The organism is Pseudoxanthomonas composti, assembly GCF_004122095.1.
GTDB classification, from domain to species: Bacteria; Pseudomonadota; Gammaproteobacteria; order Xanthomonadales; family Xanthomonadaceae; genus Pseudoxanthomonas_A; species Pseudoxanthomonas_A composti.
In genome coordinates this window covers 227,735-283,656 of the sequence record NZ_SAWZ01000003.1, presented here as the reverse complement: position 1 = coordinate 283,656, position 55,922 = coordinate 227,735, and the positions used below count along the sequence as shown (strand labels likewise).

Below are 55,922 nucleotides of genomic sequence, written 5' to 3'. Positions count from 1 at the left end.
TTCAGCAGCGTGCTCTTGCCGGCGCCGGAGTGCCCGGTGACGAACAGCATCTCGCCCTCGCCCACCTCGAAGCTGATGTCGATCAGGGCGTCGTGGCCACCGCTGTAGCGCTTGCTGACGCTTTCGAAACGAAGGACGGTCATGGGGGGGATTATGCCCGCATGCGCGTTGACGCAGGACGAGTTGAAGCAGGAACGAGTGGAGAGGAACGAGGAACGAGTGAGTGCGAAGCGGTTGCCGGGTCGGCCCGCGGGATTAGAGGAACGAGTGAGTGCGGTGCTGCCTTGCCGTTACTCGTTCCTCGTTCCTATTCACTCGTTCCTGACTTCTCAACCACCCACCAGCGACTTGATCTTCCGACCCAGCCGGGTCAGGAACGAGTCGTTGGCCGGCGCGGACGGCGCTGCCGGCTTGGCAGCGGCGGGCTTGGGCGCCGCGGCCGGGCGGGAGGCGGGCGTGGGCGCGGCGGCGCCGTTGGCCTGCTGCGCCGGTGCCGCGTTCTCGCCCTGCTCCAGCGGACGGCCGTGGCGACGGCGGCGACGCTTGCGCGGCTTGCGCTCGCCCTCGGCGCCTGCAATTTCGTTCGGCACCGCGGCCGGGGCCGCCGACGCGCCGGGGGCCACGGCCGGTGCGACGGCCTGTGCCACAGCCTCGCCTGCCTCGCCTTCGGCCACGCGCGGCTTGCGCGGGGGACGCGGCTTGCGTTCGCCACCGGCGGCACCGCCCTCGCGGCGCTCGCCGCGACCGCGACCCGCGCCGCCTCCGGGCTTGCCGCGGCCACCACCGCGACGCTCTTCCTCGGCCGCGCGGGCTTCGCGTGCCTCGCGGAAGATCTGGCCTACGCTCTCGCCGGCCTCCTCGCCTTCCACCGGCTCCCGCTGCGGACGCGGCAGCGCGGTCAGCAGCTCGGCGGTGACCGGCTCGGAGGGGATCTTCTGCTCGATGTAGGCCTCGATGTCCGGCAGGCTCATCGCGTAGCGCTCGCAGGCGAAGCTGATCGCATCGCCCTCGGCGCCCAGGCGCGCGGTGCGGCCGATGCGATGGACGTAGTCCTCCGCATCGAAGGGCAGGTCGTAGTTGTAGACGTGGCTGACGCCATCGATGTGCAGGCCGCGCGCGGCCACGTCGGTGACCACCAGCAGTTCCAGCTGGCCGGCCTGGAAGCGCTTGAGCAGGGTCTCGCGCTTTTTCTGCGGTACATCGCCGGAGAGCACGCCGACGCGGTAGCCGGCCTTCTCCAGCGCGCGGGCCACGCGCTCGACGTAGACCTTGGTGTTGACGAACACCATGGTGCGCGCGCCTTCGCTGCGCGAGAGCAGGCCCAGCAGCAGCGGGATCTTCTCCTCGTCGGCCGGGTAGTACAGGCGTTGGCGCACGCGCGCGGCGGTGATGCTTTCGGCCTCGACAACGAGCTTTTCCGGCTCGTTCATGTGCTCGTAGGCCAGCTCCAGCACGCGATGGCTCAGCGTGGCCGAGAACAGCAGCGTCTGTCGGGTGCCGCGCTCGGGCATGCGCCGCAGCAGGAAGCGGATGTCCTTGATGAAGCCCAGGTCGAACATGCGGTCGGCCTCGTCCAGCACGCACATCTCGCAGGCGTGCAGCGAGACCACCTTGTGCTGCTTGACGTAGTCGATCAGGCGGCCCGGGGTGGCGATGATCACGTCCACGCCCTGCTGCAGCAGCTCGCGCTGCTTGTCGTAGTCCACCCCGCCATACACCAGCGCGAAGCGCAGGCCCAGGTCGGCGCCGAACTTCACCGCATCCTTGTGGATCTGGATGGCCAGCTCGCGGGTCGGCGCCAGGATCAGCGCGCGCGGGTCTTCGGGCTTGCGATCGGCCAGCGCCGGGCGGTTGAGCAGCCTGTTCATCACCGCGACCAGGAAGGCCAGGGTCTTGCCCGTGCCGGTCTGGGCCTGGCCAGCCACGTCGCGCCCGGCCAGCGCCACCGGCAGGGTCAGCGCCTGAATGGGCGTGCAGCGGGTGAAACCTGCCGTTTCCAGGCCGGCCTGGAGCGCCGGATGCAGGTCGAACGAGGAAAAAACGATATCGGTTAAGGGCTTGTCGCTCATGAATTCTCTGTTGGCGTCACCGCGTGTGGCGGTGCTGGAAGGGCGGCCGGTGTCGCTTGCATCGCTGCCGGCCCCGTCGCACACTGCGTCCCCGGTGACGGACAGCACGGCGACGCCCGAAGGCTTGGTTCTGCCGCGAAACGCCCCATGTTACCGCAATCCTTCTGGCCGACCCGGCCCGCGACCCGCGATTCCGCAGGAGACCCCTAGTGAGCGACAAGGTGACCCACGTCGGCGACGCCGACTTCGACGCATCCGTACTGCAGTCCAGCGAGCCTGTCCTGGTGGACTTCTGGGCCGAGTGGTGCGGCCCCTGCAAGATGATCGCCCCGGTGCTGGACGAGCTGGCCGACAGCTACGAGGGCCGCCTGAAGGTGGTCAAGCTGAACGTGGACGAGAACCGCGCCACGGCCATCAAGTACCACGTGCGCAACATCCCGCTGCTGCTGCTGTTCAAGGACGGCCAGGTGCAGGCGACCCAGGTGGGCGCGGTCGGCAAGGGTCAGCTGACCCAGATGATCGACAAGGCCATCGGCGCGGCGGTCTGATCCCGACGCGGTCGCACCCTGGGGTGAAGGCCGCGTCACGGCTTGCGTGTTCCGGTTCGCCCGCGCTGCCCGCTGCGGGCTGAACCAAAGACTTGACGGGAAGGGCAAGGCTTGCCGCCATCCCGTCTGCGGTGATAACGTCATCCGCATCCGGCATGGACTCCATGCCGCACCCATCTGAGACACCACTCCCTTTCTCTTCCCGCCCGCATCCCGCAGGCGCTCGCCAGCATAGCGAGGATTCCGCATTGTCCGACCTGTTCGAAGAAACCGGCGCTCCCGCCGAGAAGCGCGTGCGTAAACCGCGCGTCAGCAAGGCTGCCGCCGCAGACAAACCCGAGACCAAATCAGAAGCCAAGCCCGCCCGGTCCGAAGCGCCCGCGCCCACCGGCGGCGAGCCTTCGCCCGCGCCGAGCGCGCCGCCGCCGGCCCCGGCCGCGCCTGCCGCCTCCGGCGAGGGCAGCGCCCCGGCACCGGCCGGCGATGCCGGCGGCGAGAGCGGACAGCGCGAAGGCCATTCCCCGCAGGGCGGCCAGCGCTTCCAGAACCAGAACCACCAGAACAACCAGGGCGGCGGCAACAACCAGAACGGCAACAACCGCCGCGACCGGTTCCGCAACCGCCGCGAGCGCAACCGCGATCGCTATGCCGATGGCCTGCCGCAGGACGGCGCCAACGAGCCGTTCGTGCCGCGGCCGCACCCGCAGGTGCCCGAGGGCTTCCCGCAGTACTCGCTGAGCGATCTCAAGCGCATGCCGGCGCAGAAGCTGCTGGACATCGCCGAGCAGCTGCAGATCCACGAGGGCGTGGCCCGTGCCCGCAAGCAGGACGTGATCTTCGCGCTGCTGAAGGTGCTGACCCGCCACGGCGAAGGCGTGGCCGCCGACGGTGTGCTGGAGATCCTGCCCGACGGTTTCGGCTTCCTGCGCGCGGCCGAGGCCAGCTACCTGGCCGGCCCGGACGACACCTACATCTCGCCCAGCCAGATCCGCCGCTTCAACCTGCGCACCGGCGACCACCTGGCCGGCCGCATCCGCTTCCCGAAGGATGGCGAGCGTTATTTCGCGCTGTCGATCGTGGACACCATCAACGGTGAGCCGATCGAGGCCAGCAAGGGCAAGGTGCTGTTCGAGAACCTGACCGCGCTGTTCCCGCGCAAGCGCTTCACCCTGGAGCGCGGCAACGGCTCCTCCGAAGACATCTCCGGCCGCATCCTCGATCTGATGGCGCCGCAGGGCAAGGGCCAGCGCGCGCTGATCGTCTCCCCGCCCAAGGCCGGCAAGACGATGATGATGCAGCAGGTGGCCACGGCTATCACCACCAATCATCCCGACGTGCACCTGATCGTGCTGCTGATCGACGAGCGTCCGGAAGAAGTGACCGAAATGCAGCGCACCGTGCGCGGCGAGGTCATCTCCTCCACCTTCGACGAGCCGGCCGCGCGCCACGTGCAGGTGGCCGAGATGGTGATCGAGCGGGCCAAGCGCCTGGTCGAACACAAGAAGGACGTGGTGATCATGCTCGACTCGATCACCCGCCTGGCGCGCGCCTACAACAACGTGGTGCCCAGCTCGGGCAAGGTGCTCAGCGGCGGCGTGGACGCCAACGCCCTGCACCGTCCCAAGCGTTTCTTCGGCGCGGCGCGCAACGTGGAGGAAGGCGGCAGCCTGACCATCATCGCCACCGCGCTGGTGGAGACCGGCTCGAAGATGGACGAGGTGATCTACGAAGAGTTCAAGGGCACCGGCAACAGCGAGGTGCACCTGAACCGTCGCATCACCGAAAAGCGCGTCTACCCGGCCATCGACATCAACCGCTCGGGCACCCGCCGCGAGGACCTGCTGATCGAGCCGGAGCTGCTGCAGAAGATCTGGATCCTGCGCAAGCTGCTGCACCCGATGGACGAGATCGCCGCGATGGAGTTCATGCTCGACAAGATGAAGAACACCAAGTCCAACGACGAGTTCTTCAGCTCGATGAAGCGATAGCGCCTCCTTAGCCGGTGGCGCGCTGAGGAAGAAGTTGCTTGCCATGCGCCTGGCAACCCTCGGCGCATCCTTGCAAACACCGGAACAAGGACTCCATAATCGGTCCAAGTGGGTTGGGGGTTCCCGGCCGGCGTCATGGCCTCGGTGCGTTCACCGGGGCCTTTCGCTTTCCAGGGCAGGATGAATCTTCAACCCCCAGCCCTCGAATCCGGCACCGGCATGAGCGCGTCCTCCGCTGCAGAAGAACTTATGCCGCAGGACGTCGAAGGCGCGATTGGCCTGGTCGGGCCGGACAATGGACAAGCCAATCGGCCTCGCGACAAGATCGGCCAGCTGCAGGCCTGACGAGTTGGTTTTTTTGTCCGCGAAGACCACCTCGAACGGCAATGGGCGCTCGAACTTGTTCTCGCCTGCACAGACTCGCAAGAACTCCAGTTCCAAGTCCGCATCCTCCCTTTTCCCACGGCACTCGACGACGACATGCGTCGTCAGCTCGTCCTGTCCTTTCTCCTGCATGAGCTCGTACAGCGTTTCCAGGCAGAACCCCAACGCCAGGTGATACGGGTTCTGACTGCGATCCCGCAATCGAACTTTGTCGATCACGCAGCCGATCAGGATGAAGTGCTTCTCCGCGATGATGTCGGTCAACTCATCCAGAAAAGCCTGCTTGTGCGCGCGACTGGCAAAGCGGAACTGCCCTCGCTCCTTCCGAATATCCGTCTCGTGCAAGACCACGACGTCATGTCCGAAATGCCGGAACTTGAACGATTCCAGTGCGGGGACGATGGCCTGACCGTAATAAGCTTTCTGAAAGACGCAGAAAGCCAGCACGAACACCGGGTATTGGGCGTCGATGCTTTCCAGACTATGGTCACCACTTTCGTCCACATAGACCACGAAGTTACTGAAATTCGGCGTGGGCACACCCCTCCCCGCCTCACCATTTCGCATCGTCGCGCCGTCGGCAAACAATGGGTATTGCCCTGCGGCCTCCGCAGCCTTCGTTGAGTCGTCACCGGATGCGGGCTTAGCCATGGCCAGAGATTACCCGCACCGGACACTTGATCGCCAGGCCGCTTGAGCCAGTCGCATGACATGAATCGCAGCGATTGCTTACGCACCGGAGCATCCACGAAGCACCGCAAGGCTTGCATGGCGCCGCATAATGCGGCACGGAGGTTGCGCATGCACGGCGATAGTCTGGTCCTGTCCCTGGTGTTCCTGCTGGCGGCGGTCATCGCCGTGCCGGTGTTCAAGCGCCTGGGCCTGGGCGCGGTGCTGGCGTACCTGGTGGCCGGCGTGGTGCTCGGCCCCGATGGCCTGGGCCTGGTGCGCGATGCCGACCGCATCCTCAACGCCGCCGAGATCGGCGTGATCATGATGCTGTTCGTGATCGGGCTGGAGCTCTCGCCCTCGCGCCTGCGGGTGATGCGCAAGCCGGTATTCGGTGCCGGCGGCCTGCAGGTGCTGCTCAGCGGCGCGGCGCTGGGCGGGATGCTGTTCGCCTATGGCCAGAGCTGGAAAGCGGCATTGGTGGTCGGCCTGGGCCTGGCCCTGTCCTCCACGGCGGTGAGCCTGCAGCTGCTGGCCGAGCGCAAGGAACTGGCTACCGACCACGGGCGCCTGGGCTTTGCCGTGCTGCTGTTCCAGGACCTGGCGGCGATCCCGCTGCTGGCGGCCATCCCGCTACTGGCCGGGGCCAAGAACCAGACCCTGACCTGGCCCGACGCCATGCGCGCCATCGGCGCGATCGTCATGGTGATCGCCGGCGGCCGCCTGCTGCTGCGGCACGTGTTCCGCATCGTGGCGCGCACGCGCATGCCGGAGGTGTTCACCGCCACCTCGCTGCTGGTGGTGCTGGGCAGCGCGTGGTTCCTGCAGCTGGCCGGCCTGAGCGCCGGGCTGGGGGCGTTCCTGGCCGGCGTGCTGCTGTCCGACTCGGAATTCCGGCACGAGCTGGAATCGCAGATCGAGCCGTTCAAGAGCCTCCTGCTGGGCCTGTTCTTCATCGCCATCGGCATGACCATCGACCTGGACCGCGTGATCGCCGAGCCGGGGCGCATCGCCGCCGGGGTCGGCATCCTGCTGGCGGTGAAGTTCTGCATCCTGCTGCTGGTCGGGCGGATGCCTGGGCGACTGGGCTGGCGCAGCGCGCTCAGGCTCGGCGGCGTGCTGTGGCTGGGCGGGGAGTTCGCCTTCGTGGTGTTCAACCAGGCCGAACAGGTGGGCCTGCTCAGCGCCGCCGACAACGACCGCCTGGTGGCCATCGTGGGTCTGTCGATGGCGCTGACGCCGCTGCTGCTGATCGCCCTGACGCGCTGGCTGGCGGCCACGGAACGCGGGGCGCCCAGGCGCGCGTTCGACACGATGGAAGACACCCAGCCGCGGGTGCTGGTCGCCGGCATGGGCCGCTTCGGGCAGATCGTGGCGCGCCTGCTGACCGCCCAGCACATTCCGTTCGTGGCGCTGGAACACAGCGCCGAGACCATCGACGACCTGCGCCGCTTCGGCAATGCGCGCATCTACTACGGCGATCCGACGCGGCCGGACCTGCTGCGTTCGGCCGGCGCCGAGCACGTGCGGGTGTTCGTGGTGGCCATGGACGATCCGGAGACCAACATCCGCGCTGCACGCCTGATGCGACGCATGTACCCGCATGCCACGGTGCTGGCGCGCGCACGCAACCGCCAGCATGCCTGGCGGCTGATGGACCTCAACGCCGAACCGTTCCGCGAGACCTTCGGCTCCAGCCTGGAGCTGGGCGAGCGCACGCTGCAAGCGCTGGGAATCGACGCGGGCAAGGCCGCCGAGGACGTGCGCCGCTTCCGCGCGCACGATGAGAAGGTGTTGCGCGAGCAGTACCTGGTCTACGACGACGAGGCCGCGGTGATCCAGACCGCCCGCGCGGCGCGTCGCGACCTGGAAAAACTGTTCGCCGCCGACGAGCAGGACGGGGAGAGCGAGGCGGCGCCGGCGCCGCTTGAGAAGTGAGTGGTGAAGCCAGGAGTGAGGAGTGAGCAAGAGCAGTGGCTTTTCGCCCTTGCTCACTCCTCACTTCTCGCCCCACCCCTCACTCCTGGCCTCAAGCCAGGCGCGCCCCGTTCGCCACAGGTCGCTCGACCGTGGTGACCACCACGCCGTCTTCGGTGTGGAAGCCGGTGAGCAGGAACTGCGAGCGCATTGGGCCGATCTGCTTCTCGGGGAAGTTGATCACCCCCACGATCTGCCGGCCCACCAGGTCCTGCGGCTGGTAGAGGCCGGTGATCTGCGCGCTGGTCTTGCGCTCGCCGTAGGGGCCGAAGTCCACCCACACCTGATAGGCCGGCTTGCGCGCCTGCGGGAAGGGCTCCACCCGCAGCACGGTACCGGCCACCATCACCACGCGCTCAAAATCGGCCCACTCAATGGGGGCGTGTCCGGGCGCTGAGGGCTGCTCCATCGTCAGCCCCGCTCGCGCAGGAAACGGCTCAGCGGGGCGCCCGTGCCGGGGACCGGGGGGGCCAGCTCGCTGGCGACATCGACGAAGCCGCGCATCACCGCGATCTCGCGCGGGGTGCGGCCCAGGGCATCGCGCATGTCCGGGTCGGCGCCGGCACGCTGCAGGCGCTGCACCACGTGCAGCATGCCGTGCAGGGCCGACAGGTGCAGCGGGCCGAAGCCACGCGGGTCCTTGACCTCCAGCGACACGCCCTCGTCCAGCAGGTGGGCCAGCGCGGTCAGGATCACCTCTTCATTGGCGCTGGTGCCCGGCTCGGCGCGCGCGCCCAGCAGCAGCAGCAGCGGCGTGACCGAGCCGGCCGCGGCGGCCTCGGGGTCGGCGCCGGCCAGCAGCAGGGTATCCAGCAGCGCCACCAGGCGCTCGCGATCGCTGCAGGAGAAGCCGAACAGGGCGGCGCAGTGCAGCGCGGTCAGGCCCTGGTCGTCGCTGGCCTGGATGTCCGCGCCCGCGGTGAGCAGCCGCGCGCAGATGTCCGGCAGGCCCAGCGCGGCGGCCAGCATCAGCACGGTGACGCCGCCGGGCAGGCGCTGTTCCAGGTCCACGCCGCTGGCGATCAGGGCGGCGACCACGTCGGTCTGGCGCATGCTCACCGCCGCCGACAGCGGGGTGGCGCCCGAACGCGCGGCCTGGCCGGCGTCGGCGCCGCGCGCCAGCAGCAGCTCGACCGTGGCCAGGTGCCCGCCACCGGCCGCGCGCAGCAGCGCGCTGCAGCCCTGCCCGTCCACCGCATCGATGGGAAAGCCCAGCGCCAGCAGGCGGCGCACGGCATCGGCATCGCCAGCCATTGCCGCCGAGGGCAGGTCGGCCGCGCGTAAAGGACGCGTCGGCAATTTCCAGCCGCGCCAATCCAGCCAGTCGGCCAGGTCGCGGCGGCCGCTGGACAGCGCCACGCCCAACGGCGTCTGGCCATCGGCGGCGCGCACATCCGGGCGCGCGCCGTGCGCGATCAGGCGGCGCACGTCTTCCTCGCGCCCCAGCGCGGCGGCCAGGTGCAGGGGCGACATGCCACGCGCGTCGCGCGCCTGGCGGTCCGCGCCGCGCAGCAACAGGTCATCGGCCAGCGCGGCCCAGTCCAGGCGCAGGGCCAGCGACAACGGCGGGTCGCCGGCCGGAGACACAGCCAACAGATCCGCGCCGCGTTCGATCAGCCCGCGGGCGAAAGTCTCGGCCGCCGCATCGCCCTGGCCCTCGGCCAGGCAGGCGGCCATGAAGCGGGCCAGGCCGCCGCGTCCGCTCGGCGAAAGGCCGGTGTTGAGCAGCACACGCGCGATCGGCATGCCCGCCGCGCCCTGCGCCAGGGCCGCCATCAAGGGGGTGTCGCGCTGGCTGTTGAGCACCTCCGGCGCCGCGCCGTGGCGCAGCAGCCAGCGCACCGCGCCGACATCGCCGGTCAGGGCCGGGTCGTGCAGCAGGGCGCCGAGTTCCTCCGGCGCGCACAGCTTCACCAGGCCATCCAGGTCCTCCAGCTTGCGCGCGGCCAGGGCATCGCGCAGCAGCGAGGCCGGGGTGCGGTCCGGCGGGGTCTCGGCCCCGCCTTCGGCCACGGCCGAAGGCAAGGGGTAGTCGGGGTCGAGCGCGCTCACCAAGGCCCAGCGGCCGGCTTCCGCGGCCAGGTCCACGGCGCGGCGTCCCTCACGGTCGGCCTGCTGCGCGTCCACCCCCAGCTCCAGCAGACGAGTGATGCGCGCCGGGGCGATGGACTCGGCCGCACAGGCCAGGGCCAGCGCGTTGCGGCCCTGGGCGTCCACGGCGTTCACGTCGGCGCCGGCCCGGGCCAGGGCATCGAGCACCGGGCCGCGCCCGGCGCGTGCCGCATCCAGCCAGGGCGTGCGCTGCGCGTCATCGCGCGCGTCGACCTCGGCGCCGGCCGCCAGCAGGGCTTCGCAGATCTCCAGATGGCCGGCCAGGGCCGCCTCGTGCAGCGGCGTCCGGCCGCCGGCGCCGCGCACATTGAGCTTGGCCTTGTGCTTGAGCAGCAACTGCACGCCGGCCGGGTCGTCCTCCTCGGTGGCCGCGGCGGCCAGCAGCACGGCGCGGCCCTGCGGCGGCTCGGGCTTGGCATGGCGCTCCAGCAGGTACTTGGCCAGGCGCCAGTTGCCGACCAGGCAGGCCACGCCCAGCGGGGTCAGCCCTTCCTTGTTGAGCGCGTCGATCTCGGCGGCGGCATCGCGCAGCAGCGCGGCCACGCCCGGGTCGGAACTGCGCGCGGCATGGTGCAGCGGGGTGTTGCCGTCGCGGTCGCCGATCCGCGGATCGGCGCCATTGGCCAGCAGCGTGGTCACCGCGTCCGGGCGGCCGTGCCAGCTGTCGCGCGTGGCCGCCAGCAGCGGCGTCATGCCGGCGTGCAGCTGGTTCACGTCCACGCCGTGGGCGATCAAGGTGCGCAGCAGTCGCAGGTCCGGCAGCACCGCGGCCAAGGCGACCAGGGCGCGCTGGTCGCGGCCTTGCGGCGGCGGCGCGGCGCGCGGGTCGGCGCCCTGCTCCAGCAGCTCCAGCGCGCGGTCCACGCGGCCGCTGCGCGCGGCTTCGTATAGCGCGCCGTCGAGCGAGCGGTCGATGGCCGGCTCCGGCGGCAGCGGCGCCAGCGGTGCGGGCGCGGCCACCAGCGGAATCTCCTCGCGCGGGGCCGGCCTTGGCGTGCGCATCTCCATCACCGGCAGGCCGGCCGCGCGCGGGGTGCGCTGCAGGATCCAGTGCAGCACCGGCGAGAGCAGGGCGAAAGCCACCGCGGCAGGCAGTCGGGCGTGGCTGGGCAGCAGCGCTGGCCAGGCCAGGCACAGCAGCGCGGCGATGATCGAGGCCGGCACCAGGGCCACGGCCAGCCCGCGCCAGGCACCGGCTTCCGCGGCCTTGAGCGCATGCAGATGGCGCCCGGCCGGGGCGCTTTGCCGCTCCACCGACTGCCACAGCGGCCAGGTGCGCCACAGTGCGATCACGCAACCCGCGGCGGCGGCGCTCAGGCCCAGCGTGGCGCTCAGGCTGGCCGCGCCGCGCAGGCTGCCCAGCGGCCAGGCCAGCAGCCCGCCGGCCACCGCCAGGGCCAGCGCCCACAGCAGCGTCGGGGCCAGCAGGTCGTGCTGTAGGAACCGCGCCGAGGGCCGCCCGCGGGTGCCGGCGAACCAGGACACGGCCAGCGCCAGGGCCGGCTGCGCCAGCCAGCCGCCCAGCAGCGCGGGCAGCCCCGGCCAGAAGGTCAGCAGGGACAGCAGCAGCCCTGCGACCAGGGCCACGATGGCCAGCCGGCGATGGGCGGGGTCAGGCATCGGCGCTGCCGTTCAGGGCCCAGGTCGGCGGGAACTGGATGTGGAACCCGTGCGCGGACAGGTTGGCGCGCACGGCCTTGACGTCGTCGCGCGCCAGCTTGCGCTCGGGCGTCAGCGCCACGTCCAGCACGAACTGCAGCTCGCCCAGCTGCGTGCGCAGCGGCTCGGGTACGCGCGCGAAATCGTCGCGCGCCGCCAGGTACACATAGGTATCGGCCTTGCGCAGGCTCTTGTAGACGTAGGCTTGCATCCGGGCAATGCCGCAACATGCTGGAAAAGTGGCCTGAATTGTGCGCGAAATGCCCTCCCTGCGATACCCGCGCAACTGAACGTGCAGCGCGGCGGCGCGGGCGCAGCGTTCACGCGCAGCGGCGGCCGGCCGCGACATGACCGCTGCAGGGCGATGGCTATACTCGCCCTCCTCCGTATCGCCCAGAGCAAGCCATCGCCGTGCCTTCATCGCAATCCTTGCCCCGGATGACGCCGCTGGCGGTAACCCATTTCACCTCCACCACCGCCCTGGGCCCCGGTCTGTCGGCGCAGCGCCAGGGCCTGCAGCAGCGCCGCAGCGGCCTGCGCGCCAACGACTTCGGACCCGAAGGGCGCCTGCCCTGCTACATCGGCCGCGTCGAGGGCGTTGAGGACGTGCAGCTGCCAGCGCATCTGGCCGATTGGGATTGCCGCAACAACCGCCTGGCCTGGCTGGCGCTGCAGCAGGACGGCATGGCCCAGGCGGTGGCGGCTGCGCGCGAGCGCCACGGCGCCGGCCGCGTGGCCGTAGTGATGGGCACCTCAACGTCCAGCATCGGCGCTAGCGAGGAGGCCTACACGCGGCTGCAGCAGGACGAACAGGGCGAGTGTTTCCCCGAGGACCTGCAGCGCCCCATCGTGCACACGCCGCATTCGCTGGGCGACTTCGTCCAGCACGCCACCGGGCTGGCCGGGCCCTGCATCACCGTGGCCACCGCGTGCTCCTCCAGCGCCAAGGTGTTCGCGCAGGCCGCGCGGCTGATCCAGACCGGGCTGGTCGATGCGGCCCTGGTCGGCGGCGTGGACACGCTGTGCGGCAGCGTGCTGTTCGGCTTCAACTCGCTGCAGCTGGTGTCCACCCAGCGCTGCCGTCCCTTCGATGCGCGCCGCGACGGGCTTTCGCTGGGCGAGGCCGGTGGCTTTGCGCTGCTGCAACGCGTGCAGGACGCCGATGCCGACGCCCTGCAGCTGTGCGGCTATGGCGAATCCAGCGATGCCCACCACATGTCCGCGCCGCATCCGCAGGGCCTGGGCGCGCAGCTGGCCATGCGCGATGCGCTGGCGCGCGCGGGCATCGAGGCGGGCGAGCTGGACTACCTCAACCTGCACGGCACCTCGACCCCGGCCAACGACTCGGTCGAGGCCCTGGCGGTGGCGGCGCTGTTCCCGCCCAGCCTGCATGCGGCCTCGACCAAGGCCTGGACCGGCCACACCCTGGGCGCGGCCGGCATCGTCGAATCGGTCTTCGCGCTCATCGCGCTGGCCGATGGGCAGCTGCCCGGCACACTCAACAGCGAGCAACCCGACCCGGCCTGCGGGCCGCAGATCCGCTTCGCGCCCGAAACCCGCCCGGTGAAGTACGCCATGAACAATTCCTTCGGCTTCGGCGGCAACAACTGCGCGCTGGTGTTCGGCCGCGCATGATGGCCCAGGTCCTTTCCGCACACGTCCAGGGCGTCGGCTTCTGGTGCAAGGGTCTGCCCAGCTGGGAGACCGCCCGCGCCTTCATCGCCGAGGGCAGCACGCCGGAGTCCGCGCCTGCGCGTCCGGCGCCGCAGCTGCTGGCGCCCAACGAGCGCCGCCGGGCCCCTGAGACGGTCGCCGTGGCGCTGGAGGTGGCCCTGGCCGCCTGCCACGCCGCCGGCCGCGACATCGCCACCCTGCCCTCAGTGTTCACCTCCACCCACGGCGATCTGGCCATCACCGACTACATGTGCCGCACGCTGGCCGAAGACCCCACCAGCCTCTCGCCGATCCGCTTCCACAACTCGGTCCACAACGCCGCCGCCGGCTACTGGACCATCGGCGCCGGCACGCACGCCCCCAGCACCGCCATCAGCGCCCTGCACGGCAGCTTCGCCCAGGGCCTGATCGAGGCCATGGTGCAGGTCGCCACCGGCACCGAGGCGGTGCTGGTGGTGGGTTACGACAGCCAGTCCACCGGGCCGCTGGGCCGGGTCTCGCGCAGCGAAGGCCTGCTGGGCGGCGCGCTGGTGCTCACCGGCGCCGGCGATGGCCCGCGCCTTCACATCTCCATCGAAGCGGACGGCACGCCGAGTCCGCCGGGCGCACTGCAGCGCTTTGCCGCGGGCAATGCGATGGCGCCGATGCTGCCGCTGTTCGAACTCCTGGCGGCAGGGGGCGGTGACTGCGTGCTGGAGGCAAGCGCGCACAGCACGCTGCGCACGGTACTCGCGCCATGAGCGCCACGACGCTGACCGCCGACCATGTCGCGGTGGTGGTGCCAGCGCTCAACGAGGCGCTGCGCATTCGCCAGGTGGTCGCCGACGCCCTGGCGCACTGCCCGCGGGTGATCGTGGTCGACGATGGTTCGGACGACGACACGGTCGAGCGCATCGCCGACCTGCCGGTTACGGTGCTGCGGCATCCGCGCCGCCTGGGCAAGGGCGCGGCGCTGCGCAGCGGCTTTGCCGAGGCCGGGCGCCAGGGCGCGCAGGCGGTGCTCACCATGGATGGCGACGGCCAGCACGATGCGGCCGACATCCCGCGCCTGATCGCCGCGGCCAACCGCCACCCCGGCGCGGTCATCGTCGGCGCGCGCCTGCGCAAGCGCGCCAGCCAGCCCTTCATCCGCCGCATCGGCAACGACTTCGGCGATTGGGGCATCGCCTGGGGCTGCGGCTTCCGCCTGGTGGACAGCCAGAGCGGTCAGCGCCTGTATCCCAAGGCCGTGTTCGAGCTGCAGGACGTGGCCGGCGAAGGCTTCGTGTTCGAGGCGCAGATGCTGATCTCCGCCGCGCGCCGCACCGGCGCGCGCGTGGTGGCCGTGCCGATCGAGACGCGCTACATGCACCTGGAAGCCCCGGGCACCTTCCGCAAGAGCCACTTCCGGCTGGTGCGCGACCTGTGGAAGATCACCTCGCATGTGGTGGCCCAGGTCTGGGCCTACGGCCATGTGATCCGCGAATACCGGCGCACCCGCGCCCACCCGCCGCTGATCGACGACCCTTCCGGCGAATTTGATACCGTGTCCACCTCGCCGCGAAACCACGCCGCCCCATGAATGCAACGCGCGCCGATGTCGTCATCACCGGAGGTGGCCTGGCCGGGCTGACCCTGGCCATCCAGCTCAAGCAGCGCGATCCGGACATGGCCGTGACCGTGCTGGAACGCCGCCAGCATCCGGTGCGCGAGGCCGCCTTCAAGGTCGGCGAATCCAGCGTGGAGATCGGGGCGCACTATTTCGCCGAAGTGCTGGGCCTGCGCGAGCACCTGGAATCGGCGCAGATCCGCAAGTTCGGCTTCCGCTTCTTCTTTTCCGATGGCCGCAAGGACATCGACCGCTGCACCGAGCTGGGCGTCAGCCGCCTGCTGCCCACGCCTTCCTGGCAGATCGATCGCGGCCGTTTCGAGAACTACCTCGGTGAGCATGCGCGCGCCCTGGGCGTGGGCTTCGTCGATGGCTGCAGCGTACGCGGCGTGGACCTGGCCGACGGGGAAGGCGACCACGTGGTGCGGTTCGAGCAGCAGGGCCAGGCCGGCGCGCTGCAGGCGCGCTGGGTGGTCGATGCCAGCGGCCGTGCCGGGCTGCTCAAGCGCAAGCTGGGCCTGGCCCAGGACAATGCGCACAACGCCAATGCGGTGTGGTGGCGGGTGGAAGGGCTGGTGGACCCCAACAGCTGGTCCTCCGATCCGTCCTGGCTGCAGCGCTGCACCCCGCCCGATCGCTGGCGCTCGACCAATCACATGTGCGGGCCGGGCTACTGGTTCTGGCTGATCCCGCTGTCCTCCGGCGCCCATTCGCTGGGCATCGTCTGCGATGCGCGCATGCATCCGCTGGAGACGATGAACACCCACGACAAGGCCATGGCCTGGCTGCGCGAGCACCAGCCGCAGGTGGCGCGTACGCTGGACGCCAGCGAGCACCGGCTGCAGGACTTCCTGTTCCTGCGCAACTTCTCCTACGGCTGCAAGCAGGTGTTCTCGGCCGACCGCTGGGCCCTGACCGGCGAGGCCGGGGTGTTCCTGGACCCGTTCTATTCGCCGGGCAGCGATTTCATCGCCATCTCCAACACCTACATCTGCGAGCTGATCGGCCGCGACCGCGCCGGCAAGTCCTTTGCCCCGCATGCCGAGCTGTACCAGCAGCTGTATTTCTCCTTCTACGAGAACACCCTGACGCTCTACCAGGATCAGTACCCGATCTTTGGCGATGCGCAGGTCATGCCGCTGAAGGTGATCTGGGACTACACCTACTACTGGTCGCTGCTGGCGCCGCTGTACTGCAGCGGGCACATCACCGACATCGGCCTGCTCGGCCGCCTGAAGCCCGACTTCCTGCGCGCGCGCGACCTCAACCTGTCCGTGCAGGCGCTGCTGCGCGACTGGAGCGCGCGCAACCCCGCCGAGCCGCAGTCCGGCGGGCGCCTGCTGGACCAGTACCACATCGATTGGTTCCGGGCGCTCAATGGCGAGCTGCAGGACCATCCCGACGCCGACACCTTCCTGCAGCGCGCGCAGCGCAACGTGCTGCGCATGGGCGCCCTGGCCGCCGAGCTGCTGCAGCAGGCGCGCCAGGCGCACCCGGACATCGATGACCACGGCATCACCGCGCTGCTGCAGGACGACTCGACGGTAAGCGCGTCGCTGGAGGCGTGCTGGTATTCGAGCGCGGCCTGAAGGCCTGGCGTCACCCCTGAAGCCGCTCCCACAGGGTCGACTCTCGCCTTTCAGTCCGGCCTCACCTTCGGAGCAAGGCCGCGACGCGCATCGGCAAAGCGATGCGCCCTGCCGCTTCAGCCCATGCCGCCGTTGACGCCGATCACCTGGCCATTGATGTAGCCGGCCGCATCCGAACACAGGAAGCCCACCAGCGCGGCCACTTCCCCGGCCTTGCCGGCACGGCCGGCCGGCACCAGCTGCTTGATCGCCTCGGGCGGAAAGCTTTCGCCGATCATCGCCCCCTCGATCACCCCGGGCGCCACGACATTGGCGGTGATGCCACGGCTGGCCATCTCGCGCGCCAGGGACTTGGTCGCCCCGTGCAGCGCGGCCTTGGCCGCGGCGTAGTTGGTCTGGCCCCGGTTGCCGATGACCGCGGCCACAGATGAGATGCACACCACCCGGCCCCAGCGCGTGCGCGCCATCGGCAGCAGCAGCGGCTGGGTGACGTGGAAGAAGCCGTGCAGCGACACGTCGATCACCCGATGCCACTGCTCGGCGCGCATGCCGGCCATCGGCGCGTCGTCGTGGATGCCGGCGTTGTTGACCACCACCTGCACCGGCCCCTGTTCCAGCAATGTGGCCACTGCCGCCGCACTGGCCTCGCCATCGGCCAGGTCGAAGGCCACCGCCTGGGCGCTGCCGCCGGCCTGCGCGATCGCCTCGACCACCGCCTGCGCCCGCGCCAGATTGCCGTTGGCGTGCACGATCACGTGTAAGCCGTCGGCGGCCAGCCTGCGGCAGATCGCACCGCCCAGATCGCCACTGCCGCCTGTCACCAGTGCGCGTCGCGGACTGTGGTTCATGCCCTGTCTCCTTCAGAGGGTGTCGGCGCGCCCAGCATCACCGAGGCGCGGCCTTCGGCCAGCAGCGTGGCCGTGCCAAAGCCGGGCTCGTGAGTGATGCGGAAGTGGTACTGCTGGCTGTCCTCGGACTGCATCAGCACCTCGGCCTGGCAGCGCAGCGCGCCGGGCAGGTCATCGATGAAATCAACGTGCAGCTGCACCGCGCGCAGCGCCACCAGCATGCCCGGGCGCACCGGCGCGCCGCTGGCCTGGCCCAGCAGGCCACCGTGCACGGCCATGGCCTGCGCGCCGTACTCGCACAGATGCAGCGCGCGCAGCACGCCCTGGGAGCGCAGCGGATGCGCTGGATCGCGGTGGCCGTGGCTGCGCAGCACGATGCGCGCGGCATCCCATTGCTCCACCTGCTCCCACAGGCACATCAGGCCCTGGTGGGGAATCAGCCGCGCGATCGCCTCACGGTCCTGCATGGGCGTCCTCCTCGACATGCTCGCGCGAGACCAGCAGGGCCAGCACGAAGTTGAACACCACCCCCAGCGTCACCGTCACGCCGATGGCGCGCAGCACCGGGATGCTGGACATGCCCAGCAGCGCGAACACCAGCACCGTCATCAGGCTGCACACGATCAGCGCATGCAGCGTACGCAGCTGGTCGTGGCGGTCATCGCCGGCATGGTCGAAGAACAGCGCGTAGTCCAGCCCGAGTCCGGCGGCCAGGATCAGGGCGATCAGGTGGAACAGGTTCAGCTCCACCCCGAACAGGCGCAGCACCGCCACGATCAGCAAGGTGGTCAGGGCCATCGGCAGCAGCACGCGCGCGATGCGGCGCGGCTCGCGCAGGGCGATGGCCACGGTCAGCGCCAGCAGCAGCGCCGCCACGCCCAGCGCGCCCAGGACGCGCCCGCGGTAGGCGGTGACCAGCGATTCGGAGGCTTCCTTCAGATCCATCAGCTGCGCGTCGGTGCCCTGCAGGGCCTGGCGCAGCGTCTCCGGGCGGCTCAGCCCGACCAGGGACACCAGCGCGGTCACGTGCTGGCCCTGGTCCAGCAGCAGGCCCTGGACCGAGCTGGCCAGCGGCGTGCCGACCAGGTCCGAGGGCCGCAGCGGGTGCGCGGTGCGCGCCGTCTCCAGGTCGGCCAGGAACGGAGCGAAGGCTTCCGGCCGGAACGGCGAGCCTTCAGTTGCGCGCGCCAGCATGGCACCGGCGTACAGCGGGTCCGGCAGCCGCGCCTGGCGCATGCGCTGGCGCTCCTCGCTGGGCAGGTAGCGGGCGGACATGTCGTAGCCGGCCAGGGCGCCTTCGCGCACCAGCGTGTCCAGGCGCCCGCGCAGGGCCTCGGACGCCTGCAGCGCGGCCTGTTCGTCGCCAGCCTGCACCGCCAGCAGGTAGCGCACGTCCGGCGCGCCCAGCTCGCCGCGCAGATGGGCATCGCGCGCCAGCGCCTCGGGCGGCACCGGCGTCAGCTTGGACAGGTCGTTCTCCCAGAACGCGCCCGGGCGCAGGGCAATGACCGCCACCGCGGCCAGCGCCAGCAGGGCCAGGGTCCAGCGCGGACGCGGCAGGCGCGCGATGGCCCGCCACAGCCACGCCAGGCGCGGCGAGTCGGCGAAATCGCGCTGCGCCGGATCGATCAGCGCCGGCAGCAGCAGGCGCGTGGTCAGCGCCGCGGTCGCCAGGCCGGCGATGGTGAACACCGCCAGCTGGCGCAGCCCGTCCACGCCTGAGAACAGGAAGGTCACATAGGCGATGCAGGTGGCGACCACGCCGGTAGCCAGGGTCGGCCACAGCAGGCGCGCATTGAGCCGCGGCGACAGGCCGGGGCGCTGGTGGCTGAAGAGGTGGATCGGGTAGTCCTGCACCACGCCGATCAAGGTGAAGCCGAAGGCCACGGTGATGCCGTGCACGCCTTCGAACAGCAGCGCCACCGCGGCCAGCCCCGCCAGTCCGGCACTGGCCAGCGGCAGCACGCCCAGCACCGGGATCTTCCAGCTGCGGTAGGCGATCAGCAGCAGCAGCACCAGCCCCACGGTGTCCAGGGTGCCGATCCACTGCGCCTCGGCCTGGGTGCGGCCGCCGATTTCCACCGAGAACGCGCCCGGCCCGGTCAGCACCAGCTGGCTGCCGCTGCCCTTGGCGATCGCGGCGAAGGCGGCGTGGATCGCGCCCACGGCCAGTTCCTGCCCGGTGGGGTCGAAGCCGGCCGCGCGCGTCTGCGCGACCAGCAGCGCCGAGGTGCCCGCCTTGTCGAACCACACGCCCTGGCGCTGCTGCGGACCACCGGCCGGCTGCAGCTGCTCGGCCACGGCCAGCGTTTCCAGCGTCGGGTCGCTGGGGATCATCGGTTCCACCATCGCGGCGGCCGGCGAGCCCAGGTCCTGCAGACGTTCGTCCAGGGCCGCGCGCAACGCCTCCACGCCCAGCGGCTGTTGGTCGTAGCGCTCGGTCAGCAGATAGCGGTACGGCAGCAGTTCCCGGGGCATGGCATCCAGCGAGGCCTCGCCCCCGTTGGCCACGAACTGGAAGGCCGGGTTGGCCGCCAGCGCCTGCTGCAGCTGGCGCGATTGCCTGGCCAGGGTGGCCGGGTCGCTGCCGGCGATGGACATCAGCAGCAGGCGCGAGCCCGGGCCCTCGCCCAGCTCGTCCATCAGCAGCCGCTGCGCCGGCGTGCGCGCCTGCGGCATGAACTTGCGCAGGTCGCCGGAGACCTGCAGGGTGGCGCCCAGCCACCAGGCCGCACCTGCCAGCACGGCCAGCCAGACCAGCGCGAAGACGATACGGCGACGCGGTGTCAGCATGCGCACGGACTCAGGACCATCGGGACACAGATGCGGCGCGCCGCGCTCAGGACGCGGTGCCGCGGCACAGGGCGATCAGCGCAGGCAAGGCCTGCACCCCGGTGGCATCGCGCGCCGCGCCCGCCAGCAGCGTGCGCTGCACATCGCCCTTGACCGGGCTGGTCTCGATGCAGCGCAGCTCGGCGCCGCGGCCGTAGAGCTGGATCTGCCGCACCTGCCGCGACAGTTCGGAATCCTTGGGCAGCATGTTCAGCTGCCACTGCGCGGTCGGGCCGGCGGCGGTGATGGTGTAGTGCTGCGCCAGCTGGGCCTGGTCGCCGGACAGCAGCGCGCCGAAGCTGCGCTGCAACCCGGCCAGCTCCGGAACGCGCGAAAGCGAGAAGGTGCGCTTGGCCTTGCCTTCGCGTTCCAGCGTGGCCTCGCCACCGCGGATGGTGGTGGTCTCGTGGTAGGGCGAGGTGACCTGGCGCACCAGCGTGTCCTTGTCCGGACGCGCGTAGCGCCCTTCCAGGCGCAGGGGGGTCTTGAGCAGGGCCGAGCCGCGCAGTTCGACGAAGGCGGTGGAGACGGGGGCCGGGCGCGCGATCTTCTGCAGGACCCAGCCTGCCTCGACGGTCTCAGGCGGTGCGGCGGAGAGCGGTGCGGCGCTGCACAGCAGCGTCAGCATCCACGGCAGCGTGCGTCGCATCGACATGCTTGGTTGTCCAGAAATCGTAGAAGTTGAACCAGTTGTAGGGCGTCAGGCGGGTGTAGTGCTCCAGCCGCTGCGCATACTGGCGGATATGCTCGCCCAGGATCGAGGCACGGTTGCGCCGGGACACCTCGAGCTTCTCGCTGAAGGTCTCGAAGGACAGCGAGTAGCGCGCGCGGCCGTGGTAGACGCCGAAGGCCAGCACCACCGGCACCTTCAGCGCGGCGGCGATCAGCCAGGGCGAGGTCGGGAAATGCGCCTGGGTGCCCAGGAACTGCGCCGGCAGGGCCGGCTCTTCCGGACGCGTGCGGTCCACCAGCAGGGCCACCAGCGCGCCATCGTCGGCGGCCTGCTTGATCGCCATGACGATCGAGGTGCTGTCCATGGAGGCATCGATGATGCACTGGTCCAGCTGCGGGTTCAGCGCGCCCAGCAGCTCGGTCATCGCCGGCGCCTGCGCCTTGTCCAGCACCACCTTGACCTGCACGTCCGGGCGCTCCTGCGCCAGCACCCGCAGCGCATCGAAGCTGCCCAGGTGCGAACCGAAGATCAGCACGCCCTGGCCCTTGTCCATCTGCGCGTGCAGCTGGTCCAGCCCGTTGACCTCGACCTGGAACTGGTCCATGCGCCCGCTGAGCAGGAACACCCGGTCCAAGATCACCGAGGCGAAGCAGTGGATGTGGCGCGCGGTGTCCATCCATCTGGAAGGACGGCCGAGCACGCGGCTGAGATAGGCGCGCGAGGCACGCCGCTCGGGGCCGCGCACCAGCATGAAGTACAGCGTGATCGGGTAGAGCAGCACGCGCGCCAGGCCGCGCCCGCCGTGGCAGGCGATGGCGCGCAGCAGCCACATGGCGAAACGGTTGCCGCCCTCCGGGCGCTGTTTCCAGACCGTGCTCATGCCGCCACGCCCTGCGCCTGCAGCTCGCCGCTGGCCAGCAAGGTGTCCTGGCGCTGCACCTTGAACTTCCACTTCGGCGCGGCGCCTTCCAGCACGATCTGCGCCGGCTCGCCCGGCAGCAGCGGCTGCAGGAACTTCACCTGCGGCAGGCGCAGGCCGCCGCGCAGCGGGCCGCATGCCGCTTCCAGCGCCTGCAGCACGTGGTCCAGCACCACCACGCCGGGCACCACCGGCCGGCCGGGGAAATGGCCGGGCAGGCAAGGATGATCCAGGGGCACGGTGAAGCTGGAACAGGAGACGACGGACATCGACAGCGACTCTTAAAGACGGGGTTCGAGCATGGCGCGGACCGCGGCGTGGGCCTGGTCGGTCAGGTCCTGCCGGCTCACCGGGCCGGACGCTGTCATCACCGGGATCGGCTTGCCCAGGCGGACCCGGATCACGCCCGGGCGCGCACGGAACAGTCCTGCCACCGGCAACACCTTGCCCGCCCCGTCCAGCGCCACCGGCACGACCTCCACGCCAGCATCGATAGCGGCCTGCAACAGCCCGGCCTTGAATGGCGCCAGCTCGCCGGTCCGGCTGCGAGTGCCTTCGGGGAACAGGCACAGGTCCTGGCCCTGCCGCAGCAGCTGCGCGGCCTGGCGCCGCACCAGCGCCCCGGCGCGGCGGCTGTCGCGGTCCAGGAACAGCATGCCGGTGGCCTGGGCGTACCAGTTCACGAACGGCACCTTGAGCATTTCGTCCTTCAACAGGAAGCGCAGCGGCACCGGCACGGCCATGTACAGCGCGCAGATATCGATCACCGACTGATGGTTGGACACGAACAGGTGCGGGCGCGACCAGTCCACGCGCTCGCGCCCTTCCACCTGCAGGCGCACGTTGCCGCCCATCAGCAGACCGGGCGCCCAGCAGCGCGCGGCCATGCGCAGGGAGATCTCCGGACGCCGCGTGACCAGCAGCAGCGCCAGTGCCACCACGATCCACGCCGCCGTCCAGACCAGGGTAAACGCCAGCTGCAGCAGGTTCAGCGCCTGCCAGGCCATGCGCGTGGGCGTCCAGGCCCCTGTCGCGTTCAGGTTGTCGGTCCTTGTCTGCACCGTGACAGGATACCTGCCACGGCGTGTGTCCGGTACGTCATGGCGTGTCAGAAACTTCCCCGTCCGCACCGGCTCAGCGCAGCAGATCGCGCCAGAACGCCGGCCCCAGCGCCGCCATCTGGCGCAGGAAGTCAGGCAGGTTGCGGTAGGGACGCTCGGGGAACCAACGCCCGCGCATCAGGTATTCGCCGAGGAAGAAGCCGCCGATCACGCCGTAGCCGAGCAGGTTGGCCACCAGCGAGGCGGTGGTTTCCGGTACCGCCAGCGGCGGGCGCAGGCCCAGCTGCATCAGCACCCCGCTCGGCACCGCGCACAGGCCCAGCACCAGGTACAGCGAGGCCAGCGCGAACAGCAGCCCGGCCCAGGCCGCGGTCAGGCGGCGGGTGTAGCGGCGCTGTTCTGCGGTGATTGCCTGGCCGGCCTGCAGGTACAGGGCCTGGACGATCTTGGTGATCAGCGGCGTGCGCCCGGCCAGCAGGCTGCGGCCGAAGAACCACCCGACCCAGCCGGTGAACACCACCGGCGGGGCGGCCAGCAGCAGCAGCGCGCGCGGCGAATCCCACAGCGGCGCCAGCGCGGCCAGCAGCACGGCGGTGAGCAGCCAGGCCCAGGGCCGCCAGCGCGCCAGCGGCTCGGCCAGCACCATCAGCACCAGCGAGGCGGCGGCCAGCACCGCCAGCTCCGGCCGGCCGCTGGCATTGGCCCAGTGCGCCAGCGGCGAATAGGCGATGGCCAGCACCAGCGCGAGCGGGAAGACCCAGCCCGGCGCCGATGCCGCCTGCGGCGCCTCAGACGGTCTTGTTGGCCTGGACATGCGCCGTCAGCGCGCGCAGCGAGGCGAAGATGCGGCGGTTCTCGTCGTTGTCCGAACGCAGCTGGAAGCCGTAGCGCTTGCTGATGGCCAGCGCCAGTTCCAGCGCGTCGATCGAATCCAGACCGAGGCCGGTATTGAACAGCGGCGCTTCCGGGTCGATCTCGCTCGCCTGGACGTCTTCCAGGTTGAGGCTTTCGACCAGCAGCTCGGCCAGTTCGGTTTCGGCGGCGGTTTGCGCGGACATCGACGGGGCTCCCCAGCATGAAAAGGTGCGACACGATGGTGCATCGGCGCCTGACGCGCAAGCTCGGGCACGGGTCGCTGGCGCTATCATGGCCGCCTTTCGCACCACTTTCGTACCAGGTTCCACGGATGACCGCAGCCATCGCCGACCCCGTCGCCCCGCCAGCGGCCGCTGCGCCGACGGCGGCGCAGATCGAGCGCCCCGATGTCCTGGTGATCGGCGGCGGCCCGGCCGGCAGCACCGCGGCCACCTTCCTGGCCCGCCAGGGCTGGCAGGTGACCCTGCTGGAAAAGGACCACCACCCGCGCTTCCACATCGGCGAATCGCTGCTGCCGATGAACATGCCGATCCTGGAGCGCCTGGGCGTGCTGGAGCAGGTGCGCCAGGTCGGCGTGCTCAAGCTCGGCGCGGACTTCCCGGCCGACACCGGCGGCTACAACACTTTCCGCTTCACCCATGCGCTGGGCGCCAAGGCCGACTACGCCTTCCAGGTCAGGCGCGAGGAGTTCGACAAGATCCTGTTCGACAACGCCCGCGCCGCCGGCGTAGACGCGCGCGAGGGCGTGCGCGTGAGCGATGTCGCCATGCAGGGCACGCAACCGGTGGTGCAGGCAAGCCAGGAAGGCACCACGCGCGTGTTCCAGCCGCGCTACCTGCTCGACGCCAGCGGCCGCGACACCGTGCTGGGCAGCAAGCTCAAGCTCAAGCGCAAGAATGCGCGGCACCAGTCCGCGGCGATCTTCAGCCATTTCACGGGCGTGACCCGCCGGCCGGGCGAGGATGCCGGCAACATCAGCATCTACCGCCATCGGCATGGCTGGATGTGGCTGATCCCGCTGCGCGATGAGGTGATGAGTGTGGGCGTGGTGTGCTTTCCCGACTACATGAAGACCCGTCACGGCGACAGCGAAGCCTTCCTGCGCCGCACGATCGCGCTCAATCCGGAAGCCAACGAACGCATGGCCGGCGCGCGTCGGGTGGCGCCAGTGCACGCCACCGGCAACTACGCCTACGAATGCACGCGCATGGGCGGGCCGAACTGGCTGCTGGTCGGCGATGCCTACGCCTTCGTCGATCCGATGTTCTCCTCCGGCGTGTACCTGGCCATGCACGGCGCCGAGCAGGCCGCCGCCACCGTCGATGCCGCGCTGCGCGAGCCCGCCCGTGAGCCGGCGCTGCGGCGCACGCTGGAAAAGCATCTGGTCGGCGGGCTGGATGAGTTCAAGTGGTTCATCTATCGCTTCACCTCGCCGGCCATGCGCCACCTGTTCGCCAATCCGCGCAACGTGCTGCAGGTGGAGAACGCGGTGGTGGCGATGCTGGCCGGCGATGTGTTCGACGCGCCGGCCGTCACCCGCCGGCTGCGCGTGTTCCGCGCGCTGTATTTCACCGCCTCGACGCTGATGGCGCCCAAGGCCTGGCGGGCCTGGCTGCATCGCCGTCGCCAGCGCCGCGCGCGCTTCGACGGAGAGACCTTGCAAGGAGATCGTTCGTGAGCCAACCGCATGCGGTGGATGCCGCCCTGCCCCCGCACCTGACGGTGGATTACGTTCCGGAAACCGCGCCGTCCACGCTGCTGGAGGACCCGCGCGTGCTGGCGGTGTTCGGCTTCGGCAGCGATGCACCGGTGCACGAGGACCCGCGCTATCTGCGCGTGCCGCTGCAGCCCTATGGCCCGCGCATGCTGGAAGTCTGGCGCACCACGCGCCCGGTGCATGCCGGACGCACCGGCGAGATCGCCTGGGCCACCGACGGCGAGCTGCAGTTCGGCGTGATCGAGGTGGACGAGCGCAAGATCGGCATCGAGGAAGCGGCCGCGCTGGCCTACGGCGCGCTGTCCGAACTCATCCGCGGCAGCCAGACCCCGCATCTGCTGCGCATGTGGAACTACCTCAGCGGCATCACCCTGGGCGAGGGCGACCGCGAGCGCTACCGCGAGTTCTGCGTGGGCCGCGCCCGTGGCCTGGGCCGCTTCGAGGACCACCAGCTGCCCGCGGCCACCGGCATCGGCCGCAGCGACGAGGTGCGCACCCTGCAGGTCTACTGGCTGGCCGCGCGCCAGGCCGGCACGCCGGTGGAGAACCCGCGGCAGATCAGCGCCTACCGCTATCCGCGCCAGTACGGCCCGCAGTCCCCCAGCTTCGCCCGCGCGATGGTGCCGCCGGCCGGCAGCGACATGCCGCTGCTGCTGTCGGGCACGGCCAGCATCGTCGGCCACGAGACCCTGCATGCAGGCCAGCTGCTGGCGCAGTTGCGCGAGACCTTGCTCAACTTCGATGCACTGCTGGAATCGGCGCGCAAGCACGCGCCGGCGCTCCCGCTGGCCTTCGGCGAAAGCACGCGCCTGAAGGTCTACGTGCGCGATGCCGACGACCTGCCCACGGTGGCGCAGGCGCTGGACGAGCGCTTCGGCCAGCGCGTGCCGCGCATGCTCCTGCACGCCGCGATCTGCCGCCGCGAGCTGGCGGTGGAGATCGATGGCGTGCATGGGTGAGGTGCTTGTGGCGATCTACTCGCCACATTCCAACCCGATGAAGTACGGCGCCTGCCCCTGCGATCCGATGGCCGCACCGGGCGCGTGTTCGGGCCACGTGGGCCGCTTCCATTCACGCTGCCACTGGCTCAGGAGCTGATTGGCCCGCTCCCGGCCATGGGCATCGAGCATCGCATCGAGCCTCTTGAGCGGTTTTTCGGACATCTTCTCGCGCATATGCTGGGGCAGGTTCTGGCGCGCGCCCGCCATTGCGGCTTCGATGTACTGGTGCAGCGCGAAAGCCCGCGCTGCATCCGGCTTCACGGACTGCGCCAACATGCTGCGTGAGCGGGATTCATCGTCGGGTGTGTAGGCGTTCCCCAATGCGAGCAAGGCACGCAGATCCCCGGCCTCGGCGGCCCGCAGCATCAATCGCTCGGCCTCCTGACGGTAGGTTTGCAACTGTGGCAGGACATCCATGAAATCGTGCCACTGGAAGGCATTGCCTGTGCCGTATACCAACAATGCGCCAGGGCGACCTGCCAGGGCCGCCTGACGCCAATAGGCAATGCGCTCAGCGTCCCCGACGGGGCTGCTGCCATCGCAGCGCTCCGCTTCCCGCAGCAACCGCTGCCCCGTCGTCACTTCGTCTTGGTCCAGCTCCCTCCTGGACTTCTCGCGCTGTGAGGGATGGAGCAGGTCGACAATCTCCCTCTTGCGCTGGAGGGACCGATCGTAAACACGCAGCGCGCGCTCAGCCTGCTCGCAGCGCTGCAGCTCGGCGGCCAGCCTGCAGGCGGCCCCGGCATCGCCGTCATGCGCCCTGGCGGTGAGCTCGGCCTGGATCAGGCGCAGCGGCGTGTCCTGCGGCGGCAGCGGCGCACGGGCAACGGCAGCGCGGGCGGGTTGGTCCGGGCCGATGCGCGAGGCCGGCGTTGGCGCATCATTCGCCGCCGCAGGCAGCTCGGGCGATGGCCGCGCCGCGGGCTGGTTCAGCGCACTGCGTCGTCCGAGCCAGGCCGAGCTAGTGGCGACCAGGCCCAGGACCACGGCAGTTACGAGAATCGATGCGAGACGACGACGGTGCATGGGCGACATCCTGTCGGTGAGGGGTGACCACGGCCAGCGCCGCCGGGCGATCAAGCGTCCAGCAGCTTCAACACGTCCGCGCGCGGCAGCTTGCCGGTCTCGGCCCGCGGCAGCGCGCCGAGAAAGCGGATGCGCCGCGGCAGGAACACCGGATCCACGCCCTGGCGCAGCGCGGCCAGGATGGCGGCTTCGTCCAGCTCCGGCGCCACCACCAGCGCGGCGATGCGGCGCACGCCGACATCGTCGGCCTGCTCCAGCTGCACCATCACGCCGTCGCGCACGCCGGGGATAGCCAGCAAGCGGCGGGTGAGATCGCCTACCGAGGCGCGCTTGCCGGCGATCTCCAGCATGTCGGCCTGGCGGCCGCGCACGCGGAAGCGCCCGTCGGGCTCGACTTCCATCAGGTCCGCCAGCGGCACCGGCTGCGGCAGGTGCGCGGCCTGCACCAGGCTGCCGTCGGGCTGCGGGATCACGCGCACGCTCGGCAGCGGCGTCCAGTGCGTGTCGATGGCGGTGCGGCGGTGGGCGAAGATGCAGGTCTCGGTCGAGCCGAACATCTCCATCACCGGCGCGGCAAAGCGCGCCTCGGCCGCCTGGGCCAGTTCCTGGGACAGCGGCGCGGTGGCCGAGACCATCGCCGTCAGCGGCGGCAGCTGCACACCCGAATCCACCAGCGCGCGCAGATGCACCGGCGTGGTCACCAGCAGCCGCGGCGCCGGCACCTGGGCCAGCGCCTGGGCCACATCGCCGGGAAAGAACGGCCTGCCGCCATCGATGGCCACCTCGGACAGCAGCGGCATCACCACCGACAGCTCCATGCCGTACATGTGCTGCGGCGGCACGGTGGCCACCACGCTGGGCACCTGCCCGGCCCACAGCGAAGCCAGCGCGCGCAGATTCTGCTGGTTGCTGGTGCTAAAGCTGGCCCAGGTCTTGGGGTAGGGCTTGGGCTGGCCGGTGCTGCCGGAGGTGAAGCCGATCACGGCCAGCGCATCCTGCGGCACCTGCGGGACCGGACCATCAGCCATCGGCAGGGTCTCGGGCAGGCGCAGGTAGCGCGCAGGCGCCTGCTCGATGGCCTCATCGCCCAGCGCCCAGCTATCGGCGTGGCGCGCCATCGCCTCGGCCACCACCGCCGGTGCGCGCGAAGGCGGCAGCAGCGTGATCTGCCCGCGCAGCGCCACCGCGCACAGGGCGACGATGAAGCGGTAGCGGTTCTCGCACAGGTTCACCGCGTGCTGGCCGTGCGGCAGCAGGGCCGCGACACCGCGCACATGCGCGTGGAAGGTGGCCACATCGATGGGCTGGCCGCGGTCGATGGCGATCAGGCGCGCAGGATCGCCCACGCCCAAGGTGATCTGGACCGCGGGCGCGGACGGAGCATGGATGACGGCCGACATGTCGTAGCAAGTTCCCTGGAAACCGCTCCGCAGCATGCTGCGCGGAGCACATCAGGGGCCTAGCTTGGCCGCTGGGCGTCGTGAAAGGCAAGTTTGCCCGCGGCGGGCAGCGGGCAGGCAGCGGCCGTGGCCGACCGCCACGCACATGGCCGCGGACCGCGCACTCAGGGGCGCACGGCCACCACCTCGATCTCCACGCGGAAGGCCGGATTGGCCAGGCCGGCGATCTGCAGGGTCGAGCGCGCCGGCAGGTTGGGCTGGGCCTGGGTGCCGAAGTATTCGGCATAGGCGGCGCGATAGCCCTCCGAATCCATCTTGCCGCCGGTCTCCGGACCGCCGACCAGGAAGGCCTGCATCTTCACCACATCGCCCATGGTCAGCCCTAAGGACTTGAGCTGCTTGTCGATCTGCGCCAGCACGCTCAGGGTCTGCGTCTTGGTGTCGCCGTAGGCCTGCAGCGAATCCTTCGGCGCCTTGGGATCGGAAACGCCGGGGACAGCGCCGCTCAGATAGATCACCGTCTTGTCCGCGGGCACTTCGACCGCACGCGCGATGGAGGACTTGCCGGCCGGATCCAGATGACGCTTCACCTCGGCGGCCTGCGCCGCAGCGGCGGTGCACAGCAACAGCGGCAGGGACAGCAAGGCAAGACGGACAGCGGCCATCGAAGACTCCAGCGCGGGAAAGGTCGCCGCAGCATAAGCGCGCATCGTGGGCGTGTGCGACGCCTGTCGCGTGACCATCGTGCAAGCCGCGCGGCGCGCCTTCCTGCTTTCAATCGCAACCATCCCGGCACTACCCACGCACGCCGGCCCCACCCCTCGCGCCGGCCATGCGGTGGCCGCGCACGCGCGAGGATGCAACCTGCGCGGCCGCACGACGCATGCCGCTGCCGCAGCGTCCGGTCCGACGACACCGCGCTGCACGATCACGCCGCAACACGAGACCGCAATGCCAGACGCTTCCAATCCCTCGCCCAGCCGCCGCGAACTGCTGCGCATGATCGGCCTGAGCGCCGGTGGTGCGGCCATGTACCAGGCGATGATCCAGCTCGGCTTCGCCGCCGAGTCCAGCTATACCGGTCCGATCAAGCTGGAAGGACGCCCCAGGGCCGGCACCTCGGTGCTGATCCTCGGTGCGGGGCTGGCCGGCATGACCGCGGCGTGGGAGCTGCGCAAGGCCGGCTACAAGGTAAAGATCCTGGAGTACAACGATCGCGCCGGCGGCCGCAACTGGAGCCTGTACGGCGGGGACACCTACACCGAGCTCGGCGGCGCCACCCAGCATTGCCGGTTCGACAAGGGGCTGTATCTCAACCCCGGCCCCTGGCGCATCCCGTACCACCACCACGCCGTGCTGGACACCTGCAAGATGCTGGGGGTCAAGCTGGAGCCCTTCATCCAGGTCAACTACAACGCCTTCCTGCACAACAGCCAGGCCTTCGGCGGCAAGCCGCAGCGGCTGCGCACTATCAAGGCCGATGCCCAGGGCCATATCGCCGAACTGCTGTCCAAGGCGATCCAGCAGAACGCGCTGGAGGCCGCCGTCACCGGCGAGGACCGCGAAAAGCTCTTGGAAGGCCTGCGCAGCTGGGGCGCGCTGGGCAAGGACCACCGCTACGTCAAGGGCACGGCCAGCAGCAATCGCCGCGGTTTCGAAAAGGACCCGGGCGGCGGCCTGAGCGCGCGACCGATCCCGTCCCAGCCGCTGACGCTGCAGGACATGCTCAGCGCCGATGCGTGGTCGGGACTGGTGGCCGGCGAGAACTACGAGATGCAGACCACCATGTTCCAGCCGGTCGGCGGCATGGGCATGATCGGCAAGACCTTCGGCAAGGCCCTGGGCGAGGTGATCCGCTATCGCAGCAAGATCACCGAGATCCGCCAGGATGCCAGCGGCGTCACCGTCTCCTACGAGGACCTGGCCGCACCGGGCAGCACCCTGACCGAGCGCGCGGACTGGTGCCTGTGCACGCTGCCGCTGTCGATCCTGAGCCAGCTGCCGATCAACGTCGGGCCGAAGATGGAAGCGGCGATCTCGGCCGTGCCCTACAACGCCTCGGTCAAGGTCGGCCTGCAGTTCAAGCGCCGCTTCTGGGAGCAGGACGAGCGCATCTATGGCGGCATCAGCTACACCGACACGCCGATCCGCAGCATCGCCTATCCGGCCACGGACTACTTCAGCGATGGCAAGGGCGTGCTGCTGGGTGCGTATGCCGGCGGCCAGGGCGCGGTGGAGCTGACCTCGATGACGCCGGAGCAGCGTATCGAGGCCGCGCTGGAGTACGGCAGCCGCATCCATCCGCAGTACCGCGCCGAATTCGACAACGGCATCGCCGTGGCCTGGCACCGCGTGCCCTTCACCCAGGGCTGCGCCGGCCGCTGGACCGAGGACACCCGCGCCGAGCACTACGACAACCTGTGCCAGATCGATGGCCGCATCGCCCTGGCGGGCGAGCACGCCTCCTACATCCCGGCGTGGATGGAAGGGGCCATCACCTCGGCCCACGACGCCATCGGGCGCCTGCACCAGCATGTGCTGGCAGGCGCACGTCCATGAGGAGTACGCCGATGAACCGCATGCGCACGATCCGCTTCGCCTCCCTGGCTGCGACGCTGGGGCTTGCCTTGGCCTTGCCCGTGCTCGCCGACGAAGCCGAGCCCCTGCACACCGCCGCGGACCTGTCCCGGCTCGATGGCGCCGGCATCTACACCCAGGTCTGCCAGGGCTGCCACATGGCCGACGGCAAAGGGGCACGGCAGGTCGGTTACTACCCCGGCTTCGTCGATAACCCCACCCTGGTCTCGCCGCAGTACGTGGCGCTGACGGTCATGCAGGGCCGCAAGAACATGCCGGCCTTCGGGCGTGGCGAAAAATACGCCAACGACATGCGCAACGTCGGCCTGACCGACAAGCAGATCGCCGAGGTGACCAACTACCTGCGCACGCACTTCGGCAACCACTACCAGGACAACCTCAGCGCATCGGACGTGGCCGCCCTGCGCGGCGACTGAGCGCGCGCGGCGGTCCATCGCGCCGCCGCATGCCGCACCTTTGTCCGCGCAGCGCGCCAGCACCGCAGCCAGCTTCTTCCCACCCGCCAGGAGCCTTGCATGCAGGACCCAAGCCGTCCCTCGATGAGCCGTCGCGAACTGCTGCAGATGATCGGCGTCAGCGCCGGTGGCGCGGCGATGTATGCGGCCATGACCTCGCTGGGCTTGGCCGGCCCTTCGCCCTACAAGGGTCCGGTCAAGCTGCAGGGCGCGCCCAAGGGCACCTCGGTGCTGGTGCTGGGCGCCGGCGTGGCCGGCATGGCCGCGGCGATGGAGCTGCGCGATGCCGGCTATACGGTCAAGGTGCTGGAGTACAACCAGCGCCCCGGTGGCCGCAACTGGAGCCTGTACGGCGGCGACACCTACACCGAACTGGGCGGGGCCACCCAGCGCTGCGAGTTCGATGAGGGCCTGTACGTCAATCCCGGGCCCTGGCGCATCCCGCACCACCACACCGCGGTGCTGGGCTACTGCCGGCGCCTGGGCGTGGCCGTGGAGCCCTTCATTCAGGTCAACTACAACGCCTTCATGCACAGCCCGGCGCACTTCGGCGGCAGGCCGCAGCGCTTCCGTGCCATCCGAGCCGACTATCACGGACATGTGGCCGAACTGCTGGCCAAGTCGCTGCAGCAGCGCGCACTGGATGCGCAGGTCACGCGCGAGGACCAGGAGAAGCTGCTGGAGTCGCTGCGGCAATGGGGCGCCCTGGACCAGCGTTACGCCTACCGCACGGGCGAGGCCAGCAATGCGCGCCGCGGTTATCTGAAGGACCCATCCGGCGGTCTGTCGGCGCGGCCGCGGTTCTCCGATCCCCTGGGGCTGGGCGAGATCCTCGATTCCAACACCTGGGCCGGCCTGCTGCCGGGTGAGACCTACGAGTGGCAGACCACCATGTTCCAGCCGGTCGGCGGCATGGGCATGATCGGCAAGGCCTTCGGCCGCGAACTGGGCGCGCTGATCCAGTACGGCGCCAAGGTCACCGCGATCCAGCAGGATGCGCGCGGGGTGAGCGTCAGCTACGAGGATACGGCCAGCCCGGGCAGCACCCAGACCGCGCGCGCGGACTGGTGCCTGTGCACGATCCCGCTGTCGATCCTGAGCCAGCTGCCGATCAACGTCGGGCCGAAGATGGAGGCAGCGATCGCCGCGGTGCCGTACAGCGCCTCGGTCAAGATCGGCCTGCAGTTCAAGCGCCGCTTCTGGGAAGAGGACGAGCAGATCTACGGCGGCATCACCTACACCGGCCTGCCCATCACCCACATTTCCTACCCCAGCTGCGACTACTACAGCCGCGGCAAGGGGGTGCTGCTGGGCGCCTTCACCTATGGCAGCCTCAACTCGGCCGAGTTCACCTCCATGGCACCGGCCGAACGCGTGGCCAAGGCGGTGGAATACGGCAGCCAGATCCATCCGCAGTACAAGCAGGAATTCGAGAACGGCATCTCCGTGGCCTGGCACCGCTCGCCCTTCACCCAGGGCTGCGCCGGCATCTGGACCGAGGAAGCCCGCGAGAAGCACTACGACGACCTGTGCCAGATCGATGGCCGCATCGCCCTGGCTGGCGAGCATGCCTCGTTCCTGGGCGGCTGGCAGGAAGGATCGATCACCTCGGCGCTGGATGCCATCGAGCGCATCCACCAGCGTGTTGTCGCGGGAGCCAAATCATGAGGCGTGGCTTGCTTCCCTCGGGCCTGGCCCTGGTCCTGCTGGCGGTGCAGCCGGCCAGCCATGCCGATGAGGCCTTCGCCATGCAGAGCACCGGCCAGTTCAGCAAGGCCGATGGCGCCACCATCTACCGCCATGTCTGCCAGGGCTGCCACATGCCCGAAGGCCAGGGCGCCAGCCAGGTCGGCCATTACCCGGCACTGGCCGGCAACCCGACGCTGGCCTCGCCGCACTACGTGGCCATGACCATCCTGCAGGGGCGCAAGAACATGCCGGCCTTCGGCGTGACCCCGGCGCAGCTGGCGCAGACCCGTGGCGTGGCCCTGACCGATGCGCAGGTGGCCGATGTCACCAACTACCTGCGCACGCACTTCGGCAATCGCTACGAGGACCGCATCAGCGCGGCGGATGTGGCGGAGCTGCGCCGGGCGGCGGGGGAGTGAGGGGGATTGGGGAAGGAACGAGTGGAGAGGAACGAGGAACGAGTGAGGGCGAGGACTTCGCCGGCCGCTTCCACTCGTTCCTCGTTCCTCCACGCTCGTTCCTCCCTCCACCATGACCATCGGAACAGCCGCCTCGCCGAGGTGGCTGCTACCCTTTGCGGCCTTCACCCCCGCAACACGGATCACCGATGCGCCCTGTCCTGCCTGTCGCCCTGCTGGCGGCCGCCCTGCTGGCCTCGCCCGCCCTGGTTCCCACCGCGACCGCGCAGACCGCGCCGCTGACGATCGAGCAGGTCATGGCCGACCCGGAATGGATCGGCCCGCCGGTGGAAGAGGCGACCTGGAGCTGGGACAGCCGCCACGTGCAATACGCGCTCAAGCGCGACGGCAGCCCGGTGCGCGACACCTTCCGCCAGGACCTGGGCGGCGGTGCGGCCGCACGCGTGGCCGACGACCAGCGCGGCACGCTGGAAGGCCAGGCGCCGGTGTACGACAGCAGCCGCCAGCGCATGGCCTTCGTGCGCGACGGCAACATCTTCATCCGCGATCTGCGCAGCGGCGCGCTGACCCAGCTGACCCGCGCCAACCAGGAGGCGGAGCAGCCGCAGTTCACCACCGACGGCGGCCTGGCCTGGCGCGTGGGGCCGCAGTGGTACCGCTGGTGGCCCGGCGGCGTGGTCGCCCAGGCCGCGGAAGTGAAGGCCGAGAACGACCCGGCCGCCCCGTCCAAGGACGCCTTGCGCGCTTACCAGCTGCGTGTGCTCAAGACCCTGGCCGAGGATCGCGCCAAGCGCGAGGCCGTGCGCGAGCAGCAGCAGGCCTGGCGCAAGGCTGACGCCAGCCAGGCCCCCGCCACCGTCTACCTGGGCAACAAGCTCAGCATCGAAGGCAGCGCGCTCTCGCCCGACGGCCGCTGGCTGCTGGTGGTGACGCAGGAGAAGAACGGCGGTGCCGGCCAGGCCGGCAAGATGCCCAAGTACGTCACCGAGTCCGGCTACGAGGAATTCCAAGAAGTCCGCACCCGTGTCGGCCGCAACTTGCCGCTGCCCAACCGCCTGTGGCTGGTGGACCTGGCCAACGCCGGCGCGCGCGAGCTGAAGTTCGATGCCCTGCCCGGCATCGACCGCGACCCGCTGGCCCAGCTGCGCAAGGCCGCCGGGCAGGAGCCGATGCAGGGGGAACGCGCCGTGCGCATCGAAGCCGACCGCGAGGGTCCGGCGATCCGCTGGAGCAACGACGGCCGCAACGTGGCCGTGCTGGTGCGCGCCATCGACAACAAGGACCGCTGGATCGCCAGCGTGGACCTGGACAAGGCCACCCTGGCCTCGCGCCACCGTCTGACCGACGAGGCCTGGATCAACTGGGGCTTCAACGATTTCGGCTGGCTGGGCGACAACCGCACGCTGTGGCTGCTGTCCGAGGAAAGCGGATACGCGCACCTGTACGTGGCCGGCGAGCGCGGCCGCGCCCGCGCGCTGACCTCGGGCAAGTGGGAGGCCTCGATGCCGGAGCTGTCGGCCGATGGGCGCAGCTTCAACTTCCTGTGCAATCGCCAGCAGCCGGGCCGCTACGAGGTCTGCAACGTGGGCGTGGACGGTGGCCAGGTACGCGAGCTGACCGCGCTGCAGGGCGTGGAAAGCTTCCAGACCTCGCCCGATGGTCGCCAGCTGCTGGTGGAGTACTCGCGCAGCTACCTGCCCACGCAGCTGGCCGTGGTGCCGGCCGCCGGCGGCGAGGCGCGCGTGCTCACCGACACCCGCAGCGCGGCGTTCAAGGCGCGCGACTGGATCCAGCCGCAGATCGTGCAGATCCCCTCCAAGCACGGCGCCGGCACGGTGTGGGGCAAGTTCTACGCGCCAGCCACGCGCGAGGCGGGCCGCAAGTATCCGATCGTCATGTTCGTGCACGGCGCCGGTTACCTGCAGAACGTGCACCAGCGCTATCCGGCCTACTTCCGCGAGCAGATGTTCCACAACCTGCTGGTGCAGCAGGGCTACATCGTGCTGGACCTGGACTACCGCGGCAGCGAGGGCTACGGCCGCGACTGGCGCACGGCGATCTACCGCAACATGGGTCATCCCGAGCTGGAGGACTATCGCGACGGCCTGGACTGGCTGGTGGCCAACCAGCACGGCGATGTCGACCACGCCGGCATCTACGGCGGCAGCTACGGCGGCTTCATGACCTTCATGGCGCTGTTCCGCGCGCCGGGCGTGTTCAAGGCCGGCGCCGCGCTGCGTCCGGTGGCGGACTGGAGCCAGTACAACCACGAGTACACCGCCAACATCCTCAACACGCCGGACATCGACCCAGAGGCCTACCGGATCTCCTCGCCCATCGAATACGCCGACGGCCTGCAGGATCACCTGCTCATCGCCCACGGGATGATCGACGACAACGTGTTCTTCCGCGATTCGGTGGTGATGAGCCAGAAGCTGATCGAGCTGCACAAGGACAACTGGGAAATCGCCCCCTACCCGCTGGAGCGCCACAGCTTCACCCGCGCCGATTCCTGGCTGGACGAGTACAAGCGCATCCTCAAGCTGTTCGACGCCACCTTGAAATAAGGCGGAGACTCGATTCATGGCATCGCATGGTGCGAAAGGGTCCTGGTTGCTGGCGGGGGCAGTGGCGGCCGTGCTGCCTGGCTGCGGGCCTGCCAAGCTCACCGAGCAGGAATGCATCGCCATTCAACAGCGCGAGATGGCGCAGATCGCCTCGTGGTCGGATGCCGCCAGGGATCCGAAGTGGGCTGCTGAACGCTCCGGCGCCAACGTGGCGGCCTGTGTCGCCGGTGAGCGATATACGCGCAAGGACTACGAGTGTTTCGTTTCCGCCTCGACAAACGCGGAGATCGGTCAGTGCATGAATGAGGAAAGTCTCGATTCGAGCTGATCCGCATTGTCCGAGCCCAACAATTCATACAAGCCGATCCCGCTTCCCAGATTGGTGTATCCAGATGTCCGCCATGCCCCCTGCCCCGCCCCCGCTCCCCCACGCCACCGCGCCGCACTCCGGCTTCGTCAATGTGCTGGCGTGGGTGACGATCGCCATGGCCGTGCTGGGCGGCCTGTCAGGGCTGGTCCAGGCCGGCACCGCCGCGGTGCTGCCGGCCGATCACACGCTGCGCATGCTCTTCGGTGGTGCCGAGCCAGGGCCGAGGCTGCCGCCGCTGTTCCACTGGTACTACACCCATGGCCTGATCACCGGGCTGGCCAGCGTGCTGCTGTCGGCCCTGCTGGGCGCGGCCGCCTGGGGCCTGCTGCAACGACGCGAGTGGGGCCGGCGCGCCTTCATCGCCATGGTGGTGCTGGGCACCTTGATGCAGCTGGCCTCGCTGGCCCTGCTGCCGCAGATGGTGGATATGGTGGTGGCGATGCAGGAGGCCAGGCTGTCCATCGAGACCGGCGGACCGGTCGGCCCGCTGCCGCCGGAGTTCGCGCAGATGATGCGCGCGATGATGCTGATCCCGGCCGCGCTGATGGTGGTCTTCGCCGGCTTCCATGTCTGGATCATCTGGAAGCTGGGCCGCCCCGAGATCCGGGCCGAATTCTCGCGCTGACACACCGCGCCGCATGGCGCGGCGTGACGCGAGCGCACTCCATGTCGCGGCGCTCGCCCTCCCTGGGCGAGCCCTGGCAACGAGCACCCACTCGTTCCTCGTTCCTCTCCACTCGTTCCTCGCACCACCCCCCACCCGCGCCCGCCGCTTACAATGCCCGGATGCAAGACTTCCAGCGCGTACGCGACTACCTGACCGGCCTGCAGGACCGCATCTGCACGGCCATCGAAACCGCCGACGGCCAGGCCCGCTTCGTCGAGGATCAGTGGAGTCGCGGGCAACTAGGCGCCCATGACCGGCCTGCTGGCTCCAGCGACACTGCCCCATCCCTGGGCGGCGGTGGGCGCACGCGGATCCTGCGCGATGGCGCGGTGTTCGAGCAGGCCGGCATCGGCTTCTCCGACGTGTCCGGCGACCGCCTGCCGCCCTCGGCCACGGCCGCGCGGCCGGAGCTGGCAGGCGCCTCCTGGCGCGCGGTCGGCGTGTCGCTGGTGTTCCATCCGCGCAACCCCTACCTGCCGACTACTCACGCCAACGTGCGCCACTTCCGCGCCGAGCGCGACGGGCAGACCGTGGCCTGGTGGTTCGGCGGCGGGTTCGACCTGACCCCCTTCTATCCCTTCGAGGAGGACGTGCGCCACTGGCACCAGGTGGCGCACGACCTGTGCGCGCCGTTCGACCCGCAGCGCTATGCCGCGCACAAGCGCTGGTGCGACGAGTATTTCTTCATCAAGCACCGCAACGAGACCCGCGGTGTGGGCGGTCTGTTCTTCGACGACCTGCACGAGGATTTCGAACGCGACTTCGACTATCTGCGCGCGGTCGGCGATGGCTTCCTCGATGCCTACCTGCCGCTGGTCGCGCGTCGCAAGGACACGCCTTTCGGCGAGCGCGAGCGCGAGTTCCAGCTGTACCGTCGCGGCCGCTACGTCGAGTTCAACCTGGTCTACGACCGCGGCACCCTGTTCGGGCTGCAGAGCGGCGGGCGCGCCGAATCCATCCTGATGAGCCTGCCGCCGCGCGTGCGCTGGGAGTATGGCTACACCCCGCAGGACGGCAGCGACGAGGCCCGCCTGGCCGCCTACCTGACCTCGCGCGACTGGCTGGACCAGCCGCGCTGAGGAGCCGGCCTCAGCGCGCGCCGGCGGCGTCGTGCCGCTGCAGCAGCGCGATATGGCCGTTGGTTTCCAGCACCGCCAGGGCGATGTCGCCCACGTCCTCGATGCCCTGCTCACGCATGGCGCGGTCGAAATCGGCCCGGCTGATCAGCTCGCGGCGCAGCACCTCGCGGTAGATCTGGCCATCGCGCCCCAGCAGCACCGGCGCGCCCTCCACCAGGCGATCCACCTTGGCACTGCGGGCCGAGACCAGCCCGACCAGCCAGTTCAGGCTGATCAGCGTGGCCGCCAGCAGCAGGCCGCCGGCCACCGAGCTGTCGGTGCCCAGCAGCGCGTTCTGCACCGCGTTGCCCAGCAGCACCAGCAGCAGCATGTCGAAGGACGTGAACTGTCCCATGGCCCGCTTGCCGGCCATGCGCATCAGGGTGAGCAGCATGAAGTACACCACGCAGGCGCGCAGGATGAACTCCCACCACGGCATGGACAGCTTGAGCAGATCGGCGGGCAGGTGCATGGGACATCCCGAGGGTGACGGCGGTGGCGGTACGGTAGCGGTGCGATCTCCAACGCCGCGTGGATGCCGCGTTGCGCTGGGGACTGAGAACTGGGCGCCGATTGAGGGGGAGCAACCTTTCCGCCAGATCGAAGGCGCAGCGGCGGCGAGCGGCGACCCCGGCAAGAACCGACCGACCGCGCCTCACTGTGGGGGCGGACCGGGACCGCGCGAGGCGGAGGCCCGGTTGCGAACAATCCGATCCCGGAAAAGAAAAAGCCCCGCGGACCAGGGGGGGCCTGCGGGGCTAGGGAACGGTCCCTGGGGAGGGGGCCCGTTCCAGGGGATTCACTCCAGGGGATGGGAGTGTCTCCGCGACAGACGTTGCATCTGTCGAGGGCTATAAGAACACTTCGACCATGGATATTTCGTGAAGGGGCGGGTTAAGAATTCGGAGTATTAAGCACCGATTCATTATCTGAACCCGGCAGTTCTGTAATTGTTTCACTGCTCGCAAAATGCGCGCGCGCAGGGTCAACAAACCGCTGTGGTCCCCGTCCGCCCGTTCAGTGCGCCTCGTCCCAGTTGTCGCCCACCCCGCAGTCCACTTCCAGCGGCACGGCCAGCTGCGCCACGCCGGTCATGAGCGCATCGACCCGGGTCTTGAGGGTGTCGACGAAGTCGGCATCGACCTCGAACACCAGTTCGTCGTGCACCTGCAGGATCATCAGCGCGCGCTCGCGGTGGTCGGCCAGCCAGCCGTCCACCGCGACCATGGCGCGCTTGATGATGTCCGCCGCAGTGCCCTGCATGGGCGCATTGATCGCGGCGCGTTCGGCACCGGCGCGCTGGGCCTGGTTGCCGGCGTTGATGTAGTCCAGATACAGGCGGCGGCCGAACACGGTTTCCACGTAGCCCTTCTCCCGCGCCTGCTGGCGGGTGGCCTCCATGTAGTCGCGCACGCCGGAAAAGCGGCTGAAGTACAGGGCGATGTAGTCTTGCGCCTCGCCGCGGGCGATGCCGAGCTGGCGCGCCAGGCCAAAGGCGCTCATGCCGTACATCAGGCCGAAGTTGATGGCCTTGGCGGCGCGGCGTTCGTTGCCGGTGACCTCATCGATCGTGCGGCCGAACACTTCCGCGGCGGTGGCGCGGTGCACGTCGGCGCCGGACTCGAAGGCGCCGACCAGGCCGGCATCGCCGGACAGGTGGGCCATGATGCGCAGCTCGATCTGCGAGTAGTCGCAGGCCACCAGCTTGCGGCCTGGCGGGGCGACGAAGGCGCGGCGGATGCGGCGGCCATCCTCGGTACGGATCGGGATGTTCTGCAGGTTGGGGTCGCTGGAAGACAGGCGCCCGGTGGCCGCGCCGGCCTGGTGATAGCTGGTGTGCACGCGGCCAGTGTGCGGGTTGATCATCTCCGGCAGCTTGTCGGTGTAGGTGCTGCGCAGCTTGGTCAGCCCGCGATACTCCAGGATGATCCGCGGCAGTTCGTGCTGGTCGGCAATGGCCTCCAGCGCTTCTTCGTTGGTCGAGGGCTGGCCCTTGGGAGTCTTCACCAGCGCCGGCAGGCCGAGCTCGTCGAACAACAGCGCCTGCAGCTGCTTGGGCGAGTCCATGTTGAAGGTGCGCCCGGCCAGCTCGGTGGCCTTCTGCTGGGCCGCCAGCATGCGCCGGGACAGGTCGGCGCTCTGCCGGCGCAGTTCGTCCGGGTCCACGCGCACGCCATTGGCCTCGATGCGCGCCAGCACCGGCACCAGCGGCACCTCGATGTCGGCATAGACCGCCTGCAGCGCCGGCTCGGCCGCCAGCTTCGGCGCCAGCACGCGGTGCAGGCGCAGGGTGATGTCGGCGTCCTCGGCCGCGTAGCGGGTGGCATCGTCGATGGCCACCTGCGAGAACGGGATCTGCTTGGCGCCCTTGCCGCAGATGTCCTCATACTTGACCGTGTCGTAGCCCAGGTAGCGCTTGGCCAGGCTGTCCATGTCGTGACGGGCGATGCCGGAGTTGAGCACGAAGCTCTCCAGCAGGGTGTCCTGGGTGTAGCCGGCCACGTCCACGCCATGGCGGCGCATCACGTGCAGGTCGTACTTGCCGTGCTGGCCGATCTTGCCGATGGCCGCATCGCCCAGCAGCGGTCGCAGCGCATCCAGCGCGTCCTGGCGCGGCAGCTGCGCCGGCGCCCCGCCGTAGTCGTGTCCCAGCGGCAGGTAGGCGGCCTTGCCCGGCTCTGCGGCGAAGCTCACGCCGATCAGGTTGGCCTGCATCGGGTCCAGGCTGTCGGTCTCGGTGTCGAAGGCGAACTGCCCGGCGGCGCGCAGGATGTCGATCCAGTGCGTGAGCCGTTCGCTGTCCAGGATGGTCTCGTAGTCGCCCGCAGCCGCTAGCGCAGGGTCCAGGTCGGCCGCCGTGGCCGGCAGCGCGGCGGCAAATCCCGTCCCGCGCGCACGCCCCGGCTCCTTCTCGGCCACCGGCGCGGTCACCGCCGCGCCGCCGTCCAGCTCCTTGAGCGCCTGGGTGAAGCCGTAGCGCTGGTACAGCACGCGCAGGTCCTCCACATGCTGCTCGCGCAGCGCCAGGTCCTGCGCGGCGACCTCCAGGGCGACATCGGTCTTGATGGTCACCAGGGTGCGGTTGAGCGGCAGTCGCTCCAGCGCCGCGCGCAGGTTCTCGCCGATCTTGCCCTTGATGTTGCCGGCGTTGGCAATGACGTTGTCCAGCGTGCCGTACTCGCCCAGCCACTTGGCCGCAGTCTTGGGCCCGCACTTTTCCACGCCGGGCACGTTGTCCACCGCATCGCCCATCAGCGAGAGCAGGTCCACGATCTGGTCGGCATGCACGCCGAACTTGTCCATCACCGCCGCATCCGAATCCATGCGGCTGCCGCTCATGGTGTTGACCAGCTCCACGCCTGGGCGCACCAGCTGGGCGAAGTCCTTGTCGCCGGTGGAGATGGTCACCTGCAGGCCATCGTTGTGCCCCTGCAGGGCCAGCGTGCCGATGACATCGTCGGCTTCCACCCCCTCGATGCGCAGGATGTCGATGCCAAGCGCATGCACGATCTGGCACATCGGCTCGATCTGCGCGCGCAGGTCATCGGGCATGGCCGCGCGATTGGCCTTGTACTGCGGGTACAGATCGTCGCGAAAGGTCTTGCCCGGCGCGTCGACCACGAAGGCGACGTATTCGGGCCGCTCCTTCAAGGTGGCGCGCAGCATGTTGACCACGCCGAACAGCGCGCCGGTGGGCTCGCCCGCGGCGTTGCTCAGCGGCGGCAACGCGTGGAAGGCGCGGTAGAGGTAGCTGGAACCATCAATCAGAACGAGTCTAGGCATGGCGCCATTCTAGGCGTTGGCGCCGGCCGGAGTTGCATGCGCCGCTCACGTGCATCGGGCGCATAATGCGCACCCCAAGCCGACGCGGAGCCCTTCCATGAAAACGATGCTCGCCGTGGTGGCGGCCCTGGCCCTGGCAGGCTGCGCGTCAGCGCCGCGTCAGTTCGCCGACATGCCCGAGGACGTGGACCTGACCGGCGCCGAGCAGGCCGTGCGCGTGGAAGCCAACGGCGACGTGGTGGAGGAATACCGGGTGGCCGGGCAGTTGAGGATGGTGAAGGTCACCCCGTCCAGCGGGCCGGCGTATTACCTGATCGACGACAACGGGCATTCGCGCCTGCGCGGCAACCGCGCCAATGGCGAGCCGGCGCCGGTGCAGTGGCAGCTGTACAGCTGGTAACCTGACTTGGCTGGCGGGTTCAGCTTTCAGGCCTGCTGCCGAAAGAAAGCGCTGAACACGTCCGCGGCATGGATGCCGGCCCCGTCCCCTCCTTGCCGCCATGTCCCAGGTCGAACGCCGCCAATCCTCCTCGCCGCAGCCGCCCAGCAGGGATCAGCTGCGCAGCGGGCTGTCAGCCGCACAGCTGCGGGCGCTGCAGACGCTAGAGCTATTCAAATGGGAACTGAAGTTCGTGCGCCGGCCGATGTTCCTGGAGCCGGTGCCGGTGGTGGTGGACCGTGAGGGACTCAGGCACGTGGTGATCCGCGCCGACGGCAGCATCGACGAGACGCCCCGGCTGAAACTGCGGCGCTGACCCGGCTAGAGCCGGCGCCAGCCGAAGCCTTCGCCGCGCCGGTAGTAGACCGCGACGGCCCGGCCGTACACGCTGGAGGCCTGGATGAGGCCGAAGTAGCGGCCATCGGCACTGTTGCCGCGGTGATCGCCCAGCATCAGCAGCTGGCCCGGCGGCACGGTCAGGGCGTCGATGTCCGGACCGCCGCCGCGGTCCAGGTCCAGCGGCGCCTGGCGCACGCCGAAGGCTTCATGCGTGGCGTCCACGGCCAGGGGCTGCCCGTTGATCGAAAGATGCCCGTCCTGCAGCCGCACGCGGTCGCCAGCCACGGCGGCCACGCGCTTGATCAGTCGCTCGCCATCGACCGGCGAATCGAACACCACCACCTCGCCCCGCTGCGGCTGGCCGGTGGCGATCAGCTCGGTGCCCAGCAGCGGCAGCCGCACACCGTAGGCGCGCATGTCCACCACCACCCGGTCGCCGATCTCCAGGGTGTGCTGCATCGACCCGGACGGCACCACGTAGTGATTGGCCAGCGTGCTGCGCGCGGCCAGGATCAGGCCCAGGAACAAGAGCAGCTGCGGCAACTCGTGCCGCAGCCAGCGACGCAGGCGTCCGGACACCGGTGTGGAGGAGTCTGCGGTCGCGGCCGTTGGCATGGGGTCACCGTTGTCCAGGACGATGCGCCGACTCTCCCACCAGCCGGAGCTGCCCCGCTTGTGCCACTGGTCATGGAGCGAGGAACGAGTGGAGAGGAACGGTAGCGAGGAACGAGTGGAAACAGAAGCAGAAGCTACGGGCGCACCTCTCGTTCCTCGTTCCTCCTCACTCGTTCCTGCTTCACTCACCGCACGACCAGCACCGGCAGCGTCGTATGCGCCAGGACCTCGGCGGTCTGGCTGCCCAGCAGGGCCCGGCGCATGCCGCGGCGGCCGTGGGAGGTCATGACGATCAGGTCGCACTGCTGGGCCTGGGCGATATCGACGATGCCCTCGGCGGGGTGGCGGTCGGCGAGGTGATGGCCCTGGGCCTGCACCCCCGCCTGCACCGCGCGGTCCAGCGCGGGCTTGAGGATGCGCTCGGCCTCGCCGTCGCGCAGCTTGCGGTACTCGGGCCCGTCCTGGATGCCGATGCTCCAGCCGGTGGCGTCGTACATGTTCATCGCCCAGGGCTCGGTCACGGTGACGATGACCACCTCGCCCTGCATGGCGGCGGCCAGGGACAGGCCGTGCTCCAGGCCGCGGTTGGCCAGCTCGGATCCATCGACGGCGATCAGGATGCGCTTGAACATGTTCTTCTCCTTCATGAAGTGGATCGACACGCCACATCAGGCACGCTGGACCAGCATGCCGGCATTGACCGTGATCAATCGCGCCGCGCTGCAGCGAAGGGAGGAAGGGGAACGCGCGAAAATGCCCTGGAAACAGCGACCTGCGGCCACGCTTGCGTGGCCGTTACGATCTGGTCAGATGGCGGTGGGCCAAGGCATCGCGTCGATGCAGGGCCGGCCCACGACGCTCACTGCGGCGACAGGTTGGCGTAAGCCAGCACCAGCCACTTGGCCCCGGCTTCGTCGAACTGCACCTGCACGCGCGCATGCGCGCCGCTGCCTTCGTAGTCGATGACCACGCCGCCGCCGAACTTGGGATGGCTGACATTGGTGCCCAGCTTCAGCGCCGGCACCTCGACGGCCGCCTGGCCGTAGCTGCGCGTGGCGCCCAGCTGCGCCGGGCGCGAGACCTGCACCTTGGGCCGCACCTCGTTGAGCAGGTCCTTGGGAATCTCGCGCAGGAACCGCGAAGGCACGTTGTAGTTGTCGCTGCCATGGATGCGCCGCGACTCGGCATAGCACAGCACCAGCTTCTGCCGCGCGCGAGTGATGCCCACGTAGGCCAGGCGACGCTCTTCCTCCAGCTTGCCCGGTTCGTCCACCGAGCGCGCGCTGGGGAACAGCCCATCCTCCAGCCCCACCAGGAACACCAGCGGGAACTCCAGGCCCTTGGCCGAGTGCAGGGTCATCAGCTGCACGCCTTCCTCGCCGGCCTGCGCCTGGCCTTCGCCGGCTTCCAGCGAGGCATAGGACAGGAAGGCCACCAGCTCGCTCATGCCGGCGGCGGCTTCTTCATCGTCCGAGCGCACGAACCGCGAGGCCACCGAGACCAGTTCGTCCAGGTTGTCGGTGCGCGAGTCCAGCTGGCCCTTGCTTTCCTTTTCGTAGAACTCGCGCAGGCCCGAGTGCACCAGCACGTGGTCGATCTTGTCCTTCAGTTCCAGCTCGCCGACCGCGGCATTGAGCTGTCCCACCAGCGTGATGAAGCTGGCCAGTGCATTGCGCGCGCGTGCGGCCAGGGCGCTGCTCTGGGTGCAGAGCATGGCCGCTTCCCACAGCGAGAGCTGCTGGGCGCGCGCGGTGCGCCGCACCTCGTCCAGGGTGCGGTCGCCGATGCCGCGCGCCGGGGTGTTGACCGCGCGCTCGAAGGCGGCATCGTCGGCGCGGTTGGTCAGCAACCGCAGGTAAGCCAGGGTGTCCTTGATTTCGGCGCGCTCGAAGAAGCGCATGCCGCCATAGACCCGGTACGGCACCTGCTCGGCCAGCAACGCTTCTTCCATCGCACGCGACTGCGCGTTGCTGCGGTAGAGCACGGCCACATCGCTGTAGCTGCCGCCATCGCGCACCCACTGGCGCGCGCGTTCGACCATGTAGCGGGCTTCATCCATCTCGTTGTAGGCCGCATACAGGTCGATGGCCTCGCCATCGCCCGAATCGGTCCAAAGCTGCTTGCCGATGCGGTCCGGGTTGTGGGCGATGACCGCATTGGCCGCGCCGAGGATGTTGGCGGTGGAACGGTAGTTCTGCTCCAGGCGGATGGTCTGCGCGCCAGGGAAATCCTTGAGGAAGCGCTGCACGTTCTCGACCTTGGCCCCGCGCCAGCCGTAGATGGCCTGGTCGTCGTCGCCGACCACGAACACCTGGCCGGTGTCCCCGGCCAGCACCCGCACGAAGGCGTACTGGATGGCGTTGGTGTCCTGGAACTCATCCACCAGGATCTGGCCGAAGCGCGCGCGGTAGTGCGACAGCAGCGCCGGCGTATCGCGCAGCAGCTCGTGCGCGCGCAGCAGCAGTTCGGCGAAATCCACCAGGCCGGCCCGGTCGCAACGCTCCTGGTAGGCGGCGTAGCAGCGACGGCGCACCTCCAGCCAGTCGTCGTTGGGCTCGGGCTGGATGTGCTGCGGGCGGCGGCCCTCGTCCTTCTGCTCGTTGATCCACCAGGCGATCTGCTTGGGCGGGAACTTGCCCTCGTCCAGCTCCAGCCCCTGCACCACGCGCTTGACCAGGCGCAGCTGGTCGTCCGAATCCAGCACCTGGAACCCGTCCGGCAGCCGGGCCTCGGTGAAGTGCAGGCGCAGCAGGCGGTGGGCGATGCCGTGGAAGGTGCCGATCCACATGCCGCGGCTGCCGTTGCGCAGCTGCAGGTCGATGCGGTGGCGCATCTCGCCGGCGGCCTTGTTGGTGAAGGTCACCGACAGGATGCCGTGGGTCGGCACGCCCAGCACCTCGTTGAGCCAGGCGATGCGGTGGGTCAGCACGCGGGTCTTGCCGGAGCCGGCGCCGGCCAGCACCAGATAGTGGCCCGGCGGGGCAGACACGGCCTCGCGCTGGGCCGGGTTGAGGTCGTCGAGCAGGTGCGATACATCCATCCGGCCATTCTACCGGCTGCGGTCGCAGCGGCTGAGGCGGCCGGCCGCGCCGGGGCGTGAAACGCACCGTCCGCCGCACTGTCCCGATGCGGCCAGGCGCGCGGCGTACCATGGCGCGCCCAGCCAAGGAGCCCGCCATGATCGACCTGTACTACTGGCCCACCCCCAACGGCCACAAGATCACCCTGTTCCTCGAGGAAGCCGGCCTGCCCTACACCCTCGTGCCGGTGGATATCGGCAAGGGCGACCAGTTCAAGCCGGAGTTCCTGGAGATCTCGCCCAACAACAAGATGCCGGCCATCGTCGACCACGACCCGGCCGACATGGGCGAGTCGCTGAGCGTGTTCGAGTCCGGCACCATCTTGATGTACCTGGCGCGCAAGACCGGCCGCTTCCTGGCCGCCGACGGGCGCGAGCGCGTGGAAGCGCTGGAGTGGCTGTTCTGGCAGGTCGGCGGTTTCGGCCCGATGCTCGGCCAGAACCACCACTTCAACAGTTACGCACCCGAGCCGGTGCCCTACGCGATCAAGCGCTACACCGAGGAGACCCGGCGCCTGTACGGCGTGCTGGACAAGCGCCTGGCCGGGCGTGAGTTCGTCGCCGGCGACTACAGCATTGCCGACATGGCGATCTACCCGTGGGTGGTGCCGCACGAGAAGCAGAAGATGGACCTGGCCGATTTCCCCAACGTCCGCCGCTGGTACGAGGCCATCGCCGCGCGCCCGGCCACGGTCAAGGCCTACGCGCTGGGGCCGCAGGTCAATCCCGCCCTGGGCCAGCCGCTCACCGACGAGGCCCGCAGGCACATGTTCGGCCAGGGCAGCAAATAAGCTGGCGCATGTCGTCCCCCTTCGATGCCGCCAAGGCGCGGCCGCTGACGCTGGAGGCCATCACCGGCCCCACGCCACTGGCCGGGCCCACCCTGCTCAAGCCGGCGATCTCGCCCGACGGGCGCCAGGTGTGCTTCCTGCGCGGGCGCGATGGCGACCGCCTGCGGCTGGACCTGTGGGCCTTCGAAGTCGACACCGGCATCACGCGCCGCCTGGTCGATGCCGACGCGGTCCTGCCCGGTGAGGAGCACCTGAGCCCGGCCGAGCAGGCCCGGCGCGAGCGCCAGCGCATCGCGGCCTACTCGGGCATCGTCGATTACCAGTACGCGCCCGATGGCAGGACCCTGCTGTTCCCGCTCGGCGGTGCGCTGTACCTGCACGACCTGTCCAGCGGGCAGACGCGCCAGCTCACCCGGGTCGAGGATGGCTTTGCCACCGACCCGCGGGTCTCGCCGCAGGGCGGCTTCGTCAGCTTCATCCGTGGGCGCGACCTGTGGATCGTGGCGCTGGCCGACGGCGGCCAGCATCGGCTGACCTGCGATGGCAGCGCGGTGATCGGCAACGGCGTGGCCGAGTTCGTCGCCGACGAGGAAATGGGCCGGCATACCGGCTACTGGTGGGCACCGGACGAGGGCGCGATCGCCTTCACCCGCATCGACGAATCGCCGGTGCCGCTCAAGCGCCGCCTGGAACTGCACGCCGACCGCGCCGAGGTGACCGAGCAGCGCTATCCGGCCGCGGGCCAGGCCAATGTGCGCGTGCAGCTGGGCGTGATCGCGCCGCAGGCCGGAGCGCGGCCCCGCTGGATCGACCTGGGCAGCGACCCGGAGCTGTACCTGGCCCGCGTGCAGTGGCGCGATGCGCAGCGACTGAGCTTCCAGCGGCAATCCCGCGACCAGCAGCGGCTGGAGCTGGTCGAGCACGACCTGGCCAGCGGCCGCCAGCGCGTGCTGCTGAGCGAAACCGCCCCGACCTGGGTGCCGCTGCACGATGCGCTGCGGTTCCTGGGCGATGGCCGCCTGGTGTGGATGTCCGAACGCAGCGGCCATGCCCACCTCTATCTGGCCAGCGAAGACGGCAGCGCGCTGCGGGCGCTGACCCAGGGGCCGTGGCCGGTGGATGCGTTGCTGGCGGTGGACGAAGCCGCCGGCATGCTGTTCTTCAGCGCGGGCCTGCACGAGGGCGTGGCCGATGCCACCCAGGCGCAGGTGTTCTCCGTGCCGCTGGCCGGCGGCGCGCCGGTGCAGCTCACGCGCGAGCGCGGCGTCCACACCGCCACGTTCTCGCGCAACGGCACGGTGTACGTGGATCACTGGTCCAGCAGCACGGTGCCGCCGCAGGTCTGCCTGCACCGCGCAGATGGCACCCCCATCGCCGCGCTGCTGGAGAACGACCTGCAGGCGCCGGCGCACCCGTACGCGGCCTACCGCGATGCCCACCTGCCGATCCGGTTCGGCACCCTGTTCGCCGCCGACGGCAGCACGCCGCTGCACTACAGCTTGCTGCTGCCACGTGGATTCGATCCGAAGCAACGCTATCCGGTCGTGGTCCACGTCTACGGCGGCCCGGCCGCGCAGACCGTCACCGACAGCTGGCCGGTGCGCGGCGACGCGCTGTTCAACCAGTACCTGACCCAGCAGGGCTATGTGGTGTTCTCGCTGGACAACCGGGGCACGCCGCGGCGCGGCCAGGCCTTCTCCGGCGCGCTGTACGGACGGCAGGGCACGGTGGAGGTCGAAGACCAGTTGGCCGGCATCGCCTGGCTGCATGCGCAGCCCTGGGTGGATGCGGCGCGCATCGGCGTGCATGGCTGGTCCAACGGCGGCTACATGAGCCTGATGCTGCTGGCACGCGCGCCACAGGCCTACGCCTGCGGCGTGGCCGGCGCGCCGGTCACCGACTGGGCGCTGTACGACACGCATTACACCGAACGCTACATGGGGCACCCGGCGCGCAATGCCGATGGCTACGCGCAGGCCAGCGTGTTCACGCATCTGCACGGCCTGCGCGAGGATGCGCTGCTGCTGTTGCACGGCATGGCCGATGACAACGTGCTCTTCACCAATGCCACCCAGTTGATGAGCGCGCTGCACCGGCGCGGGACCGGCTTCGAGCTGATGACCTTCCCCGGTGCGCGCCACGGCCTGCAGGGCCAGGACCTGCTGGTGCGCTATCGCATGATGGAGCGCTTCTTCCGGCGCAAGCTTGGCGCGCCTGCCACGGACTGACCCCATGGGTAGCTCCTTCGACCCCGCGCATCGCAACTGGTGGCAGCGCAACTGGAAATGGTGCGTGCCGGTGCTGTGCGGCAGTGTGCTGGCCTTGCTGATCGCGGCCGTGTTCGCGCTGGCCCTGGGGCTGATGCAGTTCCTGCGCAGCGCCACGCCGTACCAGGAGCCGGTGGCCATGGCCAAGGCCGATGCACAGGTGATCCAGGCCCTGGGCGCGCCGGTGGAGGCCGGCTGGTTCAGCAACGGCAAGATCGAGACGGTCGACGACAGCGGCCATGCCGACCTGCGCATTCCGCTGCACGGCTCGAAGGGCAGGGCGCAGCTGTACGTGGTGGCCGACAAGCGCCAGGGGCGTTGGCGTTACCAGACGCTGGAGGTGCAGGTGGAAGGCAGCGACAGCGTCATCGCCCTGGACAAGCCCGCACCTTGAGACCGCGCTCGCTTCTTCGTCGCGCGCTCGGGTCGATCGGCATCTCGGTCAACGGCTGCGATCGCCGCCGATGGCGTGCCGATGGGCCGGCCTCGCCAGCGCATCACCGCGCCGATGCCCCCCGAAAGCACGCATGACCTACGACCGATTGCCGCAGACGGTGTCCACCGCGTAGGGTCTGCGGCACTTTCCTCAAGGATGCCCGCATGAAGCCCCTGGTCCTCGCCATCGCGCTTGCCCTCACCGCCCCCCTGCCCTTCGCCGCCCAGGCCGCCACGCCCGCCAAGGCCTCGGCCACCAAGTCGCCGGCCTGGGTCGCGACCAGCAACCGCTATGCGCAGCTGCTGCTGCAGGCGCAGGCGCCCTTCCAGCCCGAGTCGGTGGGGTTCTGGGGCGTGCCCGGCTATGACGACCAGGTCGCCGACCTGGGCCCGCAGAACGAGGCGCGGTATCGCGCCGCGCTCCAGCAGGCGCAGGCCAAGCTGAAGGACGCGCTGGCGCGCGAGCAGGACGCCAATGTCAGGCAGGACCTGCAGATCATGATCGGCTCGGTGGACGACAGCCTGCAGGGCAGCACGCTCAACGAGAACCTGCTGCTGCCGTGGACCGATGCGCCGCAGCTGGTGTTCAGCGGCCTCAACGCGCTGCTGTCCGACCAGACCCCGCCCGCGCGCCGGGCCAAGGCGCTGGAGCGCCTCAAGCGCTATGCCGGCGAGACCAAGGGCAGCACCTCGATCTTCACCCTGGCCCGCCAGCGCTACGAGGAGCGCCTGTCCAACCCGGCGCTGCTGCAGCCGACCAAGCTGGAGGTCGAGCGCGCCCTGGCCAATGTGCAGACCTACGCCGATGGCCTGGGCGAGCTGTTCACCCAGTACAAGATCGCCGGCGGTGAGAAGACCCTGGCTAACGTCGCGGCGCAGATGAAGGACTACGCCGAGTGGACGCGCACCACGGTGCTGCCCAAGGCGCGCACCGATACGCGGCTGCCGCCGGAGCTGTACGCGTTCCAGCTCAAGCAATACGGCATCGACCTGGATCCGCAGCTGCTGATGCAGCGCGCGCAGCTGGAGTTCATGGAAACCCGCGCAGCCATGCAGCAGCTGGCGCCGCAGGTGGCCAAGGCCAAGGGCATCGATGCCAGCGACTACGGCGCGGTGATCAAGGCGCTCAAGCGCGACACCATCGCCAACGACAAGATCGAGCCGTACTACCGCGATGTGATCGCGCAGATCGACGGGGTGATCCGCAAGCAGGGGATCGTGGATGTGCCGCAACGACCGCTGCAGATGCGCCTGGGCTCGGCCGCCGAGAGCGCCGCGCAGCCGGCGCCGCACTACCTGCCGCCGCCGCTGGTGGGCAACACCGGCCAGCAGGGCCAGTTCGTGCTGCCGGTGGGCAACCCGGACAGCGAGGGCAAGGGCCAGCAGTACGACGACTTCAACTTCGGCTCGGCGGCCTGGACGCTGAGCGCGCACGAGGGCCGGCCCGGCCACGACCTGCAATTCGCCGCCATGGTCGAGCGCGGGATATCCCTGGCCCGCACCATGTTCGCGTTCAATTCGGTGAACGTGGAGGGCTGGGCGCTCTATGCCGAGGCCGAGATGGTGCCGTACGAGCCGCTGGACGGGCAGCTGATCGCCCTGCAGTTCCGCCTGCTGCGCGCAGCCCGGGCGATGCTGGACCCCATGCTCAACCTGGGGCTGATCGACCGCGAGCGCGCCGGCGTGGTGCTGGAGCAGGACGTGGGCCTGTCGCCGGCCATGGCCCGCCAGGAACTGGACCGCTACACCTTCAAGGCGCCCGGCCAGGCCGGCAGCTACTTCTACGGCTACACCCGCATCATGGAACTGCGCATGCAGACCGAGCTGGCCATGGGCGACAAGTTCGACCGGCTGGCCTTCAACAACTTCCTGCTGGACCAGGGCCTGCTGCCGCCGGCGCAGCTGGCCGAGGCGGTGAGGGGGCGCTTCGTCGGCGCCAGTACGGACTGAGAAGCGAGGAACGAGTGAGGAGGAACGAGAAACGAGAGGAGGCGATCAGCACGCGATCTTGAGCTTCACTCGTTCCTCTCCACTCGTTCCTGCTTTCACAACACCTGGGCCGCCGCTGCGCCCATCGCTGTCGCCGCTCCAACTGAGTCGATACAGCGAGGCCGCATCGCTTAGGAGCTATCAGGAAGCGAGAAACGAGAGAAGGCAATCAGCGCGCCGAAGCCTTCCTCACTCGTTCCTCGTTCCTCTCCACTCGTTCCTGCCTAAAAGCCTGCCGCCCGCCTCAGGGCACAAAAATCGCCACGCCCGCGGCCTGCTTCTGCGTGGTCGGAATGCCCACGCCCAGGCCGCCGCCGCCGCTGCGGCCGTAGCTGCCGCCGCCCACCGACAGGCCGACCGGCGAGCTGCCCGAGCCGACGCCGATCAACACCACGCCGTTGGCGCCGAGCTTGGCGGCCTCGGCCTTGAGCCGGTTCACCGCCGCATCGGTCTGGCCCTGGGTGCCGAAGCCGACCGCGCTCTTGGCTTCGAGCTGGGCGATCTGCACCGACCCGGGCGGCACCTCCGTATAGATCCGCACGCTGGCCGGATCCACCGGCGCACGCGCCTGGCCCAGCATGACCTTGGATGTCCCCGCGCAGGCCGCCAGCGACAGCAGCAGTGCGGCGGTCAGCATCGAACGCATGTTCATATCACCCCCTCCTCGGTGCCCTGCACCATGTTGAACGGATCGTCCCGTGGCTGGACGGCATCATCGGCACCGGCCACTGAATCGGTACCGACCTGGGAGGTGGTAGTGTCGGCGGCCTACCTTCGCCGGAGCGTGACGACATGGGACTGATCAGCGTGCTCTGGGGCATCGTCGCCCTGCTGTGGACCCTGCTGGCCTTCATCCCCCTGCTGGGCTGGGGCAATTGGTTCATGATTCCTTTCGCCGTGGTCGGCGCCATCGTCGCCGCCATCGGCGCGGCCTTCTCCAGCCCCGGCCGGCGTGGCCGGGCCAAGACCGGGCTGGTGCTCAATGTGCTGGCGATCGCCATCGGCGTGTTCCGCCTGGTGATCGGTGGCGGGGTGATCTGAAGCAGCTCCCACACTGCACCTGCTCCCACCCAGGGTGCCCCCTGGCCGCAGGCGTATCATGGCCTGCTCACGTCGGAGCCTTCGCCATGTCCTTCCCCGCCCATCGTCCGCGCCGCATGCGCCGCGACGACTTCTCGCGCCGGCTGATGCGCGAGAACACCCTGACCACCAACGACCTGATCCTGCCGGTGTTCGTGCATGAAGGGCAGGGGCGCATCCCGGTGCCGTCGATGCCGGGCGTGGAGCGCCTGTCGGTGGACGAGCTGTTGCGCGTGGGCGAACAGGCCCTGGAGCTGGGCGTGCCGGTGCTGGACCTGTTCGGCGTGCCCGACCCGGCCGCCAAGACCGACGATGGCCGCGTGGCCTGGGACGAGGACGGCATCATCCAGCGGGCGATCCGCGCGTTGAAGACGCGCTTCCCCGAGCTTGGGGTGATGACCGACCAGGCGCTGGACCCCTACACCACCCACGGCCAGGACGGGCTGATCGACGAGTCTGGCTACATCGTCAACGACGAAACCACCCAGGCGCTGATCAAGCAGTCGCTGTCGCATGCCGCCGCCGGCGTGGACATCCTCTCGCCCAGCGACATGATGGACGGGCGCATCGGCGCGATCCGCAATGCGCTGGAAGGCGCCGGCTTCATCCACACCCGGATCATGGCGTATTCGGCCAAGTACGCTTCGGCCTTCTACGGCCCGTTCCGCAACGCCGTGGGCAGCGCCGGCAACCTCGGCAAGGGCAACAAGTTCACCTACCAGATGGACCCGGCCAACCTGGACGAGGCCCTGCACGAGATCGCGCTGGACCTGGAGGAAGGCGCGGACATGGTGATGGTCAAGCCGGGCATGCCGTACCTGGACGTGGTGCGCAAGGTGAAGGACACCTTCCATCGCCCGACCTTTGTGTACCAGGTCAGCGGCGAGTACGCGATGCTCAAGGCTGCCGTGGCCAATGGCTGGCTGGACGAGCGCGCGGTGGTGATGGAGTCGCTGCTGGGCTTCAAGCGCGCCGGCGCCGATGGGGTGCTGACCTATTTCGCGCTGGATGCGGCGCGCTGGCTGCGCGAGGGCTGATCGCCCGGGCGGGCGTTGCGGCGGTTTCCGGCCCGCGCATTCGCAACGGAGAATAAGTCTCATCTACAATCGGCAGGCACCCGCCGCCACGGCGGCGCCGGACCCGACCGATGTTCAAATCCCTGCTGTTCCAGCTGCACTGGCTGCTGGGCATCACCGCTGGCACCGTGCTGGCCCTGATGGGCCTGACCGGGGCGGCGCTGTCCTTCGAGGACGAGCTGGTGCACGCTGCCAATCCGGCCTACGCCAGCATGGCCCAGCGCCAGGCCGCCGGCGAGCAGACCCTGCCCGTGGACATCCTGGTGGCGCGGCTGCGCCAGGACGGGGATGTGGCCGTGGCGCGCATGCAGATCGTCCCCGATGGCGAGCGGCCCTCGCTCATCCGCTTCGAGGGCGCGGACAAGGACACCCGCTATTTCGACCCCTACAGCGGCCAGCGCATGGCCGAGCCCCGCGGCATGGGCTTTTTCCACGTCGTGGAGGACCTGCATCGCCGCCTGGCCGCCGGCGAGCGCGGCAAGGCCGTCACCGGCGCCTGCGTGATCGCGCTGCTGTTCTTCTGCCTGTCCGGCCTGTACCTGCGCTGGCCGCGGCAGTGGCGCCACTGGCGCGCCTGGCTGGCGGTGGAATGGAAGCGCAGCGGCCGCAGCTTCCTGTGGAGCCTGCATTCGGTGATCGGCACCTGGTGCCTGGTGCTCTACCTGGTCACCGCCCTGACCGGCCTGTGGTGGTCCTACGACTGGTACCGCCAGGGCCTGACCCAGCTGCTGGGCGGGGACGCGCGCCAGGAATCGCGCGGCGGTCGCGGCGCGAAGGTCCCGGGGTTCGACGCCCTCGACCTGGCGCCGCTGCAGGCCACGATAGCCGGTGTCCCGGACCTGCGCGGGAAGGCCCTGGACCTGCGCTTCGGCAAGCCCGGCCAGCCGGTCACGGTGCGCTATCTGGGCGCCGATGCGGCGCATGTGCGCGCCTTCGACACGCTCAAGCTCGACCCGCGCAGCGGCGCGCTGCTCGAACGCACGCAGTTTTCCGCCCTGCCGGCGGGCAAGCACCTGCTGGGCAGCATCTACGCGCTGCACACCGGCAGCTACTTCGGCCTGCCGGGCCGGGTGGTGATGATGGTCTCCAGCCTGTGCATGTGCCTGTTCTTCGTCACCGGCTGGATGCTGTACCTGGACCGCCGCCGCAAGAAGCGCCAGGTGCGCGCCAGTCGCGGTGCGCTGGTGCCGCAGGCCGCGGCCGCCGGCGAGCCCTGGCTGGTGGGCTTTGCCAGCCAGAGCGGCTTTGCCGAACAGCTGGCCTGGCGCGCGGCCGGGCAGCTGCAGGCCGCGGGCCTGCCGGTGCAGGTGCGCCCGTTGGCCCAGCTGGATGCCAGCACCCTGCGCAACACGCGCAAGGCCCTGTTCGTGGTCAGCACCTTCGGCGATGGCGAACCGCCGGACTCGGCGCGCGCGTTCGAGCGCCGCGTGCTCTCCAGCGCGCAGGCGCTGCCCGACCTGGGCTATGCGCTGCTGGCGCTGGGCGACCGCCAGTACGCGCGTTTCTGTGGCTTCTCGCGCCGGATCGAGCACTGGC

Annotated in this window: 50 protein-coding genes (2 of these 50 running past the window's edge); 26 read left to right on the top strand and 24 right to left on the bottom strand. The window is 69.8% G+C overall.

Going from position 1 to position 55,922, the window contains the following annotated elements; all coding sequences use genetic code 11:
- Together ftsE and rhlB are read right to left on the bottom strand one after the other, a co-directional pair.
- A protein-coding gene (gene ftsE, locus EPA99_RS07740; protein WP_129470632.1) for a cell division ATP-binding protein FtsE crosses the window boundary here: on the bottom strand, nucleotides 1-143 show its 5' end (the start). It extends 544 nt beyond the left edge of the window; 143 of the gene's 687 nt are visible here — the first part of the coding sequence; its start codon is at nucleotides 141-143; its stop codon lies off the left edge, out of view.
- 186 nt (nucleotides 144-329) lie between these two features.
- A complete protein-coding gene (rhlB, locus tag EPA99_RS07735) occupies nucleotides 330-2,069 on the bottom strand; it encodes an ATP-dependent RNA helicase RhlB (protein WP_129470631.1) in 1,740 nt (579 codons plus the stop codon).
- Between the two features lie 209 nt (nucleotides 2,070-2,278).
- Here rhlB and trxA point away from each other — a divergent pair, with 209 nt between their 5' ends.
- Together trxA and rho are read left to right on the top strand one after the other, a co-directional pair.
- Nucleotides 2,279-2,617, top strand: a complete 339-nt coding sequence (trxA, locus tag EPA99_RS07730; RefSeq protein ID WP_129470630.1) for a thioredoxin TrxA — start codon at nucleotides 2,279-2,281, stop codon at nucleotides 2,615-2,617.
- A gap of 248 nt (nucleotides 2,618-2,865) precedes the next feature.
- Nucleotides 2,866-4,605: a transcription termination factor Rho gene (gene rho, locus EPA99_RS07725; protein WP_241688310.1), complete on the top strand. Its 1,740-nt coding sequence runs from the start codon at nucleotides 2,866-2,868 to the stop codon at nucleotides 4,603-4,605.
- A gap of 150 nt (nucleotides 4,606-4,755) precedes the next feature.
- Here the strand turns inward: rho and EPA99_RS07720 are convergent, their stop codons facing one another.
- On the bottom strand, nucleotides 4,756-5,640 hold the full coding sequence (locus EPA99_RS07720; RefSeq protein ID WP_206733719.1) for a DUF3800 domain-containing protein: 885 nt from the start codon (nucleotides 5,638-5,640) through the stop codon (nucleotides 4,756-4,758).
- Between the two features lie 150 nt (nucleotides 5,641-5,790).
- Between EPA99_RS07720 and EPA99_RS07715 the strand changes: the two genes are divergently transcribed.
- On the top strand, nucleotides 5,791-7,596 hold the full coding sequence (locus tag EPA99_RS07715; protein ID WP_129470628.1) for a monovalent cation:proton antiporter-2 (CPA2) family protein: 1,806 nt from the start codon (nucleotides 5,791-5,793) through the stop codon (nucleotides 7,594-7,596).
- Nucleotides 7,597-7,687: 91 nt separating this feature from the next.
- Here EPA99_RS07715 and EPA99_RS07710 read toward each other — a convergent pair whose 3' ends face one another.
- From EPA99_RS07710 to EPA99_RS07700, 3 genes are read right to left on the bottom strand one after another with little or no spacing between them, the layout of a single operon-like run.
- A complete protein-coding gene (locus tag EPA99_RS07710; protein WP_129470627.1) occupies nucleotides 7,688-8,044 on the bottom strand; it encodes a tRNA-binding protein in 357 nt (118 codons plus the stop codon).
- A 2-nt stretch (nucleotides 8,045-8,046) separates the two neighbouring features.
- Complete coding sequence (locus tag EPA99_RS07705; RefSeq protein WP_129470626.1) at nucleotides 8,047-11,367, bottom strand: ankyrin repeat domain-containing protein; 3,321 nt, start codon at nucleotides 11,365-11,367, stop codon at nucleotides 8,047-8,049.
- On the bottom strand, nucleotides 11,360-11,617 hold the full coding sequence (locus EPA99_RS07700) for a YcgL domain-containing protein (RefSeq protein WP_129470625.1): 258 nt from the start codon (nucleotides 11,615-11,617) through the stop codon (nucleotides 11,360-11,362). The genes EPA99_RS07705 and EPA99_RS07700 overlap by 8 nt, the downstream gene beginning before the upstream one ends.
- A gap of 227 nt (nucleotides 11,618-11,844) precedes the next feature.
- Here EPA99_RS07700 and EPA99_RS07695 point away from each other — a divergent pair, with 227 nt between their 5' ends.
- The 4 genes from EPA99_RS07695 to EPA99_RS07680 are packed head-to-tail and all read left to right on the top strand — an operon-like array spanning nucleotide 11,845 to nucleotide 16,257.
- Nucleotides 11,845-13,041 (top strand): beta-ketoacyl-[acyl-carrier-protein] synthase family protein, encoded by a 1,197-nt coding sequence (locus EPA99_RS07695; RefSeq protein WP_129470624.1) that lies wholly within the window; start codon nucleotides 11,845-11,847, stop codon nucleotides 13,039-13,041.
- Complete coding sequence (locus EPA99_RS07690) at nucleotides 13,038-13,820, top strand: beta-ketoacyl synthase chain length factor (RefSeq protein WP_129470623.1); 783 nt, start codon at nucleotides 13,038-13,040, stop codon at nucleotides 13,818-13,820. Before EPA99_RS07695 ends, EPA99_RS07690 begins: the two co-directional genes overlap by 4 nt.
- The gene (locus tag EPA99_RS07685; protein WP_129470622.1) at nucleotides 13,817-14,641 is read left to right on the top strand and encodes a glycosyltransferase family 2 protein; all 825 of its coding nucleotides are present in this window, start codon (nucleotides 13,817-13,819) and stop codon (nucleotides 14,639-14,641) included. Before EPA99_RS07690 ends, EPA99_RS07685 begins: the two co-directional genes overlap by 4 nt.
- On the top strand, nucleotides 14,638-16,257 hold the full coding sequence (locus EPA99_RS07680; RefSeq protein WP_129470621.1) for an NAD(P)/FAD-dependent oxidoreductase: 1,620 nt from the start codon (nucleotides 14,638-14,640) through the stop codon (nucleotides 16,255-16,257). Before EPA99_RS07685 ends, EPA99_RS07680 begins: the two co-directional genes overlap by 4 nt.
- A gap of 116 nt (nucleotides 16,258-16,373) precedes the next feature.
- Here the strand turns inward: EPA99_RS07680 and fabG are convergent, their stop codons facing one another.
- The 9 genes from fabG to EPA99_RS07635 all read right to left on the bottom strand — a co-directional run bounded on the left by fabG (nucleotide 16,374) and on the right by EPA99_RS07635 (nucleotide 23,648).
- Nucleotides 16,374-17,105: a 3-oxoacyl-ACP reductase FabG gene (fabG, locus tag EPA99_RS07675; protein WP_129470620.1), complete on the bottom strand. Its 732-nt coding sequence runs from the start codon at nucleotides 17,103-17,105 to the stop codon at nucleotides 16,374-16,376.
- A complete protein-coding gene (locus EPA99_RS07670; RefSeq protein ID WP_129470619.1) occupies nucleotides 17,102-17,572 on the bottom strand; it encodes a hotdog family protein in 471 nt (156 codons plus the stop codon). Before EPA99_RS07670 ends, fabG begins: the two co-directional genes overlap by 4 nt.
- Nucleotides 17,559-19,898, bottom strand: a complete 2,340-nt coding sequence (locus EPA99_RS07665) for an MMPL family transporter (RefSeq protein WP_129470618.1) — start codon at nucleotides 19,896-19,898, stop codon at nucleotides 17,559-17,561. The genes EPA99_RS07670 and EPA99_RS07665 overlap by 14 nt, the downstream gene beginning before the upstream one ends.
- A gap of 46 nt (nucleotides 19,899-19,944) precedes the next feature.
- Entirely contained in the window at nucleotides 19,945-20,592 is a 648-nt protein-coding gene (locus EPA99_RS07660; RefSeq protein WP_129470617.1) for a LolA-related protein, read from the bottom strand.
- Nucleotides 20,516-21,490, bottom strand: coding sequence for a lysophospholipid acyltransferase family protein (locus EPA99_RS07655; RefSeq protein WP_129470616.1), 975 nt, complete (start codon nucleotides 21,488-21,490; stop codon nucleotides 20,516-20,518). The genes EPA99_RS07660 and EPA99_RS07655 overlap by 77 nt, the downstream gene beginning before the upstream one ends.
- Nucleotides 21,487-21,798 carry an ApeI family dehydratase gene (locus EPA99_RS07650; protein WP_129470615.1) on the bottom strand — a complete coding sequence of 104 codons (312 nt, stop codon included), beginning with the start codon at nucleotides 21,796-21,798 and terminating at the stop codon, nucleotides 21,487-21,489. Before EPA99_RS07650 ends, EPA99_RS07655 begins: the two co-directional genes overlap by 4 nt.
- A 12-nt stretch (nucleotides 21,799-21,810) precedes the next feature.
- Complete coding sequence (locus tag EPA99_RS07645; RefSeq protein ID WP_129470779.1) at nucleotides 21,811-22,536, bottom strand: lysophospholipid acyltransferase family protein; 726 nt, start codon at nucleotides 22,534-22,536, stop codon at nucleotides 21,811-21,813.
- A gap of 127 nt (nucleotides 22,537-22,663) precedes the next feature.
- On the bottom strand, nucleotides 22,664-23,404 hold the full coding sequence (locus EPA99_RS07640) for a COG4648 family protein (protein WP_129470614.1): 741 nt from the start codon (nucleotides 23,402-23,404) through the stop codon (nucleotides 22,664-22,666).
- Nucleotides 23,379-23,648, bottom strand: a complete 270-nt coding sequence (locus EPA99_RS07635; protein ID WP_129470613.1) for a phosphopantetheine-binding protein — start codon at nucleotides 23,646-23,648, stop codon at nucleotides 23,379-23,381. Before EPA99_RS07635 ends, EPA99_RS07640 begins: the two co-directional genes overlap by 26 nt.
- 128 nt (nucleotides 23,649-23,776) lie before the next feature.
- Here EPA99_RS07635 and EPA99_RS07630 point away from each other — a divergent pair, with 128 nt between their 5' ends.
- A complete protein-coding gene (locus EPA99_RS07630) occupies nucleotides 23,777-25,144 on the top strand; it encodes an NAD(P)/FAD-dependent oxidoreductase (protein ID WP_129470612.1) in 1,368 nt (455 codons plus the stop codon).
- Nucleotides 25,141-26,142 carry a chorismate transformation FkbO/Hyg5 family protein gene (locus tag EPA99_RS07625; RefSeq protein ID WP_206733718.1) on the top strand — a complete coding sequence of 334 codons (1,002 nt, stop codon included), beginning with the start codon at nucleotides 25,141-25,143 and terminating at the stop codon, nucleotides 26,140-26,142. Before EPA99_RS07630 ends, EPA99_RS07625 begins: the two co-directional genes overlap by 4 nt.
- Before the next feature lie 15 nt (nucleotides 26,143-26,157).
- Here EPA99_RS07625 and EPA99_RS07620 read toward each other — a convergent pair whose 3' ends face one another.
- The 3 genes from EPA99_RS07620 to EPA99_RS07610 form a co-directional block, all read right to left on the bottom strand.
- Nucleotides 26,158-27,210, bottom strand: a complete 1,053-nt coding sequence (locus EPA99_RS07620) for a hypothetical protein (protein WP_129470611.1) — start codon at nucleotides 27,208-27,210, stop codon at nucleotides 26,158-26,160.
- 50 nt (nucleotides 27,211-27,260) lie between these two features.
- A complete protein-coding gene (locus EPA99_RS07615; protein WP_206733726.1) occupies nucleotides 27,261-28,598 on the bottom strand; it encodes an AMP-binding protein in 1,338 nt (445 codons plus the stop codon).
- Nucleotides 28,599-28,774: 176 nt separating this feature from the next.
- The gene (locus EPA99_RS07610; protein ID WP_129470609.1) at nucleotides 28,775-29,275 is read right to left on the bottom strand and encodes a RidA family protein; all 501 of its coding nucleotides are present in this window, start codon (nucleotides 29,273-29,275) and stop codon (nucleotides 28,775-28,777) included.
- A 286-nt stretch (nucleotides 29,276-29,561) separates the two neighbouring features.
- Between EPA99_RS07610 and EPA99_RS07605 the strand changes: the two genes are divergently transcribed.
- From EPA99_RS07605 to hemF, 8 genes are all read left to right on the top strand, one after another.
- Nucleotides 29,562-31,169, top strand: a complete 1,608-nt coding sequence (locus tag EPA99_RS07605) for a flavin monoamine oxidase family protein (protein ID WP_129470608.1) — start codon at nucleotides 29,562-29,564, stop codon at nucleotides 31,167-31,169.
- An 11-nt stretch (nucleotides 31,170-31,180) separates the two neighbouring features.
- Nucleotides 31,181-31,624: a c-type cytochrome gene (locus tag EPA99_RS07600; RefSeq protein ID WP_206733717.1), complete on the top strand. Its 444-nt coding sequence runs from the start codon at nucleotides 31,181-31,183 to the stop codon at nucleotides 31,622-31,624.
- Nucleotides 31,625-31,723: 99 nt separating this feature from the next.
- Nucleotides 31,724-33,331, top strand: a complete 1,608-nt coding sequence (locus tag EPA99_RS07595; RefSeq protein WP_425479180.1) for a flavin monoamine oxidase family protein — start codon at nucleotides 31,724-31,726, stop codon at nucleotides 33,329-33,331.
- Nucleotides 33,328-33,771, top strand: coding sequence for a c-type cytochrome (locus EPA99_RS07590; protein WP_129470607.1), 444 nt, complete (start codon nucleotides 33,328-33,330; stop codon nucleotides 33,769-33,771). Before EPA99_RS07595 ends, EPA99_RS07590 begins: the two co-directional genes overlap by 4 nt.
- Before the next feature lie 188 nt (nucleotides 33,772-33,959).
- Nucleotides 33,960-36,338: a S9 family peptidase gene (locus tag EPA99_RS07585; protein WP_129470606.1), complete on the top strand. Its 2,379-nt coding sequence runs from the start codon at nucleotides 33,960-33,962 to the stop codon at nucleotides 36,336-36,338.
- Between the two features lie 16 nt (nucleotides 36,339-36,354).
- Nucleotides 36,355-36,666, top strand: a complete 312-nt coding sequence (locus tag EPA99_RS07580; RefSeq protein WP_129470605.1) for a hypothetical protein — start codon at nucleotides 36,355-36,357, stop codon at nucleotides 36,664-36,666.
- Nucleotides 36,667-36,730: 64 nt separating this feature from the next.
- Nucleotides 36,731-37,333 (top strand): hypothetical protein, encoded by a 603-nt coding sequence (locus tag EPA99_RS07575; protein WP_129470604.1) that lies wholly within the window; start codon nucleotides 36,731-36,733, stop codon nucleotides 37,331-37,333.
- 161 nt (nucleotides 37,334-37,494) lie between these two features.
- Entirely contained in the window at nucleotides 37,495-38,454 is a 960-nt protein-coding gene (gene hemF / locus EPA99_RS07570) for an oxygen-dependent coproporphyrinogen oxidase (protein WP_129470603.1), read from the top strand.
- Between the two features lie 10 nt (nucleotides 38,455-38,464).
- Here hemF and EPA99_RS07565 read toward each other — a convergent pair whose 3' ends face one another.
- A complete protein-coding gene (locus EPA99_RS07565) occupies nucleotides 38,465-38,965 on the bottom strand; it encodes a DUF421 domain-containing protein (RefSeq protein ID WP_425479179.1) in 501 nt (166 codons plus the stop codon).
- A 545-nt stretch (nucleotides 38,966-39,510) separates the two neighbouring features.
- Complete coding sequence (polA, locus tag EPA99_RS07560; protein WP_129470602.1) at nucleotides 39,511-42,276, bottom strand: DNA polymerase I; 2,766 nt, start codon at nucleotides 42,274-42,276, stop codon at nucleotides 39,511-39,513.
- Between the two features lie 97 nt (nucleotides 42,277-42,373).
- On the opposite strand from polA, the gene EPA99_RS07555 reads away from it, so the two are divergent.
- Both EPA99_RS07555 and EPA99_RS07550 read left to right on the top strand, forming a co-directional pair.
- Nucleotides 42,374-42,676: a DUF2782 domain-containing protein gene (locus tag EPA99_RS07555; protein WP_129470601.1), complete on the top strand. Its 303-nt coding sequence runs from the start codon at nucleotides 42,374-42,376 to the stop codon at nucleotides 42,674-42,676.
- Between the two features lie 100 nt (nucleotides 42,677-42,776).
- Complete coding sequence (locus tag EPA99_RS07550; protein WP_129470600.1) at nucleotides 42,777-43,031, top strand: hypothetical protein; 255 nt, start codon at nucleotides 42,777-42,779, stop codon at nucleotides 43,029-43,031.
- 5 nt (nucleotides 43,032-43,036) lie between these two features.
- Here EPA99_RS07550 and lepB read toward each other — a convergent pair whose 3' ends face one another.
- The 3 genes from lepB to uvrD all read right to left on the bottom strand — a co-directional run bounded on the left by lepB (nucleotide 43,037) and on the right by uvrD (nucleotide 46,709).
- Nucleotides 43,037-43,669 (bottom strand): signal peptidase I, encoded by a 633-nt coding sequence (gene lepB / locus EPA99_RS07545; protein WP_129470599.1) that lies wholly within the window; start codon nucleotides 43,667-43,669, stop codon nucleotides 43,037-43,039.
- Nucleotides 43,670-43,854: 185 nt separating this feature from the next.
- On the bottom strand, nucleotides 43,855-44,301 hold the full coding sequence (locus EPA99_RS07540) for a universal stress protein (RefSeq protein WP_129470598.1): 447 nt from the start codon (nucleotides 44,299-44,301) through the stop codon (nucleotides 43,855-43,857).
- A gap of 227 nt (nucleotides 44,302-44,528) precedes the next feature.
- A complete protein-coding gene (gene uvrD / locus EPA99_RS07535; RefSeq protein WP_129470597.1) occupies nucleotides 44,529-46,709 on the bottom strand; it encodes a DNA helicase II in 2,181 nt (726 codons plus the stop codon).
- A gap of 137 nt (nucleotides 46,710-46,846) precedes the next feature.
- Here uvrD and EPA99_RS07530 point away from each other — a divergent pair, with 137 nt between their 5' ends.
- From EPA99_RS07530 to EPA99_RS07515, 4 genes are all read left to right on the top strand, one after another.
- Nucleotides 46,847-47,539 carry a glutathione S-transferase N-terminal domain-containing protein gene (locus tag EPA99_RS07530; RefSeq protein ID WP_129470596.1) on the top strand — a complete coding sequence of 231 codons (693 nt, stop codon included), beginning with the start codon at nucleotides 46,847-46,849 and terminating at the stop codon, nucleotides 47,537-47,539.
- Between the two features lie 8 nt (nucleotides 47,540-47,547).
- Entirely contained in the window at nucleotides 47,548-49,767 is a 2,220-nt protein-coding gene (locus EPA99_RS07525) for a S9 family peptidase (protein ID WP_129470595.1), read from the top strand.
- A 4-nt stretch (nucleotides 49,768-49,771) separates the two neighbouring features.
- Nucleotides 49,772-50,200, top strand: coding sequence for a cytochrome c oxidase assembly factor Coa1 family protein (locus tag EPA99_RS07520; RefSeq protein ID WP_129470594.1), 429 nt, complete (start codon nucleotides 49,772-49,774; stop codon nucleotides 50,198-50,200).
- A 206-nt stretch (nucleotides 50,201-50,406) separates the two neighbouring features.
- A complete protein-coding gene (locus tag EPA99_RS07515; RefSeq protein WP_129470593.1) occupies nucleotides 50,407-52,191 on the top strand; it encodes a DUF885 domain-containing protein in 1,785 nt (594 codons plus the stop codon).
- 283 nt (nucleotides 52,192-52,474) lie between these two features.
- On the opposite strand, the gene EPA99_RS07510 is transcribed toward EPA99_RS07515, so the two are convergent.
- The gene (locus EPA99_RS07510; protein WP_129470592.1) at nucleotides 52,475-52,882 is read right to left on the bottom strand and encodes a hypothetical protein; all 408 of its coding nucleotides are present in this window, start codon (nucleotides 52,880-52,882) and stop codon (nucleotides 52,475-52,477) included.
- Between the two features lie 140 nt (nucleotides 52,883-53,022).
- Between EPA99_RS07510 and EPA99_RS07505 the strand changes: the two genes are divergently transcribed.
- The 3 genes from EPA99_RS07505 to EPA99_RS07495 all read left to right on the top strand — a co-directional run.
- Nucleotides 53,023-53,271, top strand: coding sequence for a hypothetical protein (locus EPA99_RS07505; protein ID WP_129470591.1), 249 nt, complete (start codon nucleotides 53,023-53,025; stop codon nucleotides 53,269-53,271).
- Between the two features lie 86 nt (nucleotides 53,272-53,357).
- The gene (gene hemB, locus EPA99_RS07500; RefSeq protein WP_129470590.1) at nucleotides 53,358-54,347 is read left to right on the top strand and encodes a porphobilinogen synthase; all 990 of its coding nucleotides are present in this window, start codon (nucleotides 53,358-53,360) and stop codon (nucleotides 54,345-54,347) included.
- A gap of 110 nt (nucleotides 54,348-54,457) precedes the next feature.
- Nucleotides 54,458-55,922, top strand: partial view of a PepSY domain-containing protein gene (locus EPA99_RS07495; RefSeq protein ID WP_129470589.1) — the 5' portion only. The gene runs 1,055 nt beyond the window's last position; 1,465 of the gene's 2,520 nt are visible here — the first part of the coding sequence; its start codon is at nucleotides 54,458-54,460; its stop codon lies beyond the right edge, outside the window.

Excerpts from the sequence above, each read along its gene's own strand:
- EPA99_RS07550 (WP_129470600.1), top strand. The coding sequence starts at position 42,777 with ATGTCCCAGGTCGAACGCCGCCAATCCTCCTCGCCGCAGCCGCCCAGC.
- EPA99_RS07505 (WP_129470591.1), top strand. The coding sequence starts at position 53,023 with ATGGGACTGATCAGCGTGCTCTGGGGCATCGTCGCCCTGCTGTGGACC.
- EPA99_RS07695 (WP_129470624.1), top strand. The coding sequence starts at position 11,845 with ATGACGCCGCTGGCGGTAACCCATTTCACCTCCACCACCGCCCTGGGC.
- EPA99_RS07670 (WP_129470619.1), bottom strand. The coding sequence starts at position 17,572 with ATGCAGGACCGTGAGGCGATCGCGCGGCTGATTCCCCACCAGGGCCTG.
- EPA99_RS07610 (WP_129470609.1), bottom strand. The coding sequence starts at position 29,275 with ATGGCCGCTGTCCGTCTTGCCTTGCTGTCCCTGCCGCTGTTGCTGTGC.
- EPA99_RS07650 (WP_129470615.1), bottom strand. The coding sequence starts at position 21,798 with ATGTCCGTCGTCTCCTGTTCCAGCTTCACCGTGCCCCTGGATCATCCT.
- EPA99_RS07635 (WP_129470613.1), bottom strand. The coding sequence starts at position 23,648 with ATGTCCGCGCAAACCGCCGCCGAAACCGAACTGGCCGAGCTGCTGGTC.
- uvrD (WP_129470597.1), bottom strand. The coding sequence starts at position 46,709 with ATGGATGTATCGCACCTGCTCGACGACCTCAACCCGGCCCAGCGCGAG.
- EPA99_RS07525 (WP_129470595.1), top strand. The coding sequence starts at position 47,548 with ATGTCGTCCCCCTTCGATGCCGCCAAGGCGCGGCCGCTGACGCTGGAG.
- EPA99_RS07715 (WP_129470628.1), top strand. The coding sequence starts at position 5,791 with ATGCACGGCGATAGTCTGGTCCTGTCCCTGGTGTTCCTGCTGGCGGCG.
- EPA99_RS07600 (WP_206733717.1), top strand. The coding sequence starts at position 31,181 with ATGAACCGCATGCGCACGATCCGCTTCGCCTCCCTGGCTGCGACGCTG.
- EPA99_RS07705 (WP_129470626.1), bottom strand. The coding sequence starts at position 11,367 with ATGCCTGACCCCGCCCATCGCCGGCTGGCCATCGTGGCCCTGGTCGCA.
- EPA99_RS07710 (WP_129470627.1), bottom strand. The coding sequence starts at position 8,044 with ATGGAGCAGCCCTCAGCGCCCGGACACGCCCCCATTGAGTGGGCCGAT.
- EPA99_RS07680 (WP_129470621.1), top strand. The coding sequence starts at position 14,638 with ATGAATGCAACGCGCGCCGATGTCGTCATCACCGGAGGTGGCCTGGCC.
- EPA99_RS07665 (WP_129470618.1), bottom strand. The coding sequence starts at position 19,898 with ATGCTGACACCGCGTCGCCGTATCGTCTTCGCGCTGGTCTGGCTGGCC.
- EPA99_RS07685 (WP_129470622.1), top strand. The coding sequence starts at position 13,817 with ATGAGCGCCACGACGCTGACCGCCGACCATGTCGCGGTGGTGGTGCCA.
- EPA99_RS07640 (WP_129470614.1), bottom strand. The coding sequence starts at position 23,404 with ATGTCCAGGCCAACAAGACCGTCTGAGGCGCCGCAGGCGGCATCGGCG.
- EPA99_RS07595 (WP_425479180.1), top strand. The coding sequence starts at position 31,724 with ATGCAGGACCCAAGCCGTCCCTCGATGAGCCGTCGCGAACTGCTGCAG.
- EPA99_RS07645 (WP_129470779.1), bottom strand. The coding sequence starts at position 22,536 with ATGGCCTGGCAGGCGCTGAACCTGCTGCAGCTGGCGTTTACCCTGGTC.
- EPA99_RS07630 (WP_129470612.1), top strand. The coding sequence starts at position 23,777 with ATGACCGCAGCCATCGCCGACCCCGTCGCCCCGCCAGCGGCCGCTGCG.
- EPA99_RS07590 (WP_129470607.1), top strand. The coding sequence starts at position 33,328 with ATGAGGCGTGGCTTGCTTCCCTCGGGCCTGGCCCTGGTCCTGCTGGCG.
- fabG (WP_129470620.1), bottom strand. The coding sequence starts at position 17,105 with ATGAACCACAGTCCGCGACGCGCACTGGTGACAGGCGGCAGTGGCGAT.
- EPA99_RS07585 (WP_129470606.1), top strand. The coding sequence starts at position 33,960 with ATGCGCCCTGTCCTGCCTGTCGCCCTGCTGGCGGCCGCCCTGCTGGCC.
- EPA99_RS07720 (WP_206733719.1), bottom strand. The coding sequence starts at position 5,640 with ATGGCTAAGCCCGCATCCGGTGACGACTCAACGAAGGCTGCGGAGGCC.
- EPA99_RS07700 (WP_129470625.1), bottom strand. The coding sequence starts at position 11,617 with ATGCAAGCCTACGTCTACAAGAGCCTGCGCAAGGCCGATACCTATGTG.
- hemF (WP_129470603.1), top strand. The coding sequence starts at position 37,495 with ATGCAAGACTTCCAGCGCGTACGCGACTACCTGACCGGCCTGCAGGAC.
- lepB (WP_129470599.1), bottom strand. The coding sequence starts at position 43,669 with ATGCCAACGGCCGCGACCGCAGACTCCTCCACACCGGTGTCCGGACGC.
- EPA99_RS07605 (WP_129470608.1), top strand. The coding sequence starts at position 29,562 with ATGCCAGACGCTTCCAATCCCTCGCCCAGCCGCCGCGAACTGCTGCGC.
- EPA99_RS07565 (WP_425479179.1), bottom strand. The coding sequence starts at position 38,965 with ATGCACCTGCCCGCCGATCTGCTCAAGCTGTCCATGCCGTGGTGGGAG.
- hemB (WP_129470590.1), top strand. The coding sequence starts at position 53,358 with ATGTCCTTCCCCGCCCATCGTCCGCGCCGCATGCGCCGCGACGACTTC.
- EPA99_RS07540 (WP_129470598.1), bottom strand. The coding sequence starts at position 44,301 with ATGTTCAAGCGCATCCTGATCGCCGTCGATGGATCCGAGCTGGCCAAC.
- rhlB (WP_129470631.1), bottom strand. The coding sequence starts at position 2,069 with ATGAGCGACAAGCCCTTAACCGATATCGTTTTTTCCTCGTTCGACCTG.
- polA (WP_129470602.1), bottom strand. The coding sequence starts at position 42,276 with ATGCCTAGACTCGTTCTGATTGATGGTTCCAGCTACCTCTACCGCGCC.
- EPA99_RS07510 (WP_129470592.1), bottom strand. The coding sequence starts at position 52,882 with ATGAACATGCGTTCGATGCTGACCGCCGCACTGCTGCTGTCGCTGGCG.
- EPA99_RS07655 (WP_129470616.1), bottom strand. The coding sequence starts at position 21,490 with ATGAGCACGGTCTGGAAACAGCGCCCGGAGGGCGGCAACCGTTTCGCC.
- EPA99_RS07520 (WP_129470594.1), top strand. The coding sequence starts at position 49,772 with ATGGGTAGCTCCTTCGACCCCGCGCATCGCAACTGGTGGCAGCGCAAC.
- EPA99_RS07580 (WP_129470605.1), top strand. The coding sequence starts at position 36,355 with ATGGCATCGCATGGTGCGAAAGGGTCCTGGTTGCTGGCGGGGGCAGTG.
- EPA99_RS07660 (WP_129470617.1), bottom strand. The coding sequence starts at position 20,592 with ATGTCGATGCGACGCACGCTGCCGTGGATGCTGACGCTGCTGTGCAGC.
- EPA99_RS07530 (WP_129470596.1), top strand. The coding sequence starts at position 46,847 with ATGATCGACCTGTACTACTGGCCCACCCCCAACGGCCACAAGATCACC.
- EPA99_RS07515 (WP_129470593.1), top strand. The coding sequence starts at position 50,407 with ATGAAGCCCCTGGTCCTCGCCATCGCGCTTGCCCTCACCGCCCCCCTG.
- EPA99_RS07620 (WP_129470611.1), bottom strand. The coding sequence starts at position 27,210 with ATGCACCGTCGTCGTCTCGCATCGATTCTCGTAACTGCCGTGGTCCTG.
- EPA99_RS07575 (WP_129470604.1), top strand. The coding sequence starts at position 36,731 with ATGTCCGCCATGCCCCCTGCCCCGCCCCCGCTCCCCCACGCCACCGCG.
- EPA99_RS07690 (WP_129470623.1), top strand. The coding sequence starts at position 13,038 with ATGATGGCCCAGGTCCTTTCCGCACACGTCCAGGGCGTCGGCTTCTGG.
- EPA99_RS07555 (WP_129470601.1), top strand. The coding sequence starts at position 42,374 with ATGAAAACGATGCTCGCCGTGGTGGCGGCCCTGGCCCTGGCAGGCTGC.